The 53,264-nt window shown below is 64.8% G+C and carries 54 protein-coding genes and 1 tRNA gene; 14 read left to right on the forward strand and 41 right to left on the reverse strand.

Translation table 11 applies throughout. The annotated features are described in order from the left end of the window. Positions 1–279: 279 nt before the first annotated feature. Positions 280–1,002 (reverse strand): queuosine precursor transporter, encoded by a 723-nt coding sequence (locus AC3WJD_RS03590; protein WP_492744845.1) that lies wholly within the window; start codon positions 1,000–1,002, stop codon positions 280–282. A gap of 117 nt (positions 1,003–1,119) precedes the next feature. Here AC3WJD_RS03590 and AC3WJD_RS03595 point away from each other — a divergent pair. Then, positions 1,120–1,196: transfer RNA gene (locus tag AC3WJD_RS03595), tRNA-Arg, on the forward strand. A gap of 190 nt (positions 1,197–1,386) precedes the next feature. Here AC3WJD_RS03595 and AC3WJD_RS03600 read toward each other — a convergent pair. Continuing rightward, a complete protein-coding gene (locus AC3WJD_RS03600) occupies positions 1,387–2,475 on the reverse strand; it encodes a PepSY-associated TM helix domain-containing protein (RefSeq protein WP_492744597.1) in 1,089 nt (362 codons plus the stop codon). 17 nt (positions 2,476–2,492) lie between these two features. After that, positions 2,493–4,793, reverse strand: coding sequence for a TonB-dependent siderophore receptor (locus tag AC3WJD_RS03605; protein WP_492744599.1), 2,301 nt, complete (start codon positions 4,791–4,793; stop codon positions 2,493–2,495). 176 nt (positions 4,794–4,969) lie between these two features. Between AC3WJD_RS03605 and AC3WJD_RS03610 the strand changes: the two genes are divergently transcribed. Beyond that, positions 4,970–7,066: a TonB-dependent siderophore receptor gene (locus AC3WJD_RS03610; RefSeq protein WP_492744601.1), complete on the forward strand. Its 2,097-nt coding sequence runs from the start codon at positions 4,970–4,972 to the stop codon at positions 7,064–7,066. Then, positions 7,036–8,262, forward strand: a complete 1,227-nt coding sequence (locus tag AC3WJD_RS03615) for a PepSY-associated TM helix domain-containing protein (protein ID WP_492744603.1) — start codon at positions 7,036–7,038, stop codon at positions 8,260–8,262. The genes AC3WJD_RS03610 and AC3WJD_RS03615 overlap by 31 nt, the downstream gene beginning before the upstream one ends. Positions 8,263–8,713: 451 nt before the next feature. Here the strand turns inward: AC3WJD_RS03615 and AC3WJD_RS03620 are convergent, their stop codons facing one another. Together AC3WJD_RS03620 and AC3WJD_RS03625 are read right to left on the reverse strand one after the other, a co-directional pair. Further along, positions 8,714–10,351, reverse strand: coding sequence for an alginate export family protein (locus AC3WJD_RS03620; protein ID WP_492744605.1), 1,638 nt, complete (start codon positions 10,349–10,351; stop codon positions 8,714–8,716). Positions 10,352–10,390: 39 nt separating this feature from the next. Further along, a complete protein-coding gene (locus tag AC3WJD_RS03625; RefSeq protein WP_492744607.1) occupies positions 10,391–11,734 on the reverse strand; it encodes a dicarboxylate/amino acid:cation symporter in 1,344 nt (447 codons plus the stop codon). A gap of 270 nt (positions 11,735–12,004) precedes the next feature. Here AC3WJD_RS03625 and AC3WJD_RS03630 point away from each other — a divergent pair, with 270 nt between their 5' ends. Together AC3WJD_RS03630 and AC3WJD_RS03635 are read left to right on the forward strand one after the other, a co-directional pair. Further along, the gene (locus AC3WJD_RS03630; RefSeq protein WP_492744608.1) at positions 12,005–13,663 is read left to right on the forward strand and encodes a sensor histidine kinase; all 1,659 of its coding nucleotides are present in this window, start codon (positions 12,005–12,007) and stop codon (positions 13,661–13,663) included. After that, on the forward strand, positions 13,660–14,952 hold the full coding sequence (locus tag AC3WJD_RS03635; protein ID WP_492744610.1) for a sigma-54-dependent transcriptional regulator: 1,293 nt from the start codon (positions 13,660–13,662) through the stop codon (positions 14,950–14,952). The genes AC3WJD_RS03630 and AC3WJD_RS03635 overlap by 4 nt, the downstream gene beginning before the upstream one ends. Positions 14,953–15,397: 445 nt before the next feature. Here AC3WJD_RS03635 and AC3WJD_RS03640 read toward each other — a convergent pair whose 3' ends face one another. Beyond that, positions 15,398–15,853 (reverse strand): DUF6130 family protein, encoded by a 456-nt coding sequence (locus AC3WJD_RS03640; protein WP_492744612.1) that lies wholly within the window; start codon positions 15,851–15,853, stop codon positions 15,398–15,400. Between the two features lie 92 nt (positions 15,854–15,945). Beyond that, entirely contained in the window at positions 15,946–16,941 is a 996-nt protein-coding gene (locus tag AC3WJD_RS03645; RefSeq protein ID WP_492744613.1) for a nitrilase-related carbon-nitrogen hydrolase, read from the reverse strand. 107 nt (positions 16,942–17,048) lie between these two features. On the opposite strand from AC3WJD_RS03645, the gene AC3WJD_RS03650 reads away from it, so the two are divergent. Continuing rightward, positions 17,049–17,993: a GlxA family transcriptional regulator gene (locus AC3WJD_RS03650; protein WP_492744614.1), complete on the forward strand. Its 945-nt coding sequence runs from the start codon at positions 17,049–17,051 to the stop codon at positions 17,991–17,993. A 19-nt stretch (positions 17,994–18,012) separates the two neighbouring features. Here the strand turns inward: AC3WJD_RS03650 and AC3WJD_RS03655 are convergent, their stop codons facing one another. The 3 genes from AC3WJD_RS03655 to AC3WJD_RS03665 all read right to left on the reverse strand — a co-directional run bounded on the left by AC3WJD_RS03655 (position 18,013) and on the right by AC3WJD_RS03665 (position 20,170). Beyond that, complete coding sequence (locus AC3WJD_RS03655) at positions 18,013–19,071, reverse strand: alpha/beta fold hydrolase (RefSeq protein WP_492744616.1); 1,059 nt, start codon at positions 19,069–19,071, stop codon at positions 18,013–18,015. Between the two features lie 57 nt (positions 19,072–19,128). After that, on the reverse strand, positions 19,129–19,662 hold the full coding sequence (locus AC3WJD_RS03660) for a DUF1097 domain-containing protein (RefSeq protein ID WP_492744618.1): 534 nt from the start codon (positions 19,660–19,662) through the stop codon (positions 19,129–19,131). A gap of 91 nt (positions 19,663–19,753) precedes the next feature. Next, a complete protein-coding gene (locus tag AC3WJD_RS03665) occupies positions 19,754–20,170 on the reverse strand; it encodes an organic hydroperoxide resistance protein (RefSeq protein ID WP_492744620.1) in 417 nt (138 codons plus the stop codon). Between the two features lie 154 nt (positions 20,171–20,324). Between AC3WJD_RS03665 and AC3WJD_RS03670 the strand changes: the two genes are divergently transcribed. Next, positions 20,325–20,786: a MarR family winged helix-turn-helix transcriptional regulator gene (locus AC3WJD_RS03670; protein ID WP_492744622.1), complete on the forward strand. Its 462-nt coding sequence runs from the start codon at positions 20,325–20,327 to the stop codon at positions 20,784–20,786. 8 nt (positions 20,787–20,794) lie between these two features. Here the strand turns inward: AC3WJD_RS03670 and AC3WJD_RS03675 are convergent, their stop codons facing one another. From AC3WJD_RS03675 to flgC, 16 genes are all read right to left on the reverse strand, one after another. Beyond that, positions 20,795–21,283: a DUF3237 domain-containing protein gene (locus AC3WJD_RS03675; RefSeq protein ID WP_492744624.1), complete on the reverse strand. Its 489-nt coding sequence runs from the start codon at positions 21,281–21,283 to the stop codon at positions 20,795–20,797. 23 nt (positions 21,284–21,306) lie between these two features. After that, positions 21,307–22,371: an NAD(P)H-dependent flavin oxidoreductase gene (locus AC3WJD_RS03680; RefSeq protein WP_492744625.1), complete on the reverse strand. Its 1,065-nt coding sequence runs from the start codon at positions 22,369–22,371 to the stop codon at positions 21,307–21,309. A gap of 26 nt (positions 22,372–22,397) precedes the next feature. Continuing rightward, on the reverse strand, positions 22,398–22,634 hold the full coding sequence (locus tag AC3WJD_RS03685; protein ID WP_492744627.1) for a tautomerase family protein: 237 nt from the start codon (positions 22,632–22,634) through the stop codon (positions 22,398–22,400). A 23-nt stretch (positions 22,635–22,657) separates the two neighbouring features. After that, positions 22,658–23,368 (reverse strand): SDR family NAD(P)-dependent oxidoreductase, encoded by a 711-nt coding sequence (locus AC3WJD_RS03690; protein ID WP_492744629.1) that lies wholly within the window; start codon positions 23,366–23,368, stop codon positions 22,658–22,660. Positions 23,369–23,509: 141 nt separating this feature from the next. Continuing rightward, a complete protein-coding gene (locus tag AC3WJD_RS03695) occupies positions 23,510–24,439 on the reverse strand; it encodes a LysR family transcriptional regulator (RefSeq protein WP_492744631.1) in 930 nt (309 codons plus the stop codon). A gap of 73 nt (positions 24,440–24,512) precedes the next feature. Continuing rightward, complete coding sequence (locus AC3WJD_RS03700; protein WP_492744633.1) at positions 24,513–25,985, reverse strand: M20 family peptidase; 1,473 nt, start codon at positions 25,983–25,985, stop codon at positions 24,513–24,515. Positions 25,986–26,104: 119 nt separating this feature from the next. Continuing rightward, positions 26,105–27,472 (reverse strand): putative bifunctional diguanylate cyclase/phosphodiesterase, encoded by a 1,368-nt coding sequence (locus AC3WJD_RS03705; protein ID WP_492744635.1) that lies wholly within the window; start codon positions 27,470–27,472, stop codon positions 26,105–26,107. A gap of 84 nt (positions 27,473–27,556) precedes the next feature. Next, on the reverse strand, positions 27,557–28,768 hold the full coding sequence (locus AC3WJD_RS03710) for a helix-turn-helix domain-containing protein (RefSeq protein ID WP_492744636.1): 1,212 nt from the start codon (positions 28,766–28,768) through the stop codon (positions 27,557–27,559). Positions 28,769–28,939: 171 nt separating this feature from the next. After that, entirely contained in the window at positions 28,940–29,362 is a 423-nt protein-coding gene (locus AC3WJD_RS03715) for a flagellar biosynthesis protein FlgN (protein ID WP_492744638.1), read from the reverse strand. Next, complete coding sequence (locus AC3WJD_RS03720) at positions 29,352–29,654, reverse strand: rod-binding protein (RefSeq protein WP_492744640.1); 303 nt, start codon at positions 29,652–29,654, stop codon at positions 29,352–29,354. The genes AC3WJD_RS03715 and AC3WJD_RS03720 overlap by 11 nt, the downstream gene beginning before the upstream one ends. Further along, positions 29,654–30,763: a flagellar basal body P-ring protein FlgI gene (locus tag AC3WJD_RS03725; protein WP_492744642.1), complete on the reverse strand. Its 1,110-nt coding sequence runs from the start codon at positions 30,761–30,763 to the stop codon at positions 29,654–29,656. Before AC3WJD_RS03725 ends, AC3WJD_RS03720 begins: the two co-directional genes overlap by 1 nt. An 86-nt stretch (positions 30,764–30,849) precedes the next feature. Continuing rightward, entirely contained in the window at positions 30,850–31,914 is a 1,065-nt protein-coding gene (gene flhB, locus AC3WJD_RS03730) for a flagellar biosynthesis protein FlhB (RefSeq protein WP_492744644.1), read from the reverse strand. Positions 31,915–31,917: 3 nt separating this feature from the next. Continuing rightward, positions 31,918–32,673 (reverse strand): flagellar biosynthetic protein FliR, encoded by a 756-nt coding sequence (gene fliR / locus AC3WJD_RS03735; protein WP_492744645.1) that lies wholly within the window; start codon positions 32,671–32,673, stop codon positions 31,918–31,920. A gap of 3 nt (positions 32,674–32,676) precedes the next feature. After that, positions 32,677–32,940 carry a flagellar biosynthetic protein FliQ gene (locus AC3WJD_RS03740; protein ID WP_492744647.1) on the reverse strand — a complete coding sequence of 88 codons (264 nt, stop codon included), beginning with the start codon at positions 32,938–32,940 and terminating at the stop codon, positions 32,677–32,679. A 52-nt stretch (positions 32,941–32,992) separates the two neighbouring features. Further along, complete coding sequence (fliE, locus tag AC3WJD_RS03745; RefSeq protein WP_492744649.1) at positions 32,993–33,319, reverse strand: flagellar hook-basal body complex protein FliE; 327 nt, start codon at positions 33,317–33,319, stop codon at positions 32,993–32,995. Positions 33,320–33,330: 11 nt separating this feature from the next. Continuing rightward, complete coding sequence (flgC, locus tag AC3WJD_RS03750) at positions 33,331–33,738, reverse strand: flagellar basal body rod protein FlgC (RefSeq protein ID WP_492744650.1); 408 nt, start codon at positions 33,736–33,738, stop codon at positions 33,331–33,333. Positions 33,739–33,846: 108 nt separating this feature from the next. On the opposite strand from flgC, the gene AC3WJD_RS03755 reads away from it, so the two are divergent. The 3 genes from AC3WJD_RS03755 to fliP are packed head-to-tail and all read left to right on the forward strand — an operon-like array spanning position 33,847 to position 35,117. Then, the gene (locus AC3WJD_RS03755) at positions 33,847–34,077 is read left to right on the forward strand and encodes a FliM/FliN family flagellar motor switch protein (RefSeq protein ID WP_492744652.1); all 231 of its coding nucleotides are present in this window, start codon (positions 33,847–33,849) and stop codon (positions 34,075–34,077) included. 1 nt (position 34,078) lies between these two features. After that, positions 34,079–34,393: a FliO/MopB family protein gene (locus tag AC3WJD_RS03760; protein WP_492744654.1), complete on the forward strand. Its 315-nt coding sequence runs from the start codon at positions 34,079–34,081 to the stop codon at positions 34,391–34,393. After that, a complete protein-coding gene (fliP, locus tag AC3WJD_RS03765) occupies positions 34,386–35,117 on the forward strand; it encodes a flagellar type III secretion system pore protein FliP (RefSeq protein WP_492744655.1) in 732 nt (243 codons plus the stop codon). Before AC3WJD_RS03760 ends, fliP begins: the two co-directional genes overlap by 8 nt. A gap of 38 nt (positions 35,118–35,155) precedes the next feature. Here the strand turns inward: fliP and AC3WJD_RS03770 are convergent, their stop codons facing one another. From AC3WJD_RS03770 to motA, 13 genes are read right to left on the reverse strand one after another with little or no spacing between them, the layout of a single operon-like run. Continuing rightward, positions 35,156–35,827, reverse strand: a complete 672-nt coding sequence (locus tag AC3WJD_RS03770) for a PilZ domain-containing protein (RefSeq protein WP_492744657.1) — start codon at positions 35,825–35,827, stop codon at positions 35,156–35,158. Between the two features lie 20 nt (positions 35,828–35,847). Beyond that, the gene (locus AC3WJD_RS03775) at positions 35,848–36,270 is read right to left on the reverse strand and encodes a hypothetical protein (RefSeq protein WP_492744659.1); all 423 of its coding nucleotides are present in this window, start codon (positions 36,268–36,270) and stop codon (positions 35,848–35,850) included. 16 nt (positions 36,271–36,286) lie between these two features. Next, positions 36,287–37,147 (reverse strand): flagellar motor protein MotB, encoded by an 861-nt coding sequence (locus AC3WJD_RS03780; RefSeq protein WP_492744661.1) that lies wholly within the window; start codon positions 37,145–37,147, stop codon positions 36,287–36,289. Positions 37,148–37,154: 7 nt separating this feature from the next. Then, positions 37,155–37,442: a hypothetical protein gene (locus tag AC3WJD_RS03785; protein ID WP_492744662.1), complete on the reverse strand. Its 288-nt coding sequence runs from the start codon at positions 37,440–37,442 to the stop codon at positions 37,155–37,157. Between the two features lie 34 nt (positions 37,443–37,476). Further along, entirely contained in the window at positions 37,477–37,998 is a 522-nt protein-coding gene (locus tag AC3WJD_RS03790; protein ID WP_492744663.1) for a chemotaxis protein CheD, read from the reverse strand. Between the two features lie 4 nt (positions 37,999–38,002). Continuing rightward, positions 38,003–38,392 carry a response regulator gene (locus AC3WJD_RS03795; protein ID WP_492744664.1) on the reverse strand — a complete coding sequence of 130 codons (390 nt, stop codon included), beginning with the start codon at positions 38,390–38,392 and terminating at the stop codon, positions 38,003–38,005. A gap of 16 nt (positions 38,393–38,408) precedes the next feature. Next, on the reverse strand, positions 38,409–39,434 hold the full coding sequence (locus AC3WJD_RS03800; protein ID WP_492744665.1) for a protein-glutamate methylesterase/protein-glutamine glutaminase: 1,026 nt from the start codon (positions 39,432–39,434) through the stop codon (positions 38,409–38,411). After that, positions 39,431–40,321 (reverse strand): CheR family methyltransferase, encoded by an 891-nt coding sequence (locus AC3WJD_RS03805; protein ID WP_492744667.1) that lies wholly within the window; start codon positions 40,319–40,321, stop codon positions 39,431–39,433. The genes AC3WJD_RS03800 and AC3WJD_RS03805 overlap by 4 nt, the downstream gene beginning before the upstream one ends. Next, positions 40,318–40,809: a chemotaxis protein CheW gene (locus AC3WJD_RS03810; protein ID WP_492744668.1), complete on the reverse strand. Its 492-nt coding sequence runs from the start codon at positions 40,807–40,809 to the stop codon at positions 40,318–40,320. The genes AC3WJD_RS03805 and AC3WJD_RS03810 overlap by 4 nt, the downstream gene beginning before the upstream one ends. After that, entirely contained in the window at positions 40,806–42,974 is a 2,169-nt protein-coding gene (locus AC3WJD_RS03815; protein ID WP_492744670.1) for a chemotaxis protein CheA, read from the reverse strand. Before AC3WJD_RS03815 ends, AC3WJD_RS03810 begins: the two co-directional genes overlap by 4 nt. Then, the gene (locus tag AC3WJD_RS03820; RefSeq protein ID WP_492744672.1) at positions 42,971–43,336 is read right to left on the reverse strand and encodes a response regulator; all 366 of its coding nucleotides are present in this window, start codon (positions 43,334–43,336) and stop codon (positions 42,971–42,973) included. The genes AC3WJD_RS03815 and AC3WJD_RS03820 overlap by 4 nt, the downstream gene beginning before the upstream one ends. Beyond that, the gene (locus AC3WJD_RS03825; RefSeq protein ID WP_492744674.1) at positions 43,333–43,653 is read right to left on the reverse strand and encodes an STAS domain-containing protein; all 321 of its coding nucleotides are present in this window, start codon (positions 43,651–43,653) and stop codon (positions 43,333–43,335) included. The genes AC3WJD_RS03820 and AC3WJD_RS03825 overlap by 4 nt, the downstream gene beginning before the upstream one ends. Then, a complete protein-coding gene (motA, locus tag AC3WJD_RS03830) occupies positions 43,637–44,521 on the reverse strand; it encodes a flagellar motor stator protein MotA (RefSeq protein ID WP_492744676.1) in 885 nt (294 codons plus the stop codon). The genes AC3WJD_RS03825 and motA overlap by 17 nt, the downstream gene beginning before the upstream one ends. A 228-nt stretch (positions 44,522–44,749) precedes the next feature. Between motA and flaF the strand changes: the two genes are divergently transcribed. The 3 genes from flaF (at position 44,750) to AC3WJD_RS03845 (ending at position 48,643) form a co-directional block, all read left to right on the forward strand. Beyond that, positions 44,750–45,109, forward strand: coding sequence for a flagellar biosynthesis regulator FlaF (gene flaF, locus AC3WJD_RS03835; RefSeq protein WP_492744678.1), 360 nt, complete (start codon positions 44,750–44,752; stop codon positions 45,107–45,109). Between the two features lie 247 nt (positions 45,110–45,356). Further along, complete coding sequence (locus AC3WJD_RS03840) at positions 45,357–48,026, forward strand: PAS domain-containing sensor histidine kinase (RefSeq protein WP_492744680.1); 2,670 nt, start codon at positions 45,357–45,359, stop codon at positions 48,024–48,026. Next, positions 48,023–48,643, forward strand: coding sequence for a response regulator transcription factor (locus AC3WJD_RS03845; protein WP_492744682.1), 621 nt, complete (start codon positions 48,023–48,025; stop codon positions 48,641–48,643). Before AC3WJD_RS03840 ends, AC3WJD_RS03845 begins: the two co-directional genes overlap by 4 nt. A 46-nt stretch (positions 48,644–48,689) precedes the next feature. Here AC3WJD_RS03845 and AC3WJD_RS03850 read toward each other — a convergent pair whose 3' ends face one another. Next, complete coding sequence (locus AC3WJD_RS03850) at positions 48,690–49,079, reverse strand: hypothetical protein (protein ID WP_492744684.1); 390 nt, start codon at positions 49,077–49,079, stop codon at positions 48,690–48,692. A gap of 128 nt (positions 49,080–49,207) precedes the next feature. Continuing rightward, the gene (locus AC3WJD_RS03855) at positions 49,208–50,641 is read right to left on the reverse strand and encodes an alginate export family protein (RefSeq protein ID WP_492744686.1); all 1,434 of its coding nucleotides are present in this window, start codon (positions 50,639–50,641) and stop codon (positions 49,208–49,210) included. 385 nt (positions 50,642–51,026) lie between these two features. Between AC3WJD_RS03855 and AC3WJD_RS03860 the strand changes: the two genes are divergently transcribed. Beyond that, positions 51,027–52,937 carry a methyl-accepting chemotaxis protein gene (locus AC3WJD_RS03860; RefSeq protein ID WP_492744688.1) on the forward strand — a complete coding sequence of 637 codons (1,911 nt, stop codon included), beginning with the start codon at positions 51,027–51,029 and terminating at the stop codon, positions 52,935–52,937. Positions 52,938–53,264 lie beyond the last annotated feature (327 nt).

The raw sequence follows: 53,264 nt of genomic DNA on the forward strand, positions 1-53,264 counted from the left end.
CCCCGGCCTGCGCTCGATTTATCTCTCCGCAGTGCGATTGCCTCGTATGACAATCGTCGCACCTCGAAATCCGCGTTTTTACACGTCCTCGACCCAATTGCGCACATCAGTTCCTCCCCGGTACGGGGAGGTGGCAGCCCGAAGGGCTGACGGAGGGGCTGCGCTGAATTGTCGGGCTTTGTGCCAGCCCCTCCACCACGCTTCGCGTGGTCCCCCTCCCCGTACCGGGGAGGATCTGTACGCCCGCTCCGCACGACATACAGGACATCGTTCGGTCCGCTAAACCTTCGCGCTGAACGGCGTGAAATTCGTGCCCTTGTCGAACACGTCCACGCCCTCGCGGCGCTTGAGCCAGCCGACCACGGCATAGGTGACGGGGGTCAGCACCGCCTCCCAGCCGACCTTCAGCGCCCAGTTGGTGACCATCACCGTCGCGACCTGCCAGTTCTCCCACACGCCGAGAAAGGCGAGCGGGTAGAAGATCAGACTGTCGATCCCCTGCCCCACCACCGTCGAGCCGATGGTGCGCGTCCAGAGATGCCTGCCCTCGGTCCACACCTTCATCCGGGCGAGCACGAAGCTGTTGGCGAACTCGCCCGCCCAGAAGGCGAGGAGCGAGGCGAACACGATGCGCCAGGTGTTGCCGAATACCGCTTCATAGGCCGCCTGATCGCCCCAGCCCGCGGCGGGGGGCAGCGACACGACGACCCAGCTCATCAGCGCCATGAACAGCATCGCGACGAAGCCCGCCCAGACGCAGCGCCGTGCGCGCGCATAGCCATAGACCTCGGTCAGCACGTCGCCGATCACATAGCCCAATGGAAAGAACAGGATGCCCGCGCCGAAGGTGAAGCCGGCTACCGTCGAAAGCTTGGCCGCGCCGATCAGGTTCGAAAGCAGCAGCACCGTGACGAACGCCGCCATGACGAAGTCGAAATAGCGGAAATGCCCGCCTGCAACCGCCTGTGCCGAAACCGCTTTCGGCGCGCCCGTTTCCCCCATGTTCATGCGGCGTCACACTATCGAGGTTTCCTGCCCATGCAATCCACGCTATGCGCATGCGCGTTGATGCATGGTCCGGGCGCAAAACCGCGCCCGTTTTACTGGCCGTGCATGCGTGCGCCCGTAGCTCAGCTGGATAGAGCACGAGCCTTCTAAGCTTGGGGTCGCAGGTTCGAATCCTGCCGGGCGCGCCAAATACCGTCGTCAGCCGCCGTCTCATGCGCTAGCGCCGCGCCGGCTACGCCGGCGTATTAGGCCGGGCGGCCAACGGCGGAATGGGAGTTCAAGTCATCCCACACGGCGGCCGCTTCGCGCTCAATGTCGGGCCATTCAAGGTGTACTTGACAGCGGATGTTCCATTAGGTGCAGGCATGCGCCTGACCCTTAACCAAGTGGTGACTTAGCCGGCGTCCGTCGTCGCTTATTCGTACCTGGTTTTCGTGCCCTGACCCAAAAACTCCACACTGCGAACGAACCAAGCAGTGTCAGTCCGATGCCCGAGACCGTCATCACCAGCCGGTAGGCGAACCCGCCGACCTTGGCGGCGTGAAGCGGATAGGCCAGGTCGAGGACGCCCAAACCGTTGGGCAGCGAGCGCGCATCCCGTGCTTCGATCAGATGCCCATCATGCGCACTGTACCACAGGTTCGTGCGTCCGTTAGGCACCCATTCCGGCCGCTGACGCAGCCGGAAGAGGATCGGATCGCCCGCCTTTCGCGGAAAGGCGAGGAGCCGGAGTTCTGCCTCAGGGAACCGGCGTTTTGCGTCCGCGAACATGGCCGCCCAATCCAGCCGTGCGGCCGGCGGACGCGGGTCCGGAGCCGGCGGGACGGTCGCGGCCTTGATTTCGCTGGCCGATGACCACGGACTCACGAGTGCCAGGCCGACCGGTTTCAGCGCCATGGCTGCGCCGGTCACGAACGACAGCAGCAGAAGTGGGGCGAGGAGGATGCCGAGATCGCGATGATGACGAAGAATTGCGGGGCGGCTCAACCGGGCCGGCAGGAACCTGGGCGCGAATGTTCGACGATGCTGCCACCAGAGGAGCGTGCCCGTAACCACGAAACCGATCCCCAGCAGTGCGCAGACTCCGACGATCGTCTCTCCGTCATGGCCCAGGAGCAGGTAGCGATGGAAATTGAACAGCCAGAGTTCGGGGCGCTCCCACAGGCTTTGCCACTGGCTCACAACGGCGCCGCCGTTATCCAGATAGCGGCCCGATCCATCGCTCAGAACCACCCGGTGGAACGGGAAACTGTTGGAAGAGAAAATGATGTAGTCCGGCCTCGCGGCCGGGCTTTGCTCCGCTGCAACGGCGATGTCCGACAGCGGCGCGATCGTTCGCACCGCACCCGCCATCGGCCGGAATAACTGGTCGGCGTGAAGCAGCAACGCGCCGGTGGTACCAAGCAGCGCCAGTATCAGCCCGATCAGGCCGCCCGTCCAGCGATGCAGCAGGAGGATCGTACGCATGATCGCTCCGCCGCAGATCAGAGCTCGATCGTCAGCGCCAGCTTGACCGACATGGGCAAACCCTGGGCAAGCAGGCTCGTTCCGGTCGCCGCCCAGTAGCGTTTGCCGGTGACGTTCTGGCCGTAGGCCCGCAATGTCGCTTTCCTGTCGAGCAGATCGAAGCTGTAGCTCGCGCCCAGGTCGAACGTTTCGTAGCCCGGCACATAACCTTGGTTCAGCGCGTTCACCGCGCGTCGCCCGACATGGAAGACGCCGGCGGAAAGCCGCAGGCCGGGCACCGGCGGCACGCGATATTCGACGAACAGCGAGCCGGAGAATTTGGCGACGTTCTCGATCCGCTTGCCAATCACGTTCGCGGCGCCCGATTGCTGGGTCGCGTCGAGCGTCATCGCGCTGGCCGAGATCGAGAGGTCGCGCGTCAGTTCGCCGACCGCACCGAACTCGACACCCTCGTAGGTCGCCTCGCCATCCTGAACCAAGAAGTTGGCGCTGTTGAGATAGGCCGAAGGCCGCTTGATGTGAAAATACGCCCCCGTCAGCATCAGACCGCGCAAGGGCTCCATTTTGATCCCGGCTTCCTTCTGCTTGCTGATCGCGGCTGGCAGTATCTCACCGGCGTTGTTGGCGATCTGCTGGGCGACGGGACCCGGCTCCAAACCCTCGATATAATTGGCGTAGACGCTGACCCACTGCACCGGCTTAACCATCAGGCCGTAGGAAAAAGTATCGGGCGTGATCTTCAGACTACTGGTCCGACTGACGTCGCTGTACTCGGTCTTGCGGTAGCCGATCGTGGCCTGCAGCCAGTCTCCCAATGACGCCCGGTCGAAAATGTACAGGCCCAGATCCTCGGTTCGCGTGGGATTGGGGATGATCCGCGGCGCGGCAGGCTGCTGCGGGATCGCGACGGGATTGTAGAGGTTCTGGGCGAATGCGGTCCGCACGGCGATCGGGACGTTGCCGTCACGGGTTTGGTAGGCGACTCCGGCGAGCAGGTTGTGTTCGATCGGCCCGGTCCGGAAGGTTCCGGAGATGTCGCCGCGATAGATGGCGTTGGTATAATCGTTACCGCGCGTCTGGGCCACTGATAGCGTTCCATTGCCGGTGGCGAGATCGTAGCGGCCGAACGACGAGAAGGCGCGCTCGCGCGTCAGATACGATCGCCCGACTGCACCGGAGATCCGCCAGTTCGGCGCGAAGTCGTAGTTGACGCGCGCCAGGAGGTTGGTCTCCCGACCCCGCGCCTGCATCCATTCATCGCCGAGGTTCTGCGACGCGGCCTGCAGCGGGGGAATCGTGATGACGCCATTGACAGCGGCAAGGCTGAGCACGGCGGGTTCGGAGATGGTCTTGTAGATATACTCCGCGTCCAACAGCACCTCGAGGTTATCGGCAACCTTCCAGTCGAACGCGCCTGTCACGAAGAACCGCTCGCCGCTGGTGCGCTTGACGCCGGTCTCGATCAGCGAACCGCCCGCGTTCACACGAAACCCGGCATTCCCGAATCGGCGGCCGATATCGATATTTCCACCGACCGAACCATTGGTGTCGCCCTTGATCTCGACTCGGGTCACCGGCGCGGCGGTCGGTCGTTCGGTCACGAGATTGACGATGCCGGATGGCGTCGCGAAGCCATAATAAAGTCCGGCCGCGCCCTTGAGCACCTCAATGCGGTCCTTGCTCTCGATCGGCTGCTCGATCAGATTGAGGACCGGGAGAACGCCGTTCCACCGGTAATTCGTGAAGTTGTTCAGATTGATGCCACGTATGGCGAGATTGCTATAAATGCTGGTGTTGATCTGCGCTTGGGAGACGCCGGGCGTGTTGCGCACGGCATCGATGACGGACTGCGCCTGCTGGGCGTCGAGCAACTCCTTGGTCATTATCGCGACGGTGAGCGGCGTATCCAGGAGCCGCGCATCGCGGAATGTCCCAGCCTGAACGAAATCCGCGCCGAAAGTGTGTCGGCGATCTGCTGTTACAACAATTTCCGTTTGGAGCGCCTCGGCTTCCAGCGCCTCTTTCCGGCCGGCTTCTTGCGCCTGTGCGGGCTCCTCAGCGTTGGCTGGGGTGGAGGCGGTAGCAACCAAGGCAACGCCAGCAAGCAGTTGAATGCCAATCCGGCTGGTCCGAATACACCATGTGTTGGTCATAAAGAAGTTCTGCCCATGCTCCGATCGGCACGCCAATACGCTATTGCGAGGCAGTTGCAAGTCTGTGTGGTGCTCTGCCACCACGCCGTGCGCGCACCTCAGCACGGCCTGAAGTTCGAACGAGGTGCTTCCACGCGCCTGAATCTCGGTATCGGCCTCGGCCAAACGTCCACTCCGCGTTCGTCGAGCTGTTGACAGGGATGTTCGCTCGCTGCGCGCGCTTGCCCAGAGGGGCAGGGCTCGCGGTCACAGGCGGCCCCCTCGAAGCCAATCGAATGACGACGCTATTGCAACGCACTCGCAACTTAGATAGGCGCGTCCCTTGAATTTCTGGGGGGAATATGTCTCGATTGTTTCTAAGTATCGCCTTTTGCACGGGCATTGTTGCTGCGCCTGTGGCAGCCCAAACATCGGCACCTGATGCAATCCCCACGCCTGCCGATCAGCAGTCGACCGGCGAACAAATCATCGTTTTCGGACGCATTGCCTCTGATCGCGTGCAGGACATCCCACAGACTGTAGATCTGCTAACCGGAGAACTGCTGGAGGAGAGCCGCAGCGAGACGATCGGTGATGCTCTGCGACTGGTTCCGGGCGCATCCAGGGATGGCTCAGTGTTCGACGTCTTCGGGGACTCATATTTGATTCGCGGTTTCTCCGCGAACCAGACAGTGAACGGCATGACAGCGAACGCGCTTCGTCAGGCTCGTGACACGGTGACGATCCAGCGGATCGAGGTCCTCAAGGGACCAGCGTCAGTGCTCTATGGTCAACTCCAGCCAGGAGCTGTCGTAAACATCGTAACGAAGCAGCCATCGCGGGAGTTCGCTGCGGAGACGACGCTCCGCAGAGCCCGCTTCGAAGACTGGCGTGGCACAGTCGACGTCAGTGGCCCCATGAATCAAGGTGGCGACCTCCGTTTCCGGCTGACCGGCGCGTACGACAACTCGGACAGTGTGCTTGATTTCTGGCACCGCAAACACTTGGTCTTTGCGCCCACCGTAGCGGCGGACATCGGCGATCAAACGACAATCACGATCGAAGCGCTATTTGTGCGCAACGAACTGGATGGCTTCCTGAACGGCTTTCCTGCTGAGGGGACGGTGCTTCCAAACCCGAACGGTCGCTTGCCGCGCTCGCTGGGATTGACCGACCCAACCTTCGAGCCCTCGATCCGCAAGAACAGCGAAATCAGCGCTCGCGTCGAGCATCGTTTCAGCGATACCGTCCGCTCGCGGCTTGGCCTGTCATGGACGAAGGAGAAGACGGACGAGGAAGGGATCTTCGGCCTCCTCGGCTGGGACGAACAGTTCCGCACGTTGACCCGGGCTCTTCTCACCTCTGAGTCCGATGGCGAGGCTTGGACGGCCTATGGGGACGTTGCGGCCAATTTCCGCACCGGGTCCGTTCGCCATGAAGTAATCCTGGGTGCCGATCACAGCTGGTTCGATCGTGATAATCTAAGCGAGGTGGCGCTGGCACCCAGCCTCGATGTGTACGATCCGGTGTACGAACAGGAGCAGCGGCCTGAGACATTCCCTCTGCCAGACTTCGGAAGCGCATCGGATGAGCGTAGCCGTAGCCTTGGGCTGTTCCTTCAGGACCGCATCGCACTCAGCGACCAGCTGCGGTTCGTCGGGGGCGTGCGGTGGTCGCGATTCCGCCAGCGGACTCTTACAAGCTTTCCCACCGGCGAGAGCGTTGAGGACCGGCAGAGTCAAACAGCCTGGACGAGCCAACTCGGCGTCCTCTTCAATCCCACGCGAAACATCAGCCTCTTCGCGAACCGGACCACGTCCTTCCTCCCGGTATCGGGTATCACCGCCGAAGGCCGGCCGCTCGATCCGGAAACAGGCGTGCAGTACGAGGTCGGAGCGAAGGCTACATTCGGTAGGGCATTGTCGCTCAATGCTGCGCTGTTTCACCTGAAGCGCGGCGACGTGGCTGTCTCGGATCGCGATGATCCGTCAGCGCTCATTGCGATCGGTGAGCAGGTGTCGAAGGGCTTCGAGCTTTCCACAACCGTCCGCCCTCTCACCGGGCTTGAGCTTTATGGCGGCTACGCCTTCACGAGAGCGAAAACGACTGAAGACACGAATGCCGAACTCATCGGCAAGCGTATCCGGAACGTCCCGCGCCACAGCTTCATCGCGCGCGGCACCTATGCGGTTCAGTCGGGGTTTGCTCATGGCCTTCGGCTCGGCGCGATCGGGACTTATACAGGCGACCGCGCCGGCGACCTCGAAGACACCTTCGAATTGCCAGGCTACTGGCGCTTTGACGTTCATGCGGACTACCCCGTGACCGACAACATCAGCGTCGGCGCAAGTGTCGAGAACCTGGCGGATAAGCGTTATTACACCCACGCATTCAGCCTTTTTGAAGTCTGGCCGGGCGCACCACGAACATGGAAATTGGACCTCACCGCCCGCTTTTGACGAAGGGCGGCAGCCGGCGTTGGCTTTTGGTCCTACTTCACCGGTACGTTGGCCTGTCCATAGCAGGCTTTCTGGTGATCGCTGGATTGACTGGCTCTATCCTCGCGTTCGAGCCGGAGCTTGACGCGGCGCTTAACCCCGACCTGTTCAGGGCGGTGTCCGCGCCTTCGCGCCCCGCCTTGCCGCTGGGAGAACTGATTAGACGCGTCGAGCAGGCCGACGATCGGCTTCGGGTTTCGGCGGCCCTGCTCCCGATCGACCGAAAGCAAAGCGTTCTGCTGTGGGTTGAGAGCCGCGACTCAAGCACGCCGCTCGGCTTCGATCAGTTGTTTGTGGACCCTGCATCGGCTCGAGCGTTGGGGAATCGGCAGTGGGGTGCTTGTTGTCTCGATCGCAAGCAGTTCATTCCGTTCGTCTACCAGATTCACATGACACTCTTCCTGCCCTCTGGGGCGGGAGCGCTGTTGATGGGGGGCGTGGCCATCGCCTGGCTGTTCGACAGTATCGTCGGACTGCTGCTTGCATGGCCGCGATCCCGAAATCAAGGCCGCGGCTGGTCCAAGACGCTGAGTTTCAAACGTGGCGCAAAGGGTTTCCGTGCGATGTTCGACCTCCATCGGCTCGCCGGATTGTGGCCTTGGCCATTGTTTATCGTATCGGCCGTGACGGGCGCATCGCTGAACCTGCGCGAGCAGATCGTGCAGCCAATGGTTGAAGCCGTATCTCCGCTCAGTCCTGGTCCGGTCGACGATCGGGCGGACCCCGCCCGACCCCCTGCCTTGCTGAGTTTCCACGATGGCGCCGAACGCGCAGTGGCGTCCGTCATCGACGAGCACGAGAACCCGACAATCCTCTATGCTACCCATTCGGCGGAACTGGGACTCTACGGTTTCGCCGTTGGTGAGCCGGTGGGAAATCCGAGAAACGGGCTAGGACCATCGTGGGTCTACATCGACGATCGAAGTGGCTCCGTCAGGCATCGGCAGGTCATGGGTGAGGGAAGTGGAGGCGACGTATTTTTCCAAGCCCAGCTTCCGCTCCACAGTGGCAGGATCGGCGGTACCGGGGGGCGAGTCCTGGTTGCGCTCTTCGGTCTCGCCGTCGCGCTCCTGTCTATCACCGGCGTTTATGTTTGGTCGCGAAAACGGTGGGCGCGTGCAGAACACCGTGCACGTGCAGCGGCTAGAGCCGCGTGAAGCTGTCCGCAGCGGGGGATTCGCGGCCTATTCATGGCGCCTGGATCGGCCAACCTTGCCCTCATAGGACCAGCGGCCCCGCATTGCGGCGCAGGTCGGAGGCCGACGCCAGGCGGCGGCTCTATAGTAGTATGAGGGTCGACATTATTCGTTATGTTTATCCTGCACGGCGCGCCAACGTGTTAATCGTAGTCGCTGCGGAAAGCGGCGATTGGGTGCGGGATTAGCGTAGCATTCGTGGCGGAACCCAGGCTCCGCGTGAGCTGCCCAACGACGGCTCAGTCGGACGATCTGGACGGACAGCTTTTGACAGCCGAGATGGGAATGCGGCCGTTCCGTACGGCAGTTTCGGATGTCTGCCCGAAGCTCGGTTGGCACCCGGTCGCAGGAGTGCAGGCTGCCAAAGCGCAGGTAGAGTAGGGTTAGCTCGCCATCGTCACCCTCGGGCGGATCACAAGCGAAAGCTCAACCAGGCGGCGAGGAAATCGGAGCCGGTGTAGCCAGCGCGCGTGAGTACCGGCCCGGCTTCGAGATGCTCGTAGCGTGCCGTAAACGAGAGACGCGGGCTAATCGTCCAGAGCAATTGCATCCGAAGGGATTCGGCGATCTTGGTCCCGCCCACCAGTTGCGTACCGGCGAAGGGCTGGCCGTTCGCGCGATAAACCGCGTCGTCGGCATTGGCACGCCAGGCGAATTGGTATTCGGTGGTCACGCGCACCCCGTCGACCGGGGAAAAGGTGAGGTTGGGCGCCACCGCGACCAAATTGGATGGCGTCAGGAACAGCTGGTAACTGTAGTAGACGTTGTTGCCGAATGGGGCATAGGCGTTGCGCAGCTTGCCCTGTCCATATCCTCCCCCGCCGCTCGCATAATCCGCACGCAGGCCGATGCGCGGCGCGCCCGGATCCCTGCCCAGTCGATAGTTCTGCGCGGTGAAGACGTGCCAGGCGTCGATCTCCTGGTCGATATAGGTGCCCCACTGGTGGTTGGCCGACCAGTCGATCGTCAGCCGCCCGACATCGCCCCATAGGCGGGCGCCGGCATAGTTGCGCTCGGCCGGTCCGATTCGTCCGCCCCAGGCGCCGACATCATTGGTCCGCCGCCACAAGAAGGGGTCGAGAAAGAGACGGGAGCCGCCGAGCCATTCAGGGGGCAGGACGACGCCGAAGGTTACACCATAGAACCGGCGCGCGGGATCGTTGACGTCGTCTTCCGGCCCGAGATCGCCGTAGGCTGTGGGCTTGAGGTCGAAGAGGTCCACGCGCAGCCGGCTGCCGCGCGCCCAGGCACGCCAGCCATTCAATGTGTAGCGGATCGTATTGTTGTCGCGCTGGCTGACGAGCTGGTTCGGGCCATCGGTGAACTCCTGTCGGCCATAGCGGCCTCCGATCGCGACATTGCCAATCGTCCCCTTTGCCTCGAAGAAATATTGCTGGAGAGCCAATGCATTCCGGAGCGTCGCCGGGGGCACGCCGAGCTGGCGCCCGCTGATGCTGCCGTGCGCAACCTCGCCATAAACGCGCAAATTGGGTCCGAGATGCAGATCGGCGCCACCGACGAGGCGGGTGAGGTCCTGCCGCTGATGCGGGCCTTCACGCAGGCCCGGGTTGCTGGTCATGTTGACCCGCAGCCGAGCTTCACCCGATAGCGTGAGGTAGATGTCGCCATCGGCGTCGAGCGGCAGGAACTTGAGCTGGTCGAGCGGATCGTCACGGCTGGCGGGATCGCGCATGATCCGCCAGTCCTCGGCCCAGCGCGACAGGCTGTAGCCACCCGTCGTGCTGCCTTCGCCGGTGGCAGCCGCCGGGTAGGGCCGCGGGGTGAGGGCGGGCGCCGACTGGTCCTGCGGAGAGGCCGGTTCGGCCGCCGCGGGCTCCCGGTGAACCGGCGACTGAGCATGAGGGGCCTGCGCCGCGTCTACGGCTGGTGCGCTGCGGGCGGTCGGTGCCTGTGCGGCAGCCTCCGCACCCGCCCCATCGCCAGCGGTTGATGGAATAGAAGCGGCTTGCGCGGTCTGGGCGGCCGGACTGGCAAGAACGAGGGCGGCCACGCCGGCACGGATTGCGCGCCGATGATTGAGGACGGTCATGTTTTCTCCTTGGGGTGCCGGTAACTCGGACCTCGGGCCCTATTCCGCCGCCACCATCCCTTCGGGCAGTTCGTCGACGCTCGGCAGCTCACCGCCGATCGCGGCGTCGAACTGGGCCTTGTCGAAGCTGCCTTCCCAGCGGGAAACCACCACTGTCGCCACAGCATTGCCGATGAAATTGGTGAGGCTGCGGCATTCCGACATGAACCGATCCACCCCCAGGATCAGCGCCATTCCCGCGATCGGCACGCTGGGCACGATCGAGAGCGTCGCTGCCAGCGTGATAAAGCCGGCGCCGGTCACCCCCGCTGCGCCCTTGGACGAAAGCATGGCGACCGACAGCAGCAGCAACTGCTCGCCTAGCGAAAGGTCCACCCCTGTCGCCTGCGCGATGAACAGGGCTGCGAGAGTCATGTAGATGTTCGTGCCGTCAAGGTTGAACGAATAGCCGGTCGGCACCACCAGGCCGACGACCGACTTGGGGCAGCCTGCGCGCTCCAACTTCTCGATCAGCGAGGGCAGCGCGCTTTCCGAGGAGGAGGTGCCCAGCACGAGCAGAAGCTCGGCCTTGAGGTAGCCGATCAGCTTGAAGATCGAAAAGCCCGCCAGCTTCGCCACTGTGCCCAGCACCACCAGCACGAACAGCAGCGAGGTGATGTAGAAGGTGGCGACGAGCCCCGCCAAATTGGCCATAGTGCCGATTCCATAAGCGCCGATGGTGAAGGCCATCGCCCCGAACGCCCCGATCGGCGCCGCCCGCATCACGATCGCCACCAGCTTGAAGAAGGCGATCGAGAGGTCCTCCAGCGCATTCAGCAGCCGATCTGCACGGGGGCCGACCAGCGCAAGCGCGATGCCGAAGAGAATGGCGACGAACAGCGTCTGGAGGATGTTCCCCGAGGTGAGCGCGCTCACCACGGTGTCGGGAATGATGTTGAGCAGGAAGCCGGCCAGCGTGCTCTCATGCGCCTTTTCGGCATAGTTGCTGATCTGCGAGGTATCGAGAGTGGCCGGATCGATGTTGAGCCCGTCTCCCGGGCGCACGACATTGCCGACGATCAGCCCGACGATCAGCGCTAGGGTGGAGAAGAAGAGGAAGTAGGCGAAGGCCTTGCCCGCGACGCGGCCTACCCGCCCGAGATCGCGCATTCCGGCGATGCCCGTAACGATGGTCAGGAAGATCACCGGCGCGATGATCATCTTCACGAGCTTGATGAAGGCATCGCCAAGCGGCTTCAGCGATTCACCAACCCCTGGCGCGAAATGGCCGACCAGAATGCCCGCCGCGATGGCAATGAGGACCTGACAGTAGAGGCGTCCGTACCAGGGCACCGCCCTTGGCGGGACGGGTGGGGCGTGGGGATGGACGATGTAACGCGCCATTGAGCTATCCTCTCCTCGGGCCCCAGTCTGATGCCGGTCCTCGTTGATGCCTCAGTATGACTCGCGTTTCTCCATGCCCCAAATGGCTGGCAGACCTGAGTCTGGATGAGCAATTTCAATAATTTAAGCTGAGTGACGAGAGGCCGCGTGTGCATTTTATTGGACAAGATGGGGCGCACTTGTGCAACAAATGACACGATGTTGAACGCGCGCACAAAGTTGGGCTCGGGGCGATTCGGTCGCACCGCGGGATGGTTCGTCGGAGCCCTCTTGCTGGCGATCCTCGCAGCAGTTCTCGCCGGCCTTGTGGCCGAACAGCGGGCCGAGGGGCGCGCGCTGGAGCGGATGCGGGTCGATGCACAGCTTCGGGCTGCCTTGCTGACGAGTGAGGTCGCGCGTTTTCGCCTGCTGCCGCTCGCGCTTGCTGGCGACAGGGACGTGGCGGCGGCGCTCTCGGGCGATCCGCCTGCCCGCAGCGCGCTCAACCGCAAGCTGGAGGCGCTGGCCAAGGAGACCGGCGCCGCGGTCGTCTATGTGCTCGATGCACAGGGGCGCGCGATCGCAGCGAGCAATTGGCGCAACCCCACAAGCTTTGTCGGCCAGGATTACGCCTTCCGCAGCTATTTCCAAGGCGCGCGGCGGAGCGGTTCCGCCGCCCAGTTCGCTCTCGGCACCATCAGTGCGCAGCCGGGCCTCTACCTCGCCCGCCGCACCCCCAACGGCGGTGTGATCGTGGTGAAGCTGGAGTTCGACCGGCTCGAGCGGCAATGGTCGGACGCCGCGGGCCACACCTATGTTCACGATGACGAGGGCGTGGTGCTGGTGACCAGCAATCCGCAACTGCGCTTTACCGTGAGCGGGAGATTGGCGCCCGAAAAGGCCGCACGTCTGCGCGACGAGTTCCGGCTCGGCGGCGAAGCGCTGCGGCCGTTGCCCGTTGGCCCCCCAAGCTTGTCCGTCGCCGTGCCCACCCAGGTTGAGGATTGGCAGCTGGTACATACGTTGCCCCGCGCCGCGGCGGTGGGCGGCGCGGTATGGCTGGCGCGCGTGGCCGGCGCTGCCGCCATGCTGGCGCTCCTTGCCGGCGTCGCGGTAGTCATCGGCCGGGCGCGCCGGCGCGGCGAAGCGCAGCGGGCCGAGGCCGTCCGCACGGCCGAACTCGAGGCTGCGGTCGTCAGCCGCACGGCCGAACTGCGGCACGAGATCGAGGAACGTCAGGCAAGCGAGGCGCGCGCTGCGACGCTGCGCGAAGGGCTTCGCCAGGCAAACCGGCTGGCCACCTTGGGGCAGGTCACCGCCGGCGTCGCGCATGAAACTGCGCAGCCCGTGGCCGCCATCCGCACCTTTGCGGCCAATGGCGAGAGGCTGCTTCTTTCGGGCGCGACAGAGGAGGTGCGCCGCAATCTGCAGGCGATTGGCAGGCTGGCGGATCGCATCGGCACCATAACCGCCGAGCTGAGGGACTTTGCGCGCAAGGCTCCACGCCCCGTCGAGCCTGTATCGCTGGCAGGCTTAATCGAGGGTGCACTGCTGATCCTCAAGGAGAAGCTGCGCGCGATCGAGGTGGTCTGCGACAAGCCGCCGCCTGACCTGCAGGTATTGGGCGGGCGCGTTCGGCTCGAGCAGGTTCTGGTCAACCTGCTGCAAAATGCCGCCGAGGCGCTGGAAGGCCGGCTGGACCCGCGCATCTCCATCATTGTCGAACCCGGCGACGAGCGCGTGCGGATCCTTGTGGCGGATAACGGGCCGGGGATCGCGCCCGACCTCGCCGAGCGGCTGTTCACCCCCTTTGCCACCAGCCGCGCTTCCGGCCTGGGCCTGGGTCTCGTCATCTCCCAGGACATCGCCCACGATCTCGGCGGCACGCTTCGCCTCCTACCGGGCGAGGGGGGCGCTTGCTTCGAGTTGATCCTGAGGCGCGTGCCGTGACCGGCTCTGCCCGCATTGCCCTGGTCGATGACGACAAGGACCTGCGATCCTCTGTTGAACAGATGCTTCGGCTTGAGGGCTATGAAGTGCTCGCCTTCCCGAGCGCGGAGGCGGCTCTGGGGCAGATCGGCCCCGACTTCGACGGTGCGGTGGTCACCGACGTGCGGATGCCCGGCATGGGCGGAATGGCGATGTTCCGGCACCTGCTGGAGCTCGACCCCGAATTGCCGGTCCTGCTGATGACAGGTCACGGCGACATCGCGATTGCGGTCGAGGCGCTCAAGGCCGGCGCGTGGGATTTCCTCACCAAACCGTTCGATCCCGATGCCTTGCTGGCGGCGGTGGCGCGCGCCGCGAGCAAGCGCGCTCTGACGCTGGACAACCGCCGGCTGCGCGGCATGGCGGAGACTGCGAGCCAGGCCTCGCCGCTGGTCGGCCGCTCGCCTGCGATCGTCCGGCTGCGGGAGATCGCAGGGGTGCTGGCCCAGACCGATCTCGGCCTTCTGATCGAGGGCGAAACCGGAACGGGCAAGGAGTTGCTGGCCCGGATAATCCACAATCAGGGGAACCGGCGTGGCCGCTTCGTCGCGGTCGCCTGCGCGGGAATCGAGGATAGCCTGATCGATGCGTCACTCTTTTCGGTAAGCGGGCCGATCGCTGCCGCCCAGGGCGGCACGTTGTTCCTCGACGATGTGGACCGGGCTTCGCCCAAGCTGCAGGCACTGCTCACCCGGTTTGCGGAGACGCAGACATTCCCGGACGGGCGGGGCGCCCCGCCGGTGAACTGCCGGATCATCGCAAGCGCGGGCGAAGGAAAGAATGCCGACAGCATCTCGCCGCCTCTGCTCTATCGTGTCGCAGGGATGCGTTTGCGGATTCCGCCGCTGCGCGAGCGCCCGGAGGACGTGCCGCTCTTGTTCGCTCACTTCCTCGGCGAAGCTGCAGGCCGCCTGCGCCGCGAAATTCCCGAGATCGAGGATGCGGTGCGCGATCGGCTGCTGACAGAGCGCTGGCCGGGCAATGTCCGCCAGCTCGCGAGTTTCGCGGATCAGGTGATGCTGGGCCTGTTTAACCCGTCGGGCGGCGCTGTCGCCGGCCCCGCGACTTCGCTCGCCGATCGCGTGGCTGCCTTTGAAAAGGCCGCGATCACCGATGCGCTTCGACAATCTGGCGGAGATGTCGCGCGCACCATCAATGCGCTCCGCCTGCCCCGCAAGACCTTCTACTACAAGGTCAACCGCCACGGCATCGACCTGGCAGAAATCCGCCGCGCGCTTGCCTCGGATTGAGTCAGCGGAAGGCCGCCGTTAAATGGTTGGCTTTCCACTCGATATGAACACTCGCCCGCTTCTTAGACGATTGACCGCTTCCAAGCGTTGGCAGACGGACACCAGCGACGATAATGGACGCGCCTGACGCTGGTCCACGCCGCGGGCGAGAAACCGCTTGTCTAAAATTCCCATTCGACATCGGCAGCGCGGACGGCGTCGTTGGGGTGGGTGCCAATTGGCAGCTCTCCGACATCCGACATCGCAGACCGGACAATCGCCTGTCGGCCACATTTTGCCAGTAGCGCCCACGCGCTGATGCAGCGGTGATAGCAGGAAAGCGGCGGCCTCAGGCGTTGCTATGGTAGCACAAACGGCGACACATATTCGTTATCTTTATCCTGCGCGGCGCGCCATTTTCGTTCAGAGCGACGTGTCGCCCGGCATCGGCGCAAGCCGGGCATCATCAGTGCCCGTGATGCGCGATATCGGGCACGACGAAGGTCACCGCTTGCCCGGTGATGACGCGATGCTCGGGGGTGGCCAGTTCAATCAGGACCTTGTGCTTGCCTGCGGGGAGTCCGACCAGGACGATCGCGTCGTTGCCGCCCGCATCGGCCCAGCGCCAAGGCAGGTCGTCGACGGTGACGTGCAGATGGCCGGCTCGGGGAGACACGTCACGCGCGCCGGGCCCGAACACGGGCAGGATGCGGAAGTTCTCGGTCCGGTATGGAATGATGACTACGCCCCGGTCGGCGAGCGGCTCGGCAAGCGGCGGATCCACAAAGAGCTTTGGCGGAGGCTCGTTCTGAATGGGGAGGAAAGGCGTCGCCTTGGGCGCGCGATCCTCGCCCTCAGCCATCGCACCCGTCGCCAATGCCAAACCGGTTGCCGAAATCACTATGCGGGCAAACATGTTCATCGGATTGTCCTTTTTCAATCGGGAACGGCCGATCGCGCCCATGCCGGGGACCTGTGCCCGGCACGACAGACGCGTGCCGGGCAACAACGGGTTCAAGCAGGTTCGACTGTCTTTTCCGCATCGGCCGCGGCTTGCCGCTCCTGACCCGGGGTGCGAGCGTTCCGCTCGTGGAGGTGCGAGGTCGGCGTGCGATCGATCAGCAGGCTCAGCAGCTCGGGGCGGCTGTAATGACCGCGTGCATCCATGAGCCGCTTGCGCACGTCGATCAGCGCAAAATCGAGATCGGCGATCACTTCGCCTTCGCCCGCAAGCAACGGCTCGCCGATGATCCGGCCGTCCGGCCCCACGATCGCGGTGAAGCTGCCCCCCGAAATCGGGCCGATTGGGCCGCCCGTGTCCTTTGCGATACGGGCCTGCTGGTCGGCGTCCAGCCACGCGGTCGCGTTGACGACAAAACATGCCGATTCAAGCGCGTGCTGGCGGATATTGACCTCGATCTGCTCGGCGAAGAGCGGCCCGCCAAAGGAGCCGGGATACATCGCCGAGTGGATCTGCTCGCCATCGGCGATCAGGGCGTAGCGCGCGAGCGGCTGGTAATGCTCCCAGCAGGCGAGCTGGCCGACGCGCCCGACCGCGCTGTCGACCGCGCACAGCCCGGAACCGTCGCCCTGCCCCCAGATCATGCGCTCGTGATAGGTGGGCGTGATCTTGCGGCGACGCTGGATCAGCGTGCCGTCGGCATCGAACAGAAGCTGCGTATTGTAGATCGTGCCGCCGTCGCGCTCGTTGACGCCGATCGAGACGACCATATTGGCCTCCCTCGCGGCCTCGCCGAACGCATCGGTCTCCGCGGACGGAACCGTCACCGACTCCTCGAGCAGGCGCAGATGCTCGGCGGCCATCGCGAAGGGCGGCTGGACGAATGAAAAATAGGGGTAATAGGGCACAAGCGTTTCGGGAAAGGTCGCGAACTGCACACCCTTCGTACCCAGCTCGCGGATCTTGTTGACGACTTTTTCGACGGTGCCCTGACGGCTGTACAGCACGGGACTGATCTGCACCGCTGCGGCTTTGATGATCTTGCTCATGGTCATGTCCTTTCGGATCGGGTTGATGAGCGCAGAGATACGCCTTGTAGGCTATGTCTGAAATGTCGTATATGCCACCTTTCGTGACATGACTTGGAATTGAGGCAATGCTGCGTATCGGGTTCGTGCTTCAGCCCGGCTTCCAGGCGATGAGCCTGGCGGCGATCTCGGCGTTCGAATTCGCCAATCTTCTGGCGGGCGAGCCGGTCTATCAGATCGAGCTGCTGTCCGAATTCGGTGGCCCGCTGGACAGTTCGCTGGGCTTTCCGCTCGAAACGCGGCGCATCGGGCCTGTCGATTTCGACACCGTGATCTTCGGCAGCGGCATCCGCCTTGCGCCCGTCTCGCCCGCGATCATCGATTTCGCGCGCGGAGCGCTCGAGTCTTCGCGTCGCGTCGCCTCGATCTGCATGAGCGCCTTCGTCCTCGCAGAAGCGGGCATACTCGACGGGCGGCGCGCAACGACGCACTGGCTCGTCGCGCGCGAACTCAAGGCGCGTTATCCGGCCATCCGCGTCGAGGAGGACCGCATCTTCATCATCGACGGGCCGGTCTGGACCTCCGCGGGGATGAGCGCGGGCATCGACATGGCGCTCGGCATGGTCGAGAAGGACCTTGGTGCGGAACAGGCGCGCGCGGTTGCCCAGCGCCTCGTGCTCTATCACAGGCGCGCGGGCGGCCAGTCGCAACATTCCGCGCTGCTCGCGATCAATCCCAAGTCAGACCGCATCCAGAGCGCGCTCGCCTATGCCCGGAGCAACCTCAGGTCGCGTCTGACGATCGACGAACTCGCCGACGCCGCGCATCTCAGCCCGCGGCAGTTCAGTCGGGCTTTCCGCGCTGAAACCGGGCAGACGCCGGCCAAGGCCATCGAAACGCTGCGGCTCGAGGCGGCGCGGCTGATGCTGGAGCAAGGCCGGCACCCCGTCGACGTGATCGCGGCCGAGACGGGATTTGCCGATCGGGAACGCATGCGGCGCGCCTTTGTTCGTGCTTTCGGCCAGCCGCCTTTGGCGATCCGGCGCAACGCGGCAATGTCACCGCTTCAATGAACGGGGCCGGTTCCTCGATTTAAGCCGGATCGACATCCCTCACCGCCTGGGCGAAAGCCGCCGGGGCTTCCTGCGGCAGGTTGTGGCCGATGCCGCCCGTGACGAGCCGGTGCGCATATCGGCCAGTGAACTTCTTCGCATAGGCCGCGGGGTCGGGATGCGGCGCGCCGTTGGCGTCGCCTTCGAGGGTGATTGTCGGCACCGTGATGAGCGGCGCGGTCGCGAGCCGCTGCTCAAGCGCGTCATATTGCGGCTCGCCGCGCTCAAGACCAAGGCGCCAGCGATAATTGTGGATCACGATCGCGACATGATCGGGATTGTCGAATGCCTTGGCCGAGCGTTCGAAAGTCGCGTCGTCGAACGCCCATTTCGGCGATGCGGTCTGCCAGATCAGCTTCGCGAAATCATGGCGATTGCGCTCATATCCCAGGCGGCCACGCTCGGTGGCGAAATAGAACTGGTACCACCAAGAAAGCTCGGCCTTGGGCGGCAACGGCGCCTGGTTGGCCTGCTGGCTGCCGATCAGATAGCCGCTCACCGAAACCATCGCCTCGCAGCGTTCGGGCCAGAGCGCTGCGACGATGTTCGCGGTGCGCGCGCCCCAGTCGCAACCCCCAACGATCGCCTTGGGGATTTTGAGCGCGTCCATCAGTGCGATGATGTCGGTCGCGATCACCGCTTGCTGGCCATTGCGGGGTGTCGCGTCCGACAGGAAGCGCGTCGTCCCATAGCCGCGCAAATAGGGGATGATCACGTGGTAGCCCGCCGCCGCCAGCAGCGGCGCAACATCGACATAAGTGTGAATGTCATAGGGCCAGCCGTGGAGCAGCATGACCGGGCGGCCGTTGGCGGGCCCGGCCTCGGCATAGCCGATGCTGAGCTCGCCCGCCGCTATCTGCTTGAGCGGCGCGAACCCGGCAGCCTGCGCGCTGGAGGCGCGAGGCTGGCCCGGGGGAGAATTCTGCGCCGCCGCGGCCGAAACCAGCCCGAAGGGTGCCGCAGCGAGGGTGGCAGCCGCCACCCCCAGCAATTGGCGTCGCCGCGGATCGGCGAGGTCGAGCGGGTTTTCGGTTCGCATAAGGGATCTCCAGAAAGCTCTCAGTGATACCGGACCGGCGAGGACCCGTCTGTGGCGTCAGGCCTGATCGGTCTGCTCGACCGCCGACTGGAGCCGCCCTGCGACCGCCGCCGAGATCGCGCCGATGATGCCTGCGGCGGCAAGAATGGTAAAGCTCGCGCCGACCGGGGGCAGGCCCGAATAGAAGAAACTCGTCAGGCCGAGGAAATAGGCGAGCCCGTTGTTGATCGGCGCGCGCGTTCGCAGACTCAGGACGAGTATGACGACGCCGGTGACGGCGAGCGGGGTGGCTGCCGTGCCGAACGCGGGCGTGAGCAGGTTGATGACGATCGCGGTGCCGATCCCGAAGGCCAGCCCCAGCACGAACGAAGCAATATCGCCGACGCCCTGCCGCATTGTCGTGCCGCTGATGGCAAAGGCGATCCAGCCGAGGAACATTGCGGATGCGGGCAGCGAAACTGCCAGCGTGACGAATGTGGCGAGGCCCGCCACGACGGCAACGGCGAGCGTGCCGGCGTGAAAGCGGGGCTGGAGGGCAGAGACGAACGAGGGGGCGACAGGCGCCAGAATGGCGTCCGGAGAAGTGCTCATGGCGGGTTCCAGTGCTGGGGAGGTGGGTGCGGCGTGGGTCGCCGGGGAGCGCGGACCGGGGCTATGGGATCGCCCGGTCCGCGTCGATGGATCAGACGAGGTTGATGGTGACCGCGATATTGCCGCGCGTCGCCTTGGAATAAGGGCAAGTCTGGTGCGCGGTGTCGACCAGCGCCTGCGCCGTGTCGCGGTCGATGCCCGGCAGGCTCACATTGAGGCGCGCCTGCAGCAGATAGCCTTCGGCATTGGCGCCGAGATCGATTTCGGCATCGACTGCCAGATCGGCGGGGAGCCCAACCTTCATCTTGGCAGCCGCGATCCCGATCGCGCCGATGAAGCACGCCGACCAGCCGGCGCCCAGCAGCTGCTCGGGATTGGTGCCGCTGCCTGCAGCGCCCGGCGAAGTGAGCGCAACATCGAGCCGGCCATCGTCGCTGCGCGCCGCGCCGTCGCGGCCCCCGGTGATGTGGGTGCGGCCGGTGTAGAGGACTTTGTCCAGGTGGGTCATGGGAGGGATCCTTGCGTGAGAATCAATTCAATCGAATCCGATTAAATCGGATACGTGCCAAATAGAGCATCGCTTCCGAGAGTCAACCCCTTCCGATTTAATCGGATGCGATATATATGGGTGCGACATCGTCACGATATCCAGGAGACCAATGATGACCGCCCCGCCCCCTCCGCCCGGAGATAACCCTAAACTCGCTGATTTTCTGTGCTTTTCGATCTACTCGGCCAATCTTGCCTATGGCCGCGCCTACAAGCCGATCCTCGAGGAGCTGGGGGTGACCTATACCCAGTGGATCATCATCGTCGCGCTGTGGGAGGAGGATAATCAGACCGTAAAGGCGCTTGGCGAGAAACTTTTCCTCGAATCGAACACACTCACGCCGATTCTCAAGAAGCTCGAGGAGCTGGGCTATCTCCGCCGGCAGCGCGATCCCTCCGACGAGCGCCAGGTGTTGATCAGCCTTACCGAGGCCGGCCGCCGGCTTCGCGAAAAGGGCGCGCAGCGAACGCTGGTCGCGGCGTCAGGCCTCGCCCCCGACGAGTTCGACCAGGTGCAAAAGACAGTCGCGAGGCTGAGGGACAATCTGCTCGAACATGCAAGCCATAATGGCTGATCGGCCGGTCAGAGAATCTCGAAGACACTGTAGATCGGACCGCCGGGCAAGCGGTGGCCGATGCCGATCGCGATGATCCGATTGAGCCATTCATAGCGCGGCGCGGAGGTCGTGAAGCTGGGGACGATCCGGAAATAGTAGGCGCCGGGATCGACATCCTCGCCGCGGCCGATCCGTGCGATGATATCGGGCGGCCCATGGCGAATGCCGGGATAGCTCATTGCAATTAGCGCATCGTCGTCGGTACGCAGCACGATACGCGCATCGAGCAGGACGGTGCCGTCCTCACGGATCGTCTGCCAGTCGGTGCCTCCGGACAGGATCGAACCCGAGAGCCGATCGCCCGCGAAGGTGCCGCCGGGCACGTCGCTGACGCGCTGCCCGGCGCCCGGGGGACCCCCGATTGGGTGCATCCCGCTGACCTCGAGGTTCATCACGAACAGCGGCCGGGTTCTCACCGCCTTTAATTCGGCGGGCACTTGTTCCAGACTTGTCATAGCGTCTCCATCAAGAATTCGGGTCAAAGCGCCTGATCGAGTTCGGCCGCGAGCATCGCCACCAGTCGCGCGGCGGGCATGGCGCGGGCAAGCGGCGCCCCCTGCCCCGCCCATTGCGCGCCATATCCGAACTCCCCTTGCGCCTGCGCGGCGGTATGGAGCGCCTTTCCGAGATCGTAGGCGATCGGATAGGCGGGGATATCGTCTGCGTGGATGTCGGCGCCCAGCGCAGTGAAGCGGTTGGCGAGACTGCGCGCGGGACGCCCCGAGATTGCCCGGGTCATCGTCGTATGGTGCGCCGCATCCCCTGCAAGCGCGGCGCGATAGCCCACATCGGCAAGGCTCTCGTCACATGCGATGAACGCGGTGCCGAGCTGTGTGGCGGAAGCGCCAAGCTTGAGCGCGGCGGCGATGCCCGCACCATCCATGATCCCACCGGCCGCGATCACCGGCAGCTCGACCTCGCGGGCGAGCAGCCGGGTCAGCGCCATGGTGCCAATCCGGTCATCGGGTGCATCGGGATCGAACACGCCGCGATGCCCGCCCGCTTCCCAGCCCTGCGCGACGACGGCATGGATGCCCGCAGCGGCGATAGCACGCGCTTCGGGAACGCTGGTGGCCGAGGCGAGCAATATGATTCCGGCCTCGCGCAGCGCCCGGATCGCGGCTTCGCCCGGCAGGCCAAAATGGAAGCTCACCACCGAGGGCCGCTCCTCGAGCAGCATCGGCAGCACGGCATCATCCGCGACGAAACTGCGGTAGATTTCGGTCAGCCCGGCGGGAGGCGACGTGCCGAACGCTTCGAATGCAGGGCGCAGGCGTTCGATCCACGCGGCCTCGACCGCGGCGTCGGAGGTCGCAGGGCGATGGCTGAAGAGGTTGACGTTGAGGGGACCCTGCGATCGCTCGCGCACCGCGGCGATCATCGCGCGCGCGCCCGCAGCGTCGGTCGCACCGACACCGATCGAGCCAAGCGCGCCGGCCGCGCTGACCGCCGCGGCCATTGCGGGTGAAGACACACCCGCCATCGGCGCCTGGATGATCGGCAGCGAAATACCGAGCAGCTGGAGCAGATGACGGGTGGACATTGCAGGTCTCCGGATCGGTGCGTGTGTCAGCCGGACTTGCCGGCAAGCTTCTTGCGATACTCTGCGACGGGCATCCCGCCCCAGCCCCAGTCTTCCATATCGACTTCCTGGAAGATGACCCAGGTCCATTCGGGGGGCTTGCCGAGCACGTCGAACAGCACCTGGCTCATGCCCTTGTAGATGGCCGCCTTCTGCTCGGCGGTCACGTGATCGACATCGGGCGTGGTGCCTTCGCGGGTGACCTGAACGGTGACGATGGGCATCGTGCGTCTCCTCAACAGCCGGATCAGTGGCCGGCGGCCTGGCCGCCGTCGACGTGCAGGATCTCGCCGGTCACGAACGGGGCATTCTCAAGATACAGAACCGCATCGGTGATGTCCGGGATTTCACCCATACGACCGACCGGGTGCAGCGCGGCGAGGAACTCGTGCGTTTCGGGGCCGTGCATCGGGGTCTTGATCACGCCCGGCGAAACCGCGTTCACGCGGATGCCGCGTGTCGCATATTCGATCGCGAGGCTCCTAGTCGCAGCGACGATGCCGCCCTTGGACAGCGAGGCGAGCACCGAAGGCACCTGCGACAGCGCGTGGTCGACAAGGCTGGTGGTGATGCTGACGATATGGCCGCGGCCCTGCTTTTCCATCTCGGCGATCGCGGCCTGGGTGATGAAGTAGAAGCCGTTTAGGTTGGTCGACACGACCTGCGCATATTGCTCGGCGGTGTACTTCGTGAAGGGGCTGGCAACAAAGATGCCGGCATTGTTGACCAGCGTGTCGATGCGCCCGAACTTCGCAAGCGCCTCGGCGATCACGCGCGGGCCGGTGGCGGGATCGCCGATATCGCCGGCGATCGCGAGCACGTCGGGATTGCTGGAGGGCTGGATCGAGCGCGAGGTCGCGACGACCTTGTAGTTGCGATCGAGATAGGCATTGACGAGCGCAGCGCCGATGCCCTGCGAGGCGCCGGTGATGACGGCGACTTTTTGTGCGGTGGCCATAATGTGTAACCTCCGTTCCGTGGTTTCGGTCCTGCGACCGGTCGGCGCGCTTTGCGCCAGCCCCGGAAATCTAGGTCACACCGATGCGCGTGATAATTGATGTTGGGCGGCAAACATTCAACCGAAATTCGGCATAATTCGCTAGAGAGCGCGCGCCTCGATCGCCATCCGCGCAAAGGCGGAGCGCAGCCGCGGCGCGGCAAAATCGATGAAGGCGCGGACCTTGGGCACCGAAATACGCCCCTGCGGGGTCAGCAGATGCACCGGAAGCGCGGGATGCTCGGCGTCGGCCAGCACCACCTCGAGCCGACCGTCCTGCACCTCTTTCGCGACATGATAGGAATAGAGCCGCGTGAGCCCGCGCCCCGCGACCGCCGAGGCCACCGCGGCGCGCACCGTATTGACGACGAAGCGCGGCGAGAAATGCACGGTGCGCGGGATGTTCGAGCCCTTGCCCGCGGTGAAGCTCCAGGAATCGAGGCCGAAGTTGGTAAAGGATATGATCTGGTGCCCCGACAGGTCCGCGGGTTCGAGGATGCGCGGATGCTGCGAAAGGTAACGCGGCGAAGCGACGACCACGCGGCGGACATCGCTGCCGACCCGCGTCGCGATGAGCGAGGAGTCGGGCAGCTGTGCGACGCGCAAGACGATATCGACCCCTTCATCGATCAGGTTGACGGAACGGTCGAGAAGCAGGAGCCGCGCCGAGACCATGGGATAGGCATCGAGGAAGTCGTCGATGATCGGCCGCAATATCTCCTCGCCGCTGATCGGTGGCGCCGACAGCGTCAGCATGCCGCGGGGCGCCGACCGCTCGCCGCCCGCAAGCAGATCGGCCTCCTCGAGCTCGGTGAGGATCTGGCGACACGCGACGACGTAGCGCTGGCCCGCGTCGCTCAACCGGATCGAGCGCGTGGTACGATGGAGCAGCTCGGCGCCGACATGCGCCTCGAGGAATGCGATTGCACGGCTGACCGCGGTCGGAGAGCGCCTGAGCTCGCGTGCGGCACCCGCAAGGCTTCCCTTATCGACCGCAGTGACAAATACCTTCATCGCGTCGATGCGATCCATGAACCGTCCCGCAATCCGGTGGAATGATCCGCCAAAGCTACGCAGTCGATCGCGGATCGGCAATGCGGCAATGCTATCCAGCCGCCGACGCGATCAACTGCGCATAGAAGCGCGTCATCCGCGCCAGATTGTCGAGCGTCATATGCTCGTTGGTGCCGTGGATCGTCTTGACCACGTCCATCTCGATCGCGAGCGGCTGGTAACGATAGATGTCGCTCGCGATGGGCGTCATGTAGCGGCTGTCGGTTCCGCCGGTGACCAGGCCCGGCGCGACGGGCACCTTGCCGCCGTCCGACGCCAGCGCGGCGATCAGTTTCCACCCCTCCGAGCGCGTCGAGGACACCGGCGACGGGTTGTTGTGATGGCCCTCCCAGGCAAGCTCGACATTCAGTCCCGAAACCGCCGCTTTGGCCCGCTTCATGACATCATCGGTGATCTGGCCGGGGGCGATCCGGTAGTTGATCCACGCGGTCGCGTCCTGCGGCAGCACATTTTCCTTGGGGCTGCCCTTGAGCATGGTCGGCGCGATCGTGGTGTGGAGTGTGGCGGCGCCGGTGGGCGTCGCGCCGATCTGTTTCACGAGCAACGGCCCGAACAGCCAGCTATTGGCGACGGCCACGCGCGTCAGCAGCGGCGATTGCGGTGCAAGCGCCCTGACCATGTCTGCCCCGGGCCCGTCGAACGTCATCGGATCGGGCTTGCCCGTGATGGCAAGGACGGCCTTTGCCAGAACCTCGGCGCCCGTCTCGCGCGGGGGCGCCGACGAATGGCCGCCGACCGCCGGCGCGGTGACGCGCATCGTGGCATATCCCTTTTCGGCGACGCCGATGATCGCGACCGGGCGGCCGAGCATCGGAAAATCCTTTACCGTCACCATGCCTTCATCGAGCACGAACTCCGCGCTGACACCGCGCGCCTTGAGCGCCGCCGCGGCAGAGCGCGCCCCGGCGCCGCCGACCTCCTCGTCATGGCCGCTGACGATGATCACGGTGCGCTTCGGACGAAAGCCCGATGCCGCCAGCGCCTCCACGCCCTCGAACAGCGCAACGAGCGAGCCCTTGTCATCGATCGCGCCGCGACCCCAGACCGCATTCTCCGCGATCACGCCGCCAAAGGGCGGATGCTTCCAGTCATCCTCGCTCCCCTCGGTGACGGGAACGACGTCCTGATGCGCCATCAGCACGATCGGCTTTAGCGCGGGATCGCTCCCCGGCCAGGTGTAGATCAGCGTATGGCCGGCCACGATCTCGCGCGTCATCGCGGCGTGCGCGGCGGGATAGGTTGAGGCAAGCCAGGCATGGAGCTGGTCCCACTGGGCGGGGTCGTTCTCGGCGGCGTCCTGGTGGCTGACCGTCTTTAGCCTTATCGCATCGACAAGGTGCCGTGCGGCCGCGCCCTGGTCGATCGCGGGGGCCACGGCAAGGCGCACCGATGCGAAATCGACCGCCGCGGACGGCTGGAAGGTCAGCGTCCGCACTGCCACCACACCCCCCAGAAGCACCACCGCGCCCAACATCCCCAGCGCCACCTTGCTCCCTGTCTTCATGGACATCGCCCCTTTTGCCAATGCGATGTCCGTCATATCGCGCCGGGCGGCGCGCGCCAAATGCAGCGGAATCCGGCGCCGTCTGGTACGTCAACGCGAACACGTGAAACGTCGCAGCGTCAACCCGCTGCGCGCCACAAGCCGTTATCTTGTTCGAACTCGATGATCATCCGGAGCGTCGCCGCCGAGGGCAGCGGACGCCCGAACAAGAAACCCTGGCCATAGGCACAGCCGAGACGCGACAGCATCGTTGCCTGCTCGAGCGTCTCGATCCCCTCGGCGGTGACGGGCATGCCGAGGCTTTGCCCGAGATCGATGATCGCCTTGACGATCTTGCCGCCCGCAAATCCGTCGAGCGCCTGGATGAAGGACCGATCGACCTTGATCCGGTCGAATTGCAGCGCGCGCAGATGATGCAGGCTCGAATAGCCCGTGCCGAAATCGTCGAGCGCCACCTTCACCCCGGCATTGCGCAGCGAGGTGATCGTCATGCGCGCAAGCTCGACGTCGCGGACCAGCGCACTCTCGGTGATCTCGACGATCAGCCGGCCCGGCGCGATGCCGCCGGCGTGGAGGATCTGGAGCAGCCTGAGCGGCAGATCGGGATCGCAGATCTGGATGGGCGAGACGTTGATCGACAGCGTCAGATGGGACGGCCAGTTCCGGAGATCGCGACAGGTCTGACGCAACAGCGCGAAGCACAGGTCGGTGATCGCGTCGAGATCCTCGGCGATCGGGATGAAGGTGCCGGGATCCAGCATGCCCCGTTTCGGATGGTTCCAGCGTGCAAGGCTTTCGAAACCCACCAGATCGCCGGAGCGCAGCGAAAAGATCGGCTGATAGAAGGGGACGAGTTCGCCGCGCTGAATGCCCGAACGCAGATCATCCTCGAGCGCCGCGCGGTCACGCAGGTCGATATCCATCGCCGGCTCGAACGCGCGGAATGTTCTCCCGCCACCCCGCTTGGCGCGCGACAAGGCAATTCCGGCCGCACGCAGCAGATCAGCCGCAGCGCTGGCACCAGCTTCATCGACGGCGATGCCGATCGACGCGCCCACATCGACAATGCGCCCGCATATATCGATCGGCAGCGCGACCGCATCGAGTATCCGCCGTGCGAGATCCTCGGCAATGGCCTCCTCGCGCGTATGCGCGGCCAGCAGCGCGAACTCGTCGCCGCCAAGATGCAGCAATCGCATAGACGGCTCTGCCAGGCGTTGCAGCCGTTCGGCCGCGACGCGCAGCACCTGATCACCGGCGGCGTGGCCACAAAGATCATTGACGATCTTGAAGCGGTCAAGATTGACGAGGATCAGCGAAACGACGCCCTGCGGATGTCCGCTGCGCCGCGCCTCGGCAAGCAGCTCGGCCAGCATCGGGCGCGAGGGCAATCCGGTCAGCGGATCGAGCGGCCGTGCCGGCGTCGCCGGGACGATGTCACGCGCCAGGCCAGATAAAAGCCGTTCCGCCCAGCGAGGTACGCGCATGCCACAGTCCCAATCGGTGCCTTATACGCCCATTATAGGATGATCGCGACAAGCGTTACGCAGCCGGGTCGATATCGCCGCGCGCTATTCGAAGATCGCGCCGATCACCGTTGCCACGTCGGCGGGGTCTAGGCCGTCCATCGCGATCTCCCGGTCGGGATGGACGCTGTGGCCCATCATTCGCCCGTCCCGATCGAAGGTGACCGACAGTAGCCGCAGCCCGCCTTCTTCACGCACCACCGCAAGCCCCCCCGCCGAAGGAAAACGATCGGGGTCGACGATCACCGTCGCACGCCCCGGCAGTCCGGCACCGAGCGAGGGGCGGCAGACGCGCAAGCCGAAGGCGTTGGGCCCCGCCATGCGCGGCGCCTCTGCGGTCGCTCCGGTTGCGGTGCGGGCGATCAGACCATCGCTCAACGGCGTGCCGAAGACGGGTACGAGCCGTACCGTCGCACTGTCGGATGCCTGGATTGCCGCGATCACCGCCGCAGACTCGGGCGTGTCAGCGACGGGCGCGCGCTGCGGTTCGTGCGTCCTTGCGGTCCGGCGCGGCTCAGCAGGGGCTTGCTTGCCTCCACCGTCAAGCTGCACGCGCAGTGCCGCGACCTTGGCACGCGTCTTCGCGATCCGCAGCTCAGGATTGGCGACCTGGGGGAGATAGGACGCGAGCGCTCCGCTTTCATGCGCATCGGCCACCTCCTGCCGCAGCGCCCTCACGTCGCGGACTCCGAAAATGCGGCATAGTGCCTCGCGTGTCGCATCGTTCCAGCGATCCAGCGCCTTGTACGCGTTTTCGAGGCGCGAAAGGATCACGGGCGGCAGGCCGTACACGCTTTCGATGGCGGCGATCGAAAGGGCGGGATCCGCATCGCGCCGCGCGCGCAGCGCCGCGGCGAGCAGCACCGCAAAGGTATCTTCCGCGATGTCGAAAGCCGCGGGATCCTGAAATTCGGACGCCCAGCGCGCGATGTCGAAGCCGGGATCGTCGATGTCGATCAGCAGTTGCTGCGGCTTGATGCCAAGCGCGCCGGCGATGGCGACCAGTTCCTCGGCGCGCGCGAACACCTCGCCGCGCTCGATCTTGGAGAGCCGGATATAGGGAATGGCGGGGATGCGCTGCGACAGGCCGAGCAGCCGGGGGAAGCCGCTGCGCCTCCGCCAATCGCGAACCGAATTGGGAAAGATGGTCCAGCGATGGCGATCAATGGCGTCCGCCTCCGCATATTTGCCGGCCAGGGGATGCTCGGTGACGCGGCGAACAAGGTCGGCGTACGAAGTGCCATGACTTCGTTTCATATAGGATGCCGCTCCGTCCTCTCGCCCGCTCCAGGTCGCTTCACTTGCGCGGTGGCATAGCCTCTATGATCCTTTGAAGTCAATATTATGGGATGGGTCCGATCCGGTCGGAAATGCCCTTTTGCAGCGCGTTGGCGACGCGAGCGTCGCCAATCCGCACCGCCCCGGGCGTCAATATTCCGAGTTGACCGATATCGGCGTCGCCAGATCCATGTGCGACAGGTCGCCGCGGGCGCCATAGGTCGAGGTGCGGCTGCCCGACAGTCGCTTGGCCTCGGCCGCGACCGCGCCCATCATTTCGGCGGAAAGATCGATCTGGCGCTCGAGGATCGCGGCATTAGCGGTCGATGCGTCGCCGAGCGCGATGAGCGCACCCGCAAGCGCGTCACGCTGTTCGTCGTCAAGCGCCTCGGTCCAGCCCGGCTGTTCGCGATTGACGCGCGCGAGCTCGGTTTCGAGTACGCCGACAAGGCGCACCTTCGCGGCGGCGAGTTCGGCAAGGTCAAGCGCGCGCTCATGCCCGCGGAGGCGGTCGGTTTCCTCGTTCATGATCAGCGTGAGCGATGCCATGACGTCGATAATGTTACTGCCCATGTGCCGCGCTCTCCTGCATCTTGATCATATGGTCCAGAACGACGGGGGCGAGGCCGAAACCGCCGCGTTTCGCGATCTCGTTGCCCATCTGCTCGGCAAGGATGCCGCGAAACATTTCCTCCGCGTGCCCGCCCGAAAAGCCGCCATCGCTTTCGACCATCTCCATCATCAACTTGGTCATCTGGCCGACGAACACCGCCTCGAATTCGCGCGCCGTACCCGCCGCATCGGGCTTCTGCCTCGGCATCTGCGGCGCGGGCGACGGCGGCAGCGTCGGGGAAATCGGATCCATCATTGCACCTCTATTTCGGCCTGGAGCGCACCCGCGCTGCGGAGCGCCTGGAGTATCGTGATCAGGTCGCGCGGGCTGACGCCGAGCGCATTGAGCCCCGAGACGAGCGACTGAAGCGAGGCGCCCCCGCCGACCATCGCGAGCGAACGCCCGCCACCATCGTCGACGTCGATCGAGGTGCGCGGCAACACCTTGGTCTCCCCGTCCGAAAAGGGTTCGGGCTGCGACGCGATCGGGGATTCGGATACGCTGATCGTCAGCCCGCCCTGCGCGATCGCGACGGGGCTGACGCGCACGTCCGCGCCCATCACCACGGTACCAGACGCCTCGTTGATGACGACGCGGGCGGGCAGATCGACCTCTACGGGCAGATTCTCGATGCGCGCGACCAGCTCGATCACGCTGCCGGGCGCACCGTTCGGAGAACGCAGCTCGACTGTCGCAGGATCGAGCACTTCGGCCGCACCCATTTGCTGCCGGTTGATCACCGCCGCGATGCGATGCGCGGTGGTGAAATCGGGATTCTTGAGCGCGAGCTTCAGGCTCGTCGCCGATTTGAGCGCATAGGGCACCTCGCGCTCTATAATCGCGCCGCCCGCAATCCGCCCCGAAGTCGTGACGCCGCGCGTCACGCTCGCGGCCTGGCCGCGCGCCTGGAAGCCCGAAATCGCGACGGGTCCCTGTGCCACCGCATAGATCTCCCCATCGAGCGCGCGCAACGACGAGACGAGCAACGTGCCGCCCTGCAGGCTGGTCGCATCGCCCAGCGCCGAGACCTGCACGTCGATCGTCGAGCCCGCGCGTGCAAAGGGCGGCATGGTAGCAGTCACCGAAACCGCCGCGACATTCTCGGTCCGCATCTGCGTGCCGCGAATGTTGACCCCCATCCGCTCGAGCATCGCCTGCATCGTTTCCTCGGTGAAGGGCGCGTTGCGGATACGATCGCCCGTCCCCGCGAGGCCGACGACAAGCCCATAGCCGACAAGCTGGTTTGTGCGGACATTCTCGACATCGACGATATCCTTGATCCGCGGCGCTGGGCCCGCCTTTGCGGCCATCGGCATGCATGCGGCAAGCATCGCAGCGGAGACGATGAAGAAGGCACGCATGCGGGAGCTGGATGAGGTTCGCATCATAGTCCTTATAGGATGGAGGCGGTGCCCAACGGGTTCGGCGGAGCGGGTTTTTGCGCGCATCACGCCGCCTTGCGGGCAAGCCGCATGACATAGCCGATGATCTCGGCGACCGCGGCATAATGCTCGATCGGGATCGGGTGATCGATGTCGACCGCTGCATAAAGCGCACGCGCCAAGGGCGGGCTCTCGACGATGGGGACATTGTTCTGGCCCGCTATCTCGCGGATCCTGAGCGCGACCGCGTCGACGCCCTTGGCAACCACGACGGGGGCCGCCATGTCGCCATGCGCATATTTGAGTGCGACCGCATAATGCGTCGGATTGGTGACGATCACGCTGGCACCCGGCACCGCCGCCATCATCCGCTTGCGCGCGCGCTGCATGCCGATCTGGCGGATCTTGGCCTTGATCTTGGGATCGCCGTCGCTCTGCTTGTGCTCGTCCTTAAGCTCCTGAAGGCTCATCCGCATCTTCTTCATCCAGGCGCGGCGCTGGTAGATGAAGTCGAAGCCCGCGAGCAGCACGACGAGCAGCGCGACCGCCTTGATCATCTGATAGACGAGCTCGCCCGCGGCCTGCCCGATCGCGCCGGGATCGGACCCGATGAGCTGATCGAACGCGACGGCCTTGGGCCAGATGATGAACAGGGCGACCGTGCAGATGACAATGCACTTGGCAAGCGTCTTGGCGAATTCGACCAGCGCCCGCTTGCCGAGCAGGCGCCCAAGACCCGTCATCGGATTGAGCTTGGACCATTTCGGGCTGACGCGCGACCAGGACAGCGTGGGCCGCCCCTGCAGGAACGGGGTGAGCAGCGCACAGCCGACAAGGAGCCCCGCCACGGGCGCGAGCGACATCGCCGCCTGCACGAATACACCGCCAATCAGGTTGCGCGCGCCCTCGGGTTCGAGCGCGAAGTCGTCCGCGCTACCCCAGAGCCGGACGAACATCGTCGCGAGGCTCGCCAGCGTCATCGCGCCCAGCCCGCCGGCGATCGCAAGCATCGCTACGAACATCGCGGCATGGCGCATTTCGGGCGCGCTCGCGACGTCGCCCTTGGCGCGCGCGTCGTCGAGCTTCTTCTGGGTCGGCTCCTCGGTCTTGTTGTCCTTGTCCTCCGCCATAACCTAAAGACTCCATCCACCTTGCAGATAGGCAGCCATGGCCTGCGCGAAGGCGGTCAGCGCGGTGCCGATCGTCACCGCGAAGAGCGCGAGCCCGAGCAGGATGTTGAGCGGCTGCGAGATGAAGAACACCTGGATCGCGGGCGCCATGCGCGCTGCAAGCCCGAGACCGACGTTGAAGACGATGCCATAGACAAGCAGTGGTGCGGCGAGGCTGAGCGCGAGCGCCATCGCACTGCCCGTCGTCTCGACCGCCAGCCGCGCGAAATCCTCGGCGGGGGGCAGACCGCCGACGGGAAAAACGGCGTAGCTCTGGACGATCGACGCGATCCAGAGATGATGGACACCCATCGCCATGCAGGTCACCGCCGCCGCGAGGGTGAGGAGACGCGACAGCAGCGTGGACTGCCCACCCATCGACGGATCGGAGACCAGCGCCGAAGACAGGCCGACCTGCATGGAGACGATCGCGCCCGCCATCGCCGCTGCGTTGAACAGGATGCGGATGATCATCCCCATCGCGATACCGACGAGCGTTTCGGCGATGATGATGCCCGGCAGCGCGGTGTCCGACCGGATCACCGGCGCGAGCCTCCCCTCGAGCAGACCGAACAGGCCGGCGGTGAAGCCGAGCGCGAGCATCAGCCGCACGCGCGGCGGGATCGCGTCCTCCGAAAACGCCGGAAGCAGCATCAGTACCGCCCCCACCCGCGCGAACAGGATCAGGAAGGCCGTCGCGTCGAAGGGCAGATCGGTCATGGCTCAGCCGGCGACGATGATGTCCGCGATCCGCGCCATGAACGCGGAGAGCGCCGAACCGATCATGGGAAGCGACAGCAGCAGCACGATGCCCATCACGACGATCTTGGGGACGAAGGTGAGCGTCATTTCCTGGATCTGCGTCAGCGCCTGGAACAGCCCGATCGCGACACCCACGATCAGCGAGGCGATCAGCATCGGCCCGACGATCGTCAGCGTGAGCAGCAAGCCGGCCTTGGCCAGCTCCATTGCCTGGAAGGAGTCCATATGGGTTGCCTTTTTCTGGCCTGCAGCGTTTCGTCAGGCGCGGGCAGCGGGCTCAGATCTGCATCCGCATGATTTCGGAATAAGCGTTGACCACGCGGTCACGCACCGCGACCACCGTGTCGAGCGCGGTCTCGGCGGCGCCGATCGCGGTGACGACGTCGATCAGATCACCCTTCCCCGCCACCTGCTGCGCACTCACGGTTTCGGCCTGGCGCAGCGAACCGGCGGCTTCGGTGACCATATTCTCGATCATCGCGCCGAACCCGCCCGAACCCGGCGTTGAAACCGGCACCGCGGCGGCGGAGTCGCCCGTCTTCGGGACGATCGAGGTCATCGCGCGCCCATAGGCGGACGCGGCGTCAAGGGCTCCAATGGACATTGTGTTTCCTCTTATTTGAGCAGGTCGATGGTCCGCATCGTCAGGCCGCGCGCGGCCTCGATCGCGTTGAGATTAGCTTCGTAGGAGCGTTGCGCGGCCTTCATGTCGGCGGTCTCGATCAGGCCGTTGACATTGGGACGCTGCACATAGCCCTGTGCGTTGGCTGCGGGGTTGCCGGGCTGATACACCTGCGGGAACGCGGTCTTGTCACCCTCGATCGATTTGACGGTGACGTTGGTCGCCCCGGAATTGCGGTCGACCTCCGCCTTGAAGGTCGCGACACGCCGCCGATACGGATCACCTCCGGCGGTGCGTGCGACCGAATCCTGGTTGGCGAGGTTCTCGGCAATCACGCGCATGCGGAGCGACTGCGCACGCAGGCCCGATGCCGAAACGCCGATCGAAGACTTCAAATCCATGCTTCCTCCAGCAACCAAGCTGCCGACATCTCCCTTATAGGCAATTTTTGCCGAGTGGCCGCGGCTCCCATAAAATTATTCCTATAACGCCCTTGAAAGGAGACACGCATGTCTGTGCTCGAGGGTATTCCCATTGATCTGTCGATCGTGCTCGGATCGGCTGACATCCCTATTCGACAGGTGCTCAAAATGGGCCGCGGCGCGATGATCCCGCTGGATTGCGGGCATAATGACCCAACGCTGGTCTATGTGAACGACGAACTGGTCGCGAAGGGCAAGGTGCTCGTCGATGGCGAGCACATGTCGCTCGAGATCACCGAAGTCGTGCAGCGCAGCTGACATGGACTTCCTCTCGCTGTTGCGCACGCTGGGTGCGCTGGGCGTCGTGCTCGGGCTGCTCGCGGGCGCGCTCTGGGCGGTGCGCCGCTATGACATAAAGCTGCCCGGCGGGATGATCGCCGGGCTGATGGGCGCGACCGGAGGCGAACGCCGCCTCGAGATCGTCGAGCGGCTGCCGATCGACGCGCGCCGCTCGGTCGCGCTGATCCGCCGCGACAACAAGGAACATCTGGTGATGATCGCACCCGAAGGGCTGCTGATGCTCGAAGCCGCGATCACGCCCAGGGCGAGCACCAAGGCAAAAAACCATGCGTAAGGCTCTTATTCTCGCGGGCGCAGTGCTGCTGCTCGCGCTCCCCGAAATCGCGCTGGCGCAAAGCGTGTCGGCCAATCTGGGCGAAGGCTCGATCTCGGGCCGCGCTATCCAGCTCGTGCTGATGCTGACCGTGCTCAGCCTCGCGCCCGGCATATTGATGACGGTGACGTCGTTCACGCGGATCGTCGTCGCGCTGTCGCTGCTGCGCACCGGCATCGGCGCACCCGGTGTCCCGCCCAATCCGGTGATCATCAGCCTGGCGCTCTTCCTCTCCTTCTTCGTCATGGCACCGACCTTCGACCAGGCCTGGAAGCAGGGGGTAACGCCCTATAACGAAGGCCGCATCAGCGAGGCGCAGGCGTTCGAACGGACGTCCAAGCCCTTTCACGCCTTCATGCTCAAGCATGTCCGCGACGAGGACGTGACGCTCTTCGTGGAACTGTCAGGCAAGAAGCCGAGGACGCGCGCGGAGCTGCCGATGACGACGCTCATGCCCGCCTTCATGATCTCGGAGCTGCGCCGCGCGTTCGAGATCGGCTTCCTGTTGCTGCTGCCCTTCCTGGTGATCGACCTTGCGGTGGCGGCGGTGCTGATGGCGATGGGCATGATGATGCTGCCGCCCGCGACGATATCCCTGCCGATGAAGATCATCTTCTTTGTTTTGGTTGACGGCTGGGCGTTGATTGCCGGCTCACTGGTCAAGAGCTTCGGCGGGCCGGGCTAGACCTTGATCGCGGCGCGATCCCGTCGGATCGCGCCGCGTCACTCGGCCTGCGCCACCGCGGCGTAGCGTGTCGCGGGCTCGTCGAGCCATTCGGCCAGCGTGGCGAACGCGATAGGCTCGAGAAAGGCAATCCCCGCATTCTCGCCGCGCGCCCAGCGCACGACCCCCCTCATCGGCTCCATTCCGGGTACCGACAGCGTCAGCATGGCGTCCAGCTCAAGCGGCGCCTTGGTGCGCAGCTTCGCCCCACCCTGCGATAGATCGACCAGCGACACGCGCTGCGCCTGCCCTTCGCAACGGATGTCGGCCCAGCAACTGGTCGGCAGTCGCGGCGCGCGCGGTGCCTGCGCGCTGCCCCGGCGCCTGACGGTCGAGGATTCGGCGAGCAGTTTCTCGACGTCGACAGGGGCATCGAACTGAACTCCGATCGACTTGCGATCGGTCCAGCGCACCACGCCCGTTACCGCGTCACTGTTGCGGAACTCGATACGGACGCGCTCGCCGATCATGAAGCGCGCACGCACCTCTGCCTTCAGCCCGCCTTCCGAAAGATTGCGGATCCGGCACAGTGCATCGCGCCGATCGCCGATGATCCGGCCGACGAGCAGCAATGTCATCGTCCGCGGCGCGCGCGACGAGAGCGCCGGCGCGTCGCTCACCGGCGTCGCGTCGACAGCGCTCCCGGGGTTCTCGAATGACAGCAAGGCCATGGATGTCTCCTCGAACGAACTCAAACGGGTGATGCCTGGGTGATCACTGCGCGCCGGACCACATCCTTGCCGTAGGTTTCGACGGCGGCTTCGATGACAACCTTGCGGAATGCAGCCAGCCCGGGAATCAGCCCGTCGCGGCCGCTCGCCATGGGCGTGCGATAGGTCCGCATATTGATGGCATTGAGCAGGATGGGCAGGCGCGCCTCGACATCGTCGCGCATGCCGGAGGGCACCTCGAGCTGTGCCTCGAACGAAACATAGCCCGACAGGCGGCCGTCGGCGAAGACGAGCGGCGCGAGCACCGTCCCCGTTGGAACGAACTCGGTGGCCTCGCTCAATTGCGGTTTGGCACCGAGCATGATGCTCGTGCCATAGGCCGCGCCGCCGCCGACGCCGACGCCGAGCGCCAGTACAAGCGCCGAAACCAGAAACCCCTTCACAAAACGCCTCCCGACATCAGAATGCAAAGCTCACGTCGCGCGGCAGCGCCGACGGTTCCGCGAGAATGACAATGGTGATCCGCCGGTTCTCCGGGCGATCGGGGCGATCGGGATAGATCGGTTCGGATCCTGCCTTGGCGACGACCTCGGAAAAGCGATCGGCGGTCAGCCCTGCGGCGACCATCGCCGATCGTGCCGCGAGCGCGCGTTCGCTCGACAGCCGCCAGTTGGCCTCGCCCTGCCCGCCTGCGGAATCGGTGTGGCCTTCGATCGCGATCTGCGCGCCCGTCTTGATCAGCTTGCGCGCGATTCGCGCCAGCATCTGGCGCGCATAATCGTTGAGCTCGGCGGTGGCGCCGCGGAACATCGAGCGGTTGGCGCTGTCCACCAGATGGACGCGCACGCCATCGCGGGTCGGCTCGACGCGGACATTGCGCTTTGCATCGGGCGTCTCGGTCGGGGGATCGATCGAGATCATCATCTCGTCCGCGAGGACACGCAGTGCCGCTTCCGGAATTTCCGCGGATCCACCGCGCGCCGAACCGTTGGTGCCTGCTTCCGCGGCGGGCTGGCCGATCGACTCGCTGCTGTCCGATTGAACCCGACGGTTGCGCCCGCCGAGCCCGGGCTGGCTGCCAGGCGTGGTGGTGAGCGTCGCCGCTGTCGAATCCTTCTGTGTCGACGGCGAGAAATATTCCGCCAGCCCCTTGAGCTGCGCCTTGTTCGGATTGGCGAGCAGCCAGAGCAGCATGAAGAATGCCATCATTGCGGTCACGAAGTCGGCATAGGCCACCTTCCAGGCGCCGCCATGATGCGCTGCGTGCTTGTGCTTGCGGACCTTGCGGATGATGATCGGGGCGGAATCGTCCTGTGCCATGCGCGCCTCAGCCGATCGCGGCGCGCAGCCGCTCCTGGATGACCGTCAGCCGCACGCGATCGATCGCGTCGGAAATGGTCTGCCCCTGCGCGACACGATCGAGCAGGTCGGCGCTCTCATCGGCATGCTGGATCACCAGGTCGAATGCCTGAAGCTGGTCGAGATAGTCGGTGGCAAAACGCTCATCGGCGACCAGCGTCTCCGCCAGCTGCTCGATAAGCATCCGGACGCGACGAATCTCCTCGGCGACCGCGGCGCAAAACGAGGTGCTCGTCTGGTCAATTTGCGTCATCATCATCGTTTCGACCGATCTCGTATCCGTGGGTTGCTCAGAATAGTTCGACATCGCCGGCGGGCTGGGCGGCGGGTTCAGGCTTGAAAACCGGCGGGGGTGCATCGGCTACCACGGTGGCGCGCACGCGGCCCTCATACGGCATGAATTCCACCTTGCGCGCGCTGGTGCCGCCGAGTTCGCAGCGCCCGATCTCGATGCCCTCTGTCTGCATGAACTGCCGCGCAAAGGCGGCATTGCTGCTGCCGATCGAGCCGAGGCCGGCAATGATATTGGCCCCGCCATAGAGGTGCGCGCGTAGCCGCGTGCGCACCGCGCCATGCTGCATCATCGCGTTGATCAGCAATTCCATCGCATGGACGCCATAGCGCTGCATCCCGTCCGCACCGACCATACTGTCCGCCCCCGGCTCGCCGAGGAGGAAATGGTTCATGCCGCCCACCCGCGCCACCGGATCCTGCAGGCACACGGCCACGCAGGATCCCAGCAGCGTCGAGATCACGACACCGGGCTCGGCCACCACATGGTGTTCGCCCTGGACGATCGGGACGCGGCGCATGGGATCAGGTGAGCTCGCCGAAGACGCGCTCGATCTTTTCCTTCAGCGCGGCGGGCGCGAAGGGTTTGACCACATAATTGTTGACGCCCAGCGCCGCGGCCTTCTGCACGATCTCCTTGTCGGCCGAACCGGTGAGCATGATGAACACGGTCTTGCCGATCACGGGATCGCCGCGCACCGCCTCCAGGAACTGGAGCCCGTCCATGTCGGGCATGTTGTAATCCGAGATGATCAGATGGACGCGATCGGCCTTGATCGCGGTCAATGCCTCCACCGGCCCCGCCTTGTCGCGGATATCCTTGAACCCCAGATCCTGAAGCGTGCGCCGGATCATCGCACGCATACTCGTCTGATCGTCGACCACCATTACCTTAATTGCAGACGCTGCCGGCATGACCCGCTCCCAATAACTACTTGCGACATGCCGCGAGGATCGCCTCGGGCATCGCCGATAAACTCAATTCCCGCTCGACCGCCCCCAGTTCGAAGGCGACGCGCGGCATTCCGTAAACGACACAGCTTGCCCGATTCTGGCCGAACGTCTTCGCCCCCGCGAGACGCATGGCCCTGAGCCCCGCCGCGCCGTCGCTGCCCATTCCGGTCAGGATCACGCCTACGGCCTGCGCACCGAGCGGCGCGACCGAATGGAACAGCACATCGACCGAGGGGCGATGCCCCCCGACCGGCTCGGTCGGGCGCAAGCGGATATGGCCGCTCGTCCCGCCCGCCAGTTCCATGTGATTGTCCCCGCCAGGAGCAATATAGACGGTTCCACGCTCGATCGGCATGCCGGCGACCGCTTCGACCACACGGACGCGAGCCTCGCGGTCAAGCCGCGTCGCAAAGCCACGCGTAAAGGCCGCGGGCATATGCTGGACGACAAGCACCGGGGGGCAATCTGCGGGCAGCGCACCAATCACCGAGAACAGAGCCTCCACCCCGCCGGTGGACGCGCCGACGGCTATGATCACATCGCGCTCGGTGCCCGGCTGCGCAGAGGCGACGGGCGCCAGCTGCGAGGGACCGCGCCGTACCGAGGAGCGCTTGGCGGCTTTCACCATCTTGCGCAGTAGCTCACCGTCGCGCGCGATCTCCAGCGGATTGCCCGTCGGCTTGGCGATGCAGTCGACCGCGCCAAGGCGCAGCGCCTCGATCGTCACCTCCGCGCCGCGTGCGGTCAGCGTCGAGCACATGATGACGGGCATCGGCCGAAGCCGCATGATCTTTTCGAGGAAGGAGAGACCGTCCATCCCCGGCATCTCGACGTCGAGCGTGACGACGTCGGGATTGAGCTCCTTGATCATCTCGCGCGCGGCATGCGGCTCGGGCGCCATGCCGACGACCTCGATTTCGGGGTCGTTCGACAGGATGCGGTTGAGCACTGCGCGCATCGACGCGCTGTCATCGACGATCAGGACGCGCGTGACGTCGCTCATTGCGCCGCCCCCGGCTTGACGTAGATCGTCTGCCCGACCGGCTCCATCACCGCCGCCGCCGGACCGATCAGGCGTTCGGAATGACCGATATAGAGAAAGCCTCCAGGCGCGAGCATCTCGACGAAGCGCGCCTCGAGCTCAGCTTTCGCGGCGTCGTCGAAATAGATCATGACGTTGCGGCAGAAGATGACGTCGTATTTCTGACGCATCGGCCATGCATCGAACAGGTTGAGCACGCGCGCGGTCACGAGGCTGCGCAGTTCCTCGGCGACGACGAAGCCATCCGCCTCGCTCCGCAACCACCGGCTGCGATAGCTCGGCGGGATCGGTTCGACGGTCGCCGCCGAATAATGACCGCGTGTGACGGCCTCGACGACATGCGGCGCGATGTCGGTGGCGAGCAGCTTGACGTCGCCGTTGCGAAGCCAGTTGGCACTCGCCTGCGCGTCGCCCGCCAGGCACATTGCGATCGAATAGACTTCCTCGCCGCTCGAGCAACCCGCCGACCAGATGCGCACCGGTCGGCCAAGCCGGACGCGCCCCTGCATCAAGGGGAGCGCGGTCTGGCGCAGGTGATCGAAATGATGGCTTTCGCGGAAGAAATGCGTGTGGTTCGTGGTCAGAGCCACGACCATCGCCTCGCGCTCGACCGGATCCCCCTGCACAAGCGTGACATAATCGGCGAAGCGCGTCAGCCGGTGTTCGCGCAGCCGCCGCGAAAGGCGCGAATGCACCAGCGTCATCTTGCTCTCGACAAGATGGATTCGCGCTTCTTCCTGCATGATCGCCGCGATCGCGCGAAATTCGGCAAGGCCGAGCTCCGCGGTCGCCGCGAGCGCGGACGTATCCGGCGCGTCGCTGCCAACAGGGATGACGCTGTGCTTCACGCGGCGAGGTCCGTCAGGTGCCGGGTCAGGCTGAGCGCGTCGAGATCGAGCAGCAACACCATCGTTTCGGCGCTTTCGGCGTCGGTGGTACGGCGCTCGATCTTTACGAGGCCCGCGATGACGCTCTCGTCATTGACTCCGACCTCGGGCGCGGGCTGGATGTCGCCGCCGTCGATGACGACGATGTCCGCAACCTCGTCGACGAGAAAGCCCGCCTGGCGGCCCGCGATGCTGACGACGAGGATGCACGAGCGCGAATGGAGCACGCTGGGCTTCCATCCAAGGCGTTCAGACAGGCCGACCACGGGAACGACCGAACCGCGCAGGTTGGTGACGCCCTTGATGAAGGCGGGGACGCTGGGGAGCGGCGTGGGCTCTTCCCATTCGCGGATTTCGATCAACGAGCGCATGTCGATGCCGAACATCTGCTCGCCGAGCGTGAAGGTGACGATCTTGCGCTCGTCGTTATTCTCTTCATGCGTGCTCATGCTGCCATTCCTTTCAGAGCGAATTTGCTGTGGTTTGCGGGCGCTGCGACGAGCGCGTCGATGTCGAGGATCAGCGCGATCGAGCCATCACCCAGGATGGTGGCGCCACCGAGTCCGCGGATCGGATGAAGGTTGTCCTCAAGGCTCTTGATTACGACCTCGCGGCGGTTGTCGATCGTGTCGACCATCAGGCCGACATGGCCCGCTGCTTCGCTTTCGACGATGATAACGACCGACTCTTCGGGGCTGCGGCGATCATTGGCGGCGAAGCCGAACGTCTCGTCGACGCGCCTGATCGGAAGATAGGAGCCGCGCAGCTCGATCACCTCGGCGGTAGGCGAGGTCGGCTTGACCTGCCCGGGCTCGGGGCGGACCGTCTCGATAACGTTGGCGAGCGGCAGCACATAGCGCTGGTCGCCCAGCCGGACGATCATGCCGTCGAGGATCGCGAGCGTCAGCGGCAGCGCCATGACGAAGGTGGTCCCCTCGCCCGGCGTCGAGTGGATCTCGACACGGCCGCCCAGCGCCTCAACGTTGCTGCGCACCACATCCATGCCGACGCCGCGGCCCGAGATGTTGGAGATCGTCTCGGCGGTCGAGAACCCCGGCGCGCAGATCAGGCTGTCGATCTCTTCGTCCGAAAGCTGTGCGTCGGCGCTGATGATTCCCTTCTCGATCGCCTTGGCGCGGACGCGCTCGCGGTTGATGCCGCGCCCGTCGTCGCTGACTCGCACGACGATGCGTGCACCCTTCTGCTCGGCGGACAGGCGGATCGTGCCCTCGGGCGACTTGCCCGCAGCGATCCGGTCCTCGGGGCTTTCGATACCGTGGTCGACCGCGTTCCGGATCATGTGCGTCAAGGGATCGCCGATCTTCTCGATGACGCCCTTGTCGACCTCGGTCATCTCGCCGCTGGTCTCGAGCGCCACCTTCTTCCCTGTCTCGGCCATCAGGTCGCGCAACATGCGCGGCACGCGTGAAAAGGCCTGTTTGATGGGCTGCGCACGCAACGACATCACATTGTCCTGGATCTGGCGCGTAAGGCGCGACAGCTCGGGCAGTTCGACACGCTCCTGTTCGGCGGGCGAAAGTCGGTCCGACAGGATCGAGCCGCGGATAACCAGCTCGCCGACAAGGTTGAGCAGTTGGTCAAGCTTGGACAGGTCGACGCGGATGGTCTGCGCCGCGGGTTCGGCGGTGCGCACCTCTGCGGCAGGTGCCGAGGCGGCAACAGGCGTTGCCGGCACGTCGGCGCCGACCGTCGGCATCGGCACCGCTATCTCCGCGACCGCGGCGGCCGGCTCCGCAACAAGGGTCGCCGGCTCGGTCGGCACGCCCTGGCTGATTTCGATCACGGAATCGGGCGCGACGAAATCGAAGCACTCGCGGATATCGTCTTCGGCCACCGTGCCAGGCAGGCTGAGCGTCCAGACAAGATAGCTTTCCTCGGGATCGAGATCGCGCAAGCCGGGCAACGCGGTCGCATCGACCGCGGTAATCGAACCGCCGAGGCTTTCGAGCTCGCGGATCAGGAGCATGGGCTCGGCGCCATTGGCGAGCGCCGCCCGCGAGGGCCCGAAGCGTACCGTCCAGGGCTGCGGCTCCGAAGGCGCCAGATCGTCGAGGTCGATTGCGACGGGCTCGAAACCGAAGGGGTCCAGATCGTCGACCATCGCGGCGACGGGCACAAAGCCGAAATCATCGGCATCGCCAGCGGGCGCAGCGGCCTCGGACACCACGGGCGCGGCGGGTGCCGCTGCACCGGGGACGCCCTTGTGTTCGAGGATGGCATCCAGCTGTTCAAGCATCGCCGCGTCGACCGGCACGGGCGCGCTGCCCTGCGCCGCGGCGACATGGTCCGACAGGATATCGAACGCGTTGAGCATCACCTGCGTGACTTCGGCGCTCGCGGCGATGTGCCCGCCACGCACCTCGTCGAGCAGATTCTCGAAGCGGTGCGAGAATGCGAGCAGCGCGGCATGACCGAATGCGCCCGATCCGCCCTTGATCGAGTGGACCGCGCGGAAGACGCCCGCGATCACGTCGGCCGAAACGTCGCCCGCGGCCATCGCGGACAATCCCTGTTCGGCGACCACAAGCCCCTCGGTGCATTCCTCGAAGAAGATCGCCTGGATTTCGTCGAGCTCGTCGTTGCCGCTGCTCATGGGCACACGCGGCGGATCGCCGCCCCCAGCTTGGTCGCGTCGAACGGCTTGGTGATCCAGCCGGTGGCGCCGGCTTCACGTGCGCGCGCCTTCTTGTCGTCCGAGAATTCGGTCGAGAGCACGAGGATCGGTGTCCCGCGGAATTCGTGGACCGCACGGACCGCCTCGATCAGTTCGAAGCCGTCCATCTTCGGCATGTTGATGTCTGTGATCAGCAGGTCGGGCTGCACTTCGTGCATCCGTTCTAGCCCGTGTTCGCCGTCATTGGCGCTCTCGATGCGAAAGCCCTGCGCGGTCAGCGATGTCTTGAGCAGCATCCGCATGCTGGCCGAGTCATCGACGGTCAGGATCAATTTGCTCACTGGTCGTTTTCCTCTTCCCTGGTCAGGCCGATGGCGTCGCCCAGCCGGCAGGCGGTGACGCGATCGATGAAGGCGCGGCTCGGATTCGCGATGGTGAAGGCCTGGCCGACGCCATCGGCCTCAGCCTTTGCAGCGACGAGCAGCTGGAGCACGGCCTGGCCGACGCTTTCAACTTCGCTCGCGTCGACGACCATCTCGCTGTCGAAATCCCCGGCGAGCACGAGGCGGACGCGCAGATCCTCTGCCGTGGTCGTGGAGCCGTGAACCGGGAGCCGCAGCGCGCGATCCTCGCCGGGCATATCAGACGGGTGTTGCATGGAGTTCATCCTTGGCTTGGTCGAGCGCGACCTCGAGCTGCGAGAAGGAAGGCGCATAGGCAGACGGAGTCATGCGGCGCGCGAGTTCGATCGCCACCTGCGTCGGCAGGTTCTGGGCGTGGCCCAGAATGGCGGTCCTGACGATGCTGTAGGGCTTGAAATCGGCGTCGATGATCTGATGCAGCTTGGACGCGATCGGGCCGACGAGACAATAGGCGAGCAGCACGCCGAGAAAGGTGCCGACGAGCGCGCCGCCGATCATCGCGCCAAGGATCTCGGTCGGCTGATCGATCGAGCTCATCGTCTTGATGACGCCGAGCACGGCGGCGACGATGCCGAGCGCGGGCAGGCCGTCGGCCATGATCTGAAGCGAGTGCTGGGGCTGCAATTCCTCGGCATGGTGCCGCTCGATGTCGTTCTCCATCGCCTCGGCGAGCTGATGCGGATCCTCGAAATTCACCGTCATCATCCGCAGATAGTCGCAGATGAACTCGATCAGCCCCTTGTCCGCGAGCAGCCGGGGATAGCGACCAAAGATCGCGCTGCTCTCGGGCGCGTCGAGATGGCTTTCGATCGCGGTCGCCCCGCCCTTGCGGAAGGTGGCGAGCAACGTGAACATCATCGCAAGCAGATCGCGATAGTCCGCTTCGGTCCAGCGCGACCCCCTGAACACGCGGACCACGCCTGCCCACGCCTTTTTGGCGGTCGGCAAGGAATTGCCGAGGATGAAGGCGCCCAGCGCCGCGCCCGCGATTGCCATCATCTCGTGCGGCAATGCGTGCAGGATGACCATCAGGTTGCCGCCCGACATCAGAAAGCTGCCGAAGACGCAGACCAGAATGATGACGAGGCCGATACCGTTGAGCATGAGGGGTTCCGCTGGTGGTGGATGGCCGAAGCCGGTCCCATGATTATAGGATGAAGTTCGAGAGGGTGGCGCGGCCCCCGCGCTTTTTCGATCGGCACAACCGACACGCCGAGCAATCCAGGCCGTTGCGGCTTGCAGCGGCGGCCGATGGCGGAAAAATGCAACGCGCAATCACCATTCGGCGTCGCAACCATCCTAGAATAGTTCAGGTCATCGCAGGGAGATATCATGTCGCTCAACGCCTATCGTCGCGCGCAGTCGATCGCGGAGACCCCGCGCGGCACGGAGTATCGCCTGATGAGTCAGGTCACCGGCGAGATGATCGACGCGCGCGATGCCGGCCTGACGGGTGCCGCACTGATGCCCGCGCTGCATCGCAATCGCGAGGTCTGGAGCACCTTTTCCACCTTGTGCAGTGCTCCGGGGAACGCCCTGCCCGACGAGCTGCGCGCGGGGATCATTTCGCTGGCCCTCTGGGTCGACCGTTACACCAGCGACGTAATCACCGGACGCGATTCCATTGAAGACCTGATCGCGGTCAACCGCGCCGTCATCGATGGACTCGCGAAAGAGAATATGACGAACTGATCGTGCAATCGGGTAACCCTGAATTCGCTACCAATACTGATAAAAATTTCTTCATTAATGCCAGCATGTTGCCTTCGGTTGGCGGCCTGACGTCAAATTCGGCGGCAATTGGGCCCTTTTACAATATTTGACATTCCGCTAGCGACCGCGCCCGACACGATCTTGAGGCCAACAGCAGACCTGCATGCAGGGTTTCAGTCCATTCCGGCACATCGCGAGAAGAGCGGCCGCGCCCCTGGCGGGACGCATGCCGGCCGTGTTCGCCATGCTGGCGATCGCCTGCTGCGCGATCGCGATGGCCGGATGGCTGTTGGGCAATCCCTCGATCGCCGGACTGGGCAATCCCGATTACCCGATGCAGCCGTTCACGGCAGCGGCGCTTGCGTCGCTGGCCTTCGCAGTGCTGACGGCGATGCGCGGTCGGCCGCTTCTTACCGTTGCCATATTGTGCCCACCATGCGCGATCGCGGTGGCGGCGCTGGTGCAGAATATCGGGGGCATCTCGCTCGGACTGGAATCATGGGTCGGCACCGGCAATCTGGTGGGACAGCCAGGCCTGACCATCAGGCCGTCGGGGACAATGCCGTCCATTGCCGTGCTGATGCTCGCGATCGCCACGCTGATATCGCTGGGCCATCGGCGCCACCATGGTCAGTTGGTGGTGCTCGTCGCCAGCCTAGCGCTCGGCACCGCCGTCATCGCCGGCGCGTCTATACCGCTTGGGCTGGACGTGCCGATGAACTGGGAGCGCCGCGCGATCATGTCGGGCCCGACCACGATCACGGTGGCGGCGCTGGCGCTGGCGCTGATCAGTTGGCGCCGCTATTTTTGCTGGCCGGGGCTGCTCTCCGTCCACGGTCTCGAAGGCCGCACGCTTCGCACCATCTTTGCGCTGTGCGTGCTTTCGCCGGTCGCTTTCGCGCTGGTCCAGCTTTGGGCAACGCGGTACACCGCGCTGCCGCTGCAAACGGCGGAGATCCTTCACGCAGCCGCACAGATCGCGGTCTCCGCGGCCATATTGATATGGGCATGGTCACGGATTGCTGGTGAACATGCGGCGCGCTGGGAAGTCACGCGAGCGCTCGATTCGGCCCCCATCATCCTTGCCGATATCGATGGCCGGATCGTCCATTGGTCGGAAGGATGCCAGCGGCTTTACGGGTGGAGTGCGGCGGAGGCGGTGGGGCAGGCCAAATATGCGCTGACGCGTGCGGCAGATCGCTGGGCGATCATGATGAGGCACCTCGACGCCGGACAGACATGGGAAGAGGAGATCACCGAATATGCGCGTGACGGCTCGACGCTGCAGGTGCTGGAACAGGCGCGTTTGCTGAAGGCGCGCCATGACAGCGCCCCGGTGGTGGTGCTGTCCATGACGGATATTACGGCCCGACAACGGGCCGAAGAGGCGTTGCGTGCGAGCGACGCGCGCCTGGGGCTTGCCGTTGAAGCGCTTGAGATCGGCATTTTCGAATGGGATGTCGCCGAGGATCATCTGCGCCTGTCCGGTGACGCCGAACGGCTGCTGGGTGCAGCGCCGCGGCAGCCGGGCTTTCAGCGCTGGCGGGAACAGGTACGGGAGGATTTCGAGAGTTCGATCATTCCCGACGAACGCGAGGTAGCCGCCCTGTGCCTGCCGCGCTTCAGCTTTCGGCTGCGCTCCAGGCCGGGCGTCCCGCGTCCCCGCACCATCGAGGGCTGGGCGCGCTGCATCTATTCTGCCGACCGCGAGCTCACGCGCATGATCGGGATCATGTTCGATGCCACCGAGCGCGAGGAACGCGCGGCCGCGCTACAGGCGCGCGAGGCCGAATTGCGCTCGATCCTCGAAACCGTGCCCGATGCGATGGTCACGATCGACGAACTGGGAAGCATCCGGTCCTTCAGCGCAACCGCCGAGGCGCTGTTCGGCTATCGCGCGGAAGAGCTGATCGGCAGAAATATCGACTTGCTGATGCCGGAGCGGCATCGCCAGCAGCACCATGATAAACTGACGCGATATCTGAGGACCGGCGAGCCCTATCTCGTCGGCCCCACGCGCGCGATAAGCGCGCTGCACCGCGACGGCACCGAAATTCCGGTCGAACTTGCGGTCGGCGAGACGCACAACGGACGAGAGCGTATCTTCATCGGCTTTGTCCGAAACATGAGCGAGCAAATCGCGGCGCATGCGCGTCTGGCCGAATTGCGTGACCAGCTGCTTCATGTCTCGCGGCTGAGCGCGATGGGCGAGATGGCTGCGGGACTTGCGCACGAGTTGAACCAGCCGCTGGCCGCCACCACCAATTTCCTCGGTGCCGCAGAAATGCTTCTGGCTGAAGACAGCGCCAGGCGCGAGCATGTCCGCGATCTCGTCCAATTGGCCTCGGGGCAGGTTTTGCGCGCGGGCAATATCATCCGCGGTGTCCGCAACTTCGTCGCCAAGGGCGAAGTGGAGATCGGTGTGGAACCGCTCGAAGAGATCGTCTCGGACGCTCTGCATCTGGTGTTTGCCAGTGCACAGAAGCAGAACGTGGCGATCCGCTACAATCTCGACCCCGCGCATCCGTTGATCCTTGCGGATCGCGTGCAGGTGCAGCAGGTGCTGGTGAACGTCGTTCGCAACGCGCTCGAAGCTCTGCGCGAAGGAAGCGATGGCCCGGCGGTGATCGAGTTGATCTCGCACGGGACCCCTGAAGGCATGGTCACCGTGACCGTGAGCGACAACGGTCCCGGCATCGCCCCCGACATTCTGGAGCGGCGCTTTGAACCGTTTGTTTCAACCAAGGCCTATGGCATGGGTGTGGGGCTGTCGATCTGCCGCAGGATCATTGAGTCTCACGGGGGCAGCTTTGCCGCCCAGAACAAGCCAGGCGGCGGCGCGATGATATGCTTCACGCTTCCGGCCGTCACCCAAGCGGAACTCATGGCAGGATGACGACAAGAAACCTCTACATCGTCGATGATGACGATATCGTCCGTTCATCGCTTCAAAGCCTGATGGCGGTCGTTCCCGACATGGTCATTCGCGGCTTTCGTTCGGGGGACGCGTTTCTTGCAGCGACGGACACGCTTCCAGCCGGCTGCGTCTTGCTGGATCTCCATATGCCGGGAACCTCAGGCATCGAGGTGCTGAGGGCGATCGAACAGCATCGATCCAAATTCGTGGCGATCGTGCTGACCGGCCAGGGCGACGTCTCGCTGGCGGTGCTCGCCATGAAGGCAGGCGCGATGGATTTCATCGAGAAGCCCTGCGATCATCTTGCGCTCATCCAGGCGATCGATCTGGCATTTTTGCGCCAGGCGCATTCGTGCCAGGAGGCCGCGCGCGTCGCGGCCGCCGCCGCGAAGCTGGCATTGCTCTCCGCGCGCGAACGCGATGTGCTGCGCGGGCTCATCGATGGCCGTTCGAACAAGGCGATCGCCTTCGATCTCGATATCAGTCCGCGGACGGTCGAGATCTATCGTGCAAAAGTGATGGACAAGCTCGAAGTGCGCAGTCTCTCGGAGGCGCTGGGGATCGCCTTCGCGGGTGGCTGGTTCCCGGGGACCTAGAGCCTGATTCACGTTTCAGGCTGATTCAGCCTGAAACGATCAAGGTCTAGACCGCGGGTGCGCTGTCCTCCACAAGCTGTTTTTCCCGCGATGTCCTGAGCCATCCTATCAGTTGCCGGGTTTCACATCCGGGCAGCATCAATGCGGCATCGGGGTCAGCGATATCGGCCTTGGGCGCGGCCCCCAGCAGGACAATTCCGTTGCGCCAGCCCCGCTCTCTTATGGCGGCGACATGATCGGAAAGCGCGACATCAAGCGAAGCCGCGTCGGTCACCAGCACCGCCCTCTCCCGCAATTCCGTGTCCAATGCGGGATCGTCGAAATCGTCCGCGATCACCATGATCTCGCCCGCAAGCCCAAGGCGTGCGGACCACATGCTGCGCAGCGCCCGATCCGCGATCGCGAGCACCACGATCTTTTCATCAGCGCTGGACATTGGGGGGACACTCCGGGACGAACAAACATAGGAAATCGCGCGGGCCCAATGGGTGGCTGGGGCGGCGCGAGGTGCAGCCGATCGACCGGGCGCGTCGCGCGGTCGATCGGCTGCATGGGCAATGACGATCAGATCTCGAAGGTGAGGTCCATATAGGCGTAGCGCGTGTCGCCGGTCGCCGGCGCATTGGGCGCATCCTTCAGGAAATGTCCCTTGGCCAGATAGGCTGCGCCGGTGTCGAGCCGCAGAACATTGGGGATCACCCAGTAGCGCATGCGCGCCTCTATCTGATGCCCGGCAAAGCGGCCCGACGCGCCGGTCTTGTCGCGCACTCCCGTGGACGCGAAACTGTCGGTGGCATTCTCGAGCCACAACGCGCGATAGGTGACCATCGCATCGGTGCGTTTGCCAGGCTTCACCTCGAACCTGACACCGGGCGACGAGACGTTGGATCGGCCCACCGCGCCGTAGAGGCCCGTCGGACCGAAGTCGAAACGGCGTGCGCCGAACAGCGTATCGAAGCGATTATAGGTCCGCGCCGTGCGGCCGTCACCGCTCGCCAGGTCGTAAAGGACAGCAACCCGCGGCTTGAGCGCGCCGCCGAAGGTCTTACCGACTTCGGCGTGGAGCAGGTGTGCCGACACGTCGAGATCGGTGACATCGATCGCCGCGGTGCTGCCGCGCGTCTCGCCGAACTGATAGGCGGCCTCGATGTCGAAATCGACCTTGCCGTTGGCGGGCTTGCGATAGAGGCGCATGCCGGGGGTGAACAGCCGCCGGTTGCGTGTCTGCCGCGAAGCAGAGTCACGTTCGATGAGGTTGTAATTGTAGATCTCGAGCGTCCCCTTCCCCAGTATGCCGGCCTTGGTGAAGCTGCCGCCAAACAGCTGGAGGTCGGTCGTTTCCTGATCCCATTCGACGCGGTCGTGGCGGATGCCGTCGGCATCGTCGGGCAGGCGGATCTGCGGCATTGACCAGAGCAGCACCAGCCGATCCCCGGCGCGTCCGGTCCAGTCGAAATAGGCGCCGGTATAGGCATTGGTCGTATTGCGGAAAGACTGGCGCGCGACGAGGCGGCGCGAGCCCATATCCAGCGTGAAACGCCCCACCTTGGCAATGGCACTGGAATCGCCGCCGAGATCGCCCAGATCGAGCCCGACATAGGCCTGAACCAGCTCCATCGCATTCACTTCGGTCGTGCCCGCCGACGAGTTGGGCTTCTGCCCATAGGTGCGCGCATCCCAGAGCTCGCCGCCCAAGCGTACCGGGCCGGTATCATATTCGGCGAACAGCGTCGTCTTGAGCGACCACATGAAATCGTCCTCGGCCACATTGGGCCGGAACTGGCCGTCGATCCCCTCGATGCGCGAACGCAGGCTGGCCTTGAGCACCAGCGCGTCGGGCGCCCCTACCGCTTCATGCAGCGGATTGCTTTCGGCGTGCGCGATCTGTGCGGATGCCAGCAGTGCCGCGGGAGCAAGCATGGTGTTCAGGGCCCGGCGGGTGATGATTTTACGGCGTGCATGGGGCCGGGCGTCACGCAGGCCCGTCTCAGTCGGCATGGACAAGGATCTCCAGAAGGTGAGCCCTTCTTATAGGAGGCCATTAGGCGTGCGAACGATCTTCACCGATTTCTTACCATAACTGGCGTCGCGGCTCATGCGAATGACTCGACCCGCCCCGGATCGCCCCGCTCATCCTATAATTACACGAGGCTGCGCGCGCACGCACGGGGCCTTGGGGGGACCAGGCAGGATATCCGACATGACCAGCACCGCTGAAATAACGCTGTTTTCCGTCATGTTTCGGATTGCCCGGACATCTGCCCAATCATTCGTCGAGCCCCGGGGCTAGCCCCTGAGCTGCGCCGCTCATCGTAAATTAGTCCCCGGGGAATGGCGCTGCGTCTGACCCGGCAAGCCATCATCCAGATTGAAGGAGTTCGAGATGCAAAATGCTCTCCGGAATTGGCGACTGCCTCGAAAGATGCTGATCGCCTTCTCATTGATCGCCGTTCTGATCGCCGCGCTCGGCGCCGCGGCCATCATGTCCAACAACCAGATCAGCGCCGCTGGCTCGCGCCACATCACGCGCGGCCTCCCCACGACCGAGTCGGTCGCCAAGGTTCTCGGCTATCTGCGCGAATACCGCATCCTCATGTATTCCCACATGACTGCGGTGAATGCCACCGAGACGGCCTCGCTCGACAAGCGCGTGGAGAAAAACCACGACGACATCGCTGCTGAGCTCGATACTCTGTCGAAGGTCTCGGGCGAGGACTTTGCCGGTGAGGTTTCGGACCTCAGGGAGAAGGTCGAAGCACTCAAGGCAGTCAATGAGCGCATTCTGGATCTGAGCCGTCAGCAGCGCGACGCCGAAACGCTTGCGTTGCTCAAGAGCGACGGCAAGGAGGCTTCGCATGCGGCGCTGAAGCAGGCGAACCGCGTGATCGAACTGGCGGTCAAGCGCGCGCACAAGAGCGGTGAGGCGGCCGATGCGCTGTCCAGCAGCGCGCTGACCTTCATGGCGTTCATGGCGCTGCTGTCGATCGGGTTCCTCATTTTCATCTGGCACACGCTCAATCGCGTTGTTTCGCGTCCGCTGAGCGAACTCACCACGGCCACGGCCGCGCTGGCCGAAGGTCGCGAGGCGACCGTTCCGCATCGCGATCGCGAGGACGAGTTGGGCGAGATCGCCCAGGCGGTTGAACTCTTCCGGCTTGCCGCGGTCGCGCGTCAGGAGGCCGATCGCAAGCTCGCCGAGGAGCAGCAGCTCGTCACCAGCACGCTGGGCGACAGCCTGGCGTCGCTGGCGCAAGGCGATCTGACCGCCGACGTGAAGGCTGATTTCCCCGTCGCTGTCGCCAGTCTGAAGACCAATTTCAACGAGGCTATCGCGCGCCTGCGCGAGATGATCGGCGCGGTTTCTGAAAGCGCGACGGGTATCCGCACGGGTTCGCAGGAAATCGCGCAGGCGTCCGAAGACCTCGCCCGCCGCACCGAAGGCAATGCCGCCAGCCTCGAGGAAACCTCGGCCGCGCTGGTGCAGATCGACGATCGCCTCAAGGCGACCGCGGTCGCGGCGGGCCGCACCGTCGAGCGTGCCGATCAGGCGATTGCAACGGTCGGCGGCGGCCGATCGATCGCCGACGAGGCGGTGCAGGCGATGGAACGCGTCCGCGAAAGCGCGACGGGCATCGACTCGGTCATCGAGGGCCTCGACAAGATCGCCTTCCAGACGCGCGTTCTCGCGATGAACGCGGCGGTCGAGGCAGGCCGTGCGGGCGATGCAGGCCGCGGCTTTGCGGTCGTGGCCGACCTCGTCAGCGCGCTTGCCATGCGTTCGGAAGAAGAAGCCAAACGCGCGCGCGAGCAGCTCACCGCCACTCAGGCAGACATCGTCATGGCCGTCGGCGCGGTCCAGAAGGTCGACGGCGCGCTCGCCGACATCTCCAACGACGTCAGCCAGGTCCATACGCTTCTCGGCAGCATGGCGGCTGACAACCAGGCACAGTCGTCGGCGATCAGCCAGATCAGCGTGGCGATCAGCACGATGGATCAGTCGACCCAGCAGAACGCCGCAATGGTCGAGGAAACCTCGGCTGCGGCGCGAAATCTGACCACCGAGGTGACCTCGCTGGCCGAACAGGCGGCGCTGTTCAAGGTCGACAATGAAAAGCGCCCGGCTGCCCGCCGGCCCGCCGCAACGGCCACGGCCAGGCCGAGCATCAAGCCCGGTGTGATTGCGGCGTCCAAATCCTATGTCTCGCCGGTGAAGGCGCTGCCGATCTCGGCGATGGCACAGGCCAATGGGGCGCACGCCAATGGCGCCAGCAACGAGGACTGGTCCGACTTCTGATCCGCGACCATGGCACGGCCGGGGCAAAATCTGTCCCGGTCCACCGAACGAAAAGGCGTCCGGCGGGCATTCCGCCGGGCGCCTTTTTTCTATGCCGGCTGATATCGCCCCTTTCCCCCTCCGCTCTCCGGGGCTCGATTTATCCGGAGCGCCCGCTCCATCGGCAGGCTTAGCCCCGCTGCGACTGCAATGATCGGGCTAACCGGCGAAATCGAGGCGCGTCTACACCGCGCGGCTCTTTCGGGGCCATGCCTCTCCCAGAGGCGGCCGGGTGGTGCGCCCGACAGCGGTCGCACGCAAAAAGGAAGGCCCCCGGCGCCATCGCGC

The sequence above is a fragment of the Sphingobium sp. FW306-1B-F04DB genome (assembly GCF_058781925.1).

Excerpts from the sequence above, each read along its gene's own strand:
- AC3WJD_RS03590 (WP_492744845.1), bottom strand. The coding sequence starts at position 1,002 with ATGGGGGAAACGGGCGCGCCGAAAGCGGTTTCGGCACAGGCGGTTGCA.
- AC3WJD_RS03600 (WP_492744597.1), bottom strand. The coding sequence starts at position 2,475 with ATGCGTACGATCCTCCTGCTGCATCGCTGGACGGGCGGCCTGATCGGG.
- AC3WJD_RS03610 (WP_492744601.1), top strand. The coding sequence starts at position 4,970 with ATGTCTCGATTGTTTCTAAGTATCGCCTTTTGCACGGGCATTGTTGCT.
- AC3WJD_RS03615 (WP_492744603.1), top strand. The coding sequence starts at position 7,036 with ATGGAAATTGGACCTCACCGCCCGCTTTTGACGAAGGGCGGCAGCCGG.
- AC3WJD_RS03620 (WP_492744605.1), bottom strand. The coding sequence starts at position 10,351 with ATGACCGTCCTCAATCATCGGCGCGCAATCCGTGCCGGCGTGGCCGCC.
- AC3WJD_RS03625 (WP_492744607.1), bottom strand. The coding sequence starts at position 11,734 with ATGGCGCGTTACATCGTCCATCCCCACGCCCCACCCGTCCCGCCAAGG.
- AC3WJD_RS03640 (WP_492744612.1), bottom strand. The coding sequence starts at position 15,853 with ATGAACATGTTTGCCCGCATAGTGATTTCGGCAACCGGTTTGGCATTG.
- AC3WJD_RS03645 (WP_492744613.1), bottom strand. The coding sequence starts at position 16,941 with ATGAGCAAGATCATCAAAGCCGCAGCGGTGCAGATCAGTCCCGTGCTG.
- AC3WJD_RS03650 (WP_492744614.1), top strand. The coding sequence starts at position 17,049 with ATGCTGCGTATCGGGTTCGTGCTTCAGCCCGGCTTCCAGGCGATGAGC.
- AC3WJD_RS03655 (WP_492744616.1), bottom strand. The coding sequence starts at position 19,071 with ATGCGAACCGAAAACCCGCTCGACCTCGCCGATCCGCGGCGACGCCAA.
- AC3WJD_RS03660 (WP_492744618.1), bottom strand. The coding sequence starts at position 19,662 with ATGAGCACTTCTCCGGACGCCATTCTGGCGCCTGTCGCCCCCTCGTTC.
- AC3WJD_RS03665 (WP_492744620.1), bottom strand. The coding sequence starts at position 20,170 with ATGACCCACCTGGACAAAGTCCTCTACACCGGCCGCACCCACATCACC.
- AC3WJD_RS03670 (WP_492744622.1), top strand. The coding sequence starts at position 20,325 with ATGACCGCCCCGCCCCCTCCGCCCGGAGATAACCCTAAACTCGCTGAT.
- AC3WJD_RS03675 (WP_492744624.1), bottom strand. The coding sequence starts at position 21,283 with ATGACAAGTCTGGAACAAGTGCCCGCCGAATTAAAGGCGGTGAGAACC.
- AC3WJD_RS03680 (WP_492744625.1), bottom strand. The coding sequence starts at position 22,371 with ATGTCCACCCGTCATCTGCTCCAGCTGCTCGGTATTTCGCTGCCGATC.
- AC3WJD_RS03685 (WP_492744627.1), bottom strand. The coding sequence starts at position 22,634 with ATGCCCATCGTCACCGTTCAGGTCACCCGCGAAGGCACCACGCCCGAT.
- AC3WJD_RS03690 (WP_492744629.1), bottom strand. The coding sequence starts at position 23,368 with ATGGCCACCGCACAAAAAGTCGCCGTCATCACCGGCGCCTCGCAGGGC.
- AC3WJD_RS03695 (WP_492744631.1), bottom strand. The coding sequence starts at position 24,439 with ATGGATCGCATCGACGCGATGAAGGTATTTGTCACTGCGGTCGATAAG.
- AC3WJD_RS03700 (WP_492744633.1), bottom strand. The coding sequence starts at position 25,985 with ATGAAGACAGGGAGCAAGGTGGCGCTGGGGATGTTGGGCGCGGTGGTG.
- AC3WJD_RS03705 (WP_492744635.1), bottom strand. The coding sequence starts at position 27,472 with ATGCGCGTACCTCGCTGGGCGGAACGGCTTTTATCTGGCCTGGCGCGT.
- AC3WJD_RS03710 (WP_492744636.1), bottom strand. The coding sequence starts at position 28,768 with ATGAAACGAAGTCATGGCACTTCGTACGCCGACCTTGTTCGCCGCGTC.
- AC3WJD_RS03715 (WP_492744638.1), bottom strand. The coding sequence starts at position 29,362 with ATGGGCAGTAACATTATCGACGTCATGGCATCGCTCACGCTGATCATG.
- AC3WJD_RS03720 (WP_492744640.1), bottom strand. The coding sequence starts at position 29,654 with ATGGATCCGATTTCCCCGACGCTGCCGCCGTCGCCCGCGCCGCAGATG.
- AC3WJD_RS03725 (WP_492744642.1), bottom strand. The coding sequence starts at position 30,763 with ATGCGTGCCTTCTTCATCGTCTCCGCTGCGATGCTTGCCGCATGCATG.
- flhB (WP_492744644.1), bottom strand. The coding sequence starts at position 31,914 with ATGGCGGAGGACAAGGACAACAAGACCGAGGAGCCGACCCAGAAGAAG.
- fliR (WP_492744645.1), bottom strand. The coding sequence starts at position 32,673 with ATGACCGATCTGCCCTTCGACGCGACGGCCTTCCTGATCCTGTTCGCG.
- AC3WJD_RS03740 (WP_492744647.1), bottom strand. The coding sequence starts at position 32,940 with ATGGACTCCTTCCAGGCAATGGAGCTGGCCAAGGCCGGCTTGCTGCTC.
- fliE (WP_492744649.1), bottom strand. The coding sequence starts at position 33,319 with ATGTCCATTGGAGCCCTTGACGCCGCGTCCGCCTATGGGCGCGCGATG.
- flgC (WP_492744650.1), bottom strand. The coding sequence starts at position 33,738 with ATGGATTTGAAGTCTTCGATCGGCGTTTCGGCATCGGGCCTGCGTGCG.
- AC3WJD_RS03755 (WP_492744652.1), top strand. The coding sequence starts at position 33,847 with ATGTCTGTGCTCGAGGGTATTCCCATTGATCTGTCGATCGTGCTCGGA.
- AC3WJD_RS03760 (WP_492744654.1), top strand. The coding sequence starts at position 34,079 with ATGGACTTCCTCTCGCTGTTGCGCACGCTGGGTGCGCTGGGCGTCGTG.
- fliP (WP_492744655.1), top strand. The coding sequence starts at position 34,386 with ATGCGTAAGGCTCTTATTCTCGCGGGCGCAGTGCTGCTGCTCGCGCTC.
- AC3WJD_RS03770 (WP_492744657.1), bottom strand. The coding sequence starts at position 35,827 with ATGGCCTTGCTGTCATTCGAGAACCCCGGGAGCGCTGTCGACGCGACG.
- AC3WJD_RS03780 (WP_492744661.1), bottom strand. The coding sequence starts at position 37,147 with ATGGCACAGGACGATTCCGCCCCGATCATCATCCGCAAGGTCCGCAAG.
- AC3WJD_RS03785 (WP_492744662.1), bottom strand. The coding sequence starts at position 37,442 with ATGATGACGCAAATTGACCAGACGAGCACCTCGTTTTGCGCCGCGGTC.
- AC3WJD_RS03790 (WP_492744663.1), bottom strand. The coding sequence starts at position 37,998 with ATGCGCCGCGTCCCGATCGTCCAGGGCGAACACCATGTGGTGGCCGAG.
- AC3WJD_RS03795 (WP_492744664.1), bottom strand. The coding sequence starts at position 38,392 with ATGCCGGCAGCGTCTGCAATTAAGGTAATGGTGGTCGACGATCAGACG.
- AC3WJD_RS03800 (WP_492744665.1), bottom strand. The coding sequence starts at position 39,434 with ATGAGCGACGTCACGCGCGTCCTGATCGTCGATGACAGCGCGTCGATG.
- AC3WJD_RS03810 (WP_492744668.1), bottom strand. The coding sequence starts at position 40,809 with ATGAGCACGCATGAAGAGAATAACGACGAGCGCAAGATCGTCACCTTC.
- AC3WJD_RS03815 (WP_492744670.1), bottom strand. The coding sequence starts at position 42,974 with ATGAGCAGCGGCAACGACGAGCTCGACGAAATCCAGGCGATCTTCTTC.
- AC3WJD_RS03825 (WP_492744674.1), bottom strand. The coding sequence starts at position 43,653 with ATGCAACACCCGTCTGATATGCCCGGCGAGGATCGCGCGCTGCGGCTC.
- motA (WP_492744676.1), bottom strand. The coding sequence starts at position 44,521 with ATGCTCAACGGTATCGGCCTCGTCATCATTCTGGTCTGCGTCTTCGGC.
- flaF (WP_492744678.1), top strand. The coding sequence starts at position 44,750 with ATGTCGCTCAACGCCTATCGTCGCGCGCAGTCGATCGCGGAGACCCCG.
- AC3WJD_RS03840 (WP_492744680.1), top strand. The coding sequence starts at position 45,357 with ATGCCGGCCGTGTTCGCCATGCTGGCGATCGCCTGCTGCGCGATCGCG.
- AC3WJD_RS03845 (WP_492744682.1), top strand. The coding sequence starts at position 48,023 with ATGACGACAAGAAACCTCTACATCGTCGATGATGACGATATCGTCCGT.
- AC3WJD_RS03850 (WP_492744684.1), bottom strand. The coding sequence starts at position 49,079 with ATGTCCAGCGCTGATGAAAAGATCGTGGTGCTCGCGATCGCGGATCGG.
- AC3WJD_RS03855 (WP_492744686.1), bottom strand. The coding sequence starts at position 50,641 with ATGCCGACTGAGACGGGCCTGCGTGACGCCCGGCCCCATGCACGCCGT.
- AC3WJD_RS03860 (WP_492744688.1), top strand. The coding sequence starts at position 51,027 with ATGCAAAATGCTCTCCGGAATTGGCGACTGCCTCGAAAGATGCTGATC.